We start from the raw sequence: 56867 nt of genomic DNA, 5'->3' as shown, positions 1-56867 counted from the left end.
TCGGAGCCGATGCCCCCGGGGACGTCCAAGTGGTCCCTGCCGGCGAAATTCCAGTGGAACCGGCACCCCTGGCCGACACGTCCAGGCCCGAGGAACTGGACTTCGCAGCATTTGCCAACGCAGTGGACCGCCATGCCATCCCCGGCATCCAAGACAAGGCAAGCGCCTCCATGCTGACCACGCCGCTGTCACTCAGAGGTCAACGGTACCTACTCAAACTCGACCCGCCCAACCATGCACATTTGCTAGCGAATGAAGCAGTGCATCTCTCCGCCGCCAAGGACCTCAAGATCCCTGTAGCGAAGAGCCGCATCATCACCGACATGCACGGGTTGCCCGGGTTGCTAGTGGAACGCTTCGACCGTGTCCGGGACAAGGACCACATCTGGGTGCGCTTGCCCATGGAGGACGGAGCCCAGGTCATGGGCCTGCCACCGGCTTCCAAGTATTCGGTGACATCGGAGGACGTCTCTGCTGCGCTTGCCGGGCGGTGCAAAGCCCCACTCGTTGCGAGCCGCAATCTGTACCTGCAGTTTATCTTTGCTTGGCTGACCGGGAACGGCGACCTCCATGCCAAGAATCTATCGATCCTCGGGGGCCGGCAGGGAGGATTCGTCATGGCCCCGATATACGACATTCCATGCACCTTGCTGTACGGAGACGACTCGCTCGCGTTGCCGGTGTCCGGGAAAACCAAAAACCTCAAGGCGAAGCACTGGGCCGATTTTGCCGCGGCCCTCGGCTTGCCACAACGCGCTGCCACCACCGTCAATGCATTGGCCCTGTCAGCTTCTGGAAAGGTCAAGTTGGAGGACCTACCGTTCACCGGGTCACCGCTCCGAGGTGCCCTGCGGGAATTGCGGTTCCGGCGAGGTGAGCTGGAGGGCTGACTGGCGCCTCGGGAAGCATTGCCTACGCTGGCTTAGCCACGTGCAACCTAGCATGGGCCACCAGCTGAGTGGTCAGGGGCGAGGCGTCGTTCCGAAGCCAGACCAATACCGTGGGCACAGGATAGGACACTCCGGCAAACGGGCGCCACACGACGCCGGGCGGATCACCGGGCACCACCTGATGCGGCGTTTTGAAGGACACACCAAGCCCGGCAGCCACCAGGCTCATGCTGGTTGCAATACTTGGCGACCAGCGGTGTGGGCCAGGGATCATGCCGCCGTCCATCATCAACCCGAGCACGTGCTCACGAACGTCGGGGTCGCCGTCGCGCTGTAACCAGATCAATGCCTGGCCGTTTAGATCCGTGGGACTGATCGCCGTCAAGCTTGCCAGCGGGCTACCCGACGGAACAGCCACACCCATTGGTTCCGTCTCCAAGGTCAGCACCCCTAGGCGTTCATCTCGGGGTGGCACTGCGTGGATGAAGACCGCATCAAATTCCCCGTCAAGAAGTTTCAAGACCCCTTCCCTCGCCGCCGCGGCTTTGATGTCTACTTCCGGCCCGGCCCCGTCCGTACCAAGACCGCTGAGCAGGGCTGCAAGCAGCGGGTATGCCACCCCTACGGCTACGCCCAGTTTGAGCGCGCCGCGTTGGGGACTGCGGATCTCTTCCATTGCTGTCAACGCGGCATCGTGAGCTTGAATGATGTGCTCCGCTTCCTCTTGAAGGCGGCGGCCGGCATCTGTGAGCGAAACGTGGTTGTGTGTTCGGTCGAGGAGCCTGAGCCCGAGCGATTTTTCCAAAGCCTTGAGTTCCTGGCTCAGCGCGGGCTGGGCGATGTGGAGCCTGACGGCGGCTTTGCCGAAGTGCAGTTCCTCGGCCAACACAAGGAATCGCCGGAGTTGGCGGATCTCCATGTCCCATCATAAGAATTTGTGATCGTCCGAGTCCATAGCCGTCTTGGACGCCGGAGGTCATCCGGGCGTCCAATGAAAGGGAAGGATAACAGCGATCGGAAGGGTGAAGACGATGAGCACCATTGAAGGGACAGCCTTGGTAGAGACCAACGGCACCACAATTCACGTTGAGGTATCAGGCCACGGGTCTCCAGTCCTCTTGGTTCCCGGCGCCGCCGGTGACGCCCGGCAGTACTCCGATCTGGCCCGGCTATTGGCCGAAAACCATAAGGTCATCTCCTATGACCGTCGGAACAATGCTCGCAGCCCCCGGCAAGAGGATTGGGAGAAGACCTCGGTTGAGCAGCACGCCGCCGACGTTGTTGCCCTACTGGAGGCGCTCGGGACCCAGCCATGCGTTGTGTTTGGAAACAGCACCGGGGCACTGATAACGCTGGCTGCCGTCCTGAAGGCTCCCAAGCTCTTTTCCGGGGCAGTCCTGCACGAACCAGCCCTCATGGGCGTTCTGGCCAACCCCAATGACGCCATGGCCACAGTGCAACCTGTTATTGCAGCCGGCATGGAAGACGGAGGGCTCGCCGGCGGAGCCGAGGCCTTCATCAGGTTCGCGGCAGGGGATGCCGCTGCCCTCCTGCCGCCAGACTTCTTCGAAGCACTCCGGAACAACGCCAGGGTCCTGCTTGAAGGGGAGTTCGGTGCCTTTGCGTCTTGGCGGCCCGAACCGGCAGCCTTGGCAGAACTGACCGTGCCACTGGCCGTGCTCAGTGCCGAGCAGACAGCACCTTTCTTCGTAGAAGCCGCCGAGTGGATAGCTTCCCATGCTGGCATCAGTCGCCGGACTGTGCCTGGCGGACACATGGGCTTCCTAGACCACCCGGCGGAGCTGGCCAAGGCGATCGATGAGATGTTTTCGGCAGCTACTCAAAACGGCTAGGAGGGTGGCCGCCTCCGCTGTTTCGCTTACAGAAAGCCTCGCGCTTAGTGCGTCGTCCCGAACTTTGTGTTGTACCGGTACATGAACGCCGCCATCGCATCCCGATTGACAGCTAGATACGGACGATAGGTCTTGCTTCCATCGGACTCGGTCCAACCCGTGCTGATGCCGCTGTTTGCGAGCCAGGTGATCTGCTTGTAGAACGGGTTGTCAGTAGCGACGTCGGTGAATGGTGAAGTCGCCGGCGCTGTGAAGGCCGGGCTACCCGCGAGGCGGTACATGAAAGCTGCCATGGCGTCACGGTTGACCGCCAGATATGGCCGGTAGGTTTTGCTTCCGTTGGCTTCCGTCCAGCCGGTACTGATGCCGTTGTGTGCGAGCCAGGTGATCTGCTTGTAGAACGGATTGTTCGTGGCAACGTCCGTGAATGGCGATGTCGCCGGAGGGGCGAACGCCGGGCTGCCCATCAGGCGGTACATGAAGGCGGCCATTGCGTCCCGGGCTACCGCCGTCAGGGGGTTGTAGTTCCTGGACCCGTCGGTTTCGGTCCACCCAGTGGAGATGCCACGGGACCCGAGCCAGTTGATTTCAGTCGTGAACGGATCACCGGAAATATCCGAGAAGATGGGGCCCGGGTTGGTAGCGAAGTCGGCCAGTTGGGTGAGTGTGCCGTTGAAGACGTCCTGGTCGCCGGGAAAGATGCCTGAATCGGAGTTCTGCCACAAGGTGTAGTCCGGCCAACTGGCCGGTAGCGGTCCGGGGTCAGTCGCCCAGGACGAGAGATGCAGGGGGTGGTTCCCGAATCCGGCCGCGCCTCCGGTACAGTCAGTCCACCAACTGGTGGAAGTGTAAATGGCAGGCAGGCGCCCGGTCCGGGAGAGGATGGTCGTGGCGAAATCGGAGATCCAATTCACCATCTCACCCTGGCTCAATCCGTAGCATTCGCTTCCATAGGGATTGGGTTCCAAGTCCAGCAAGGCAGGGAGGGTCTTCCCGTCCGGGGTCCAAGCCGCGCCGCTCTGCAGAAAGTAGCTGGCTTGGTCCGCTCCGGACGACGAAGGGTCCGGCAGCGCGAAATGGTATGCGCCGTGCAGGAGTCCGGCGTTTGCGGATCCCGCATATTGGGTTGCGAAGTACGGGTTGGCGTAGCCAGTTCCCTCGCTCGCCTTGACATAGGCGAACTTGGCGCCATTCGTGGCCGCGGTGTGCCAATCCACATCGCCTTGGTGGCTGCTGACATCCATTCCTGGCACGCCGGAAGCTACCGAAGCGGGCTCTACGGCCTGGGCAGACATCCGCATTGGCGTGGTGGGCTCATGACTGCGGATCGTTGAACCCATCGCGTGGTCATTCGAGGTACTTGACGTCGCGGACGGGGATGGAGATGGGGTAGTCGTCGCGGAAGCGGCGCCAGCTCCAGGCGCGCCGAGAACGATGCCCGCCACGAGAAGAGCTACATACCCGGCCATGCCCTTCCGGATACCGCGCCGAACGGGATTCTGCCGCTTGGGAGCGCGCGGGATCGACGCGTTCATTGGAATTTCCTTCCGTTTTGGCAACGGAAGAGACCCGCGCCTGCCACCAAACGCCCGCAGGAGCGGACGTCACGGATACTATCAGCTCAAATCAAAACGAATGACAAACAGGCGGGATCCGCCGTGCGGGTCCTGCCCCTCTCAGACAACGACGACGGCGGCGCTCCCGACAGTGCCGGCCGGCACCAGGACTACCTGGCGAAAATGCGTGGGCCACTTCCCCTGTCAAAGAATTAATCCAGAATCTATTCTGTTGATGGACCGGTACATTTGCGGTCCATCAGGCCACCGGCACGTCCCGGGAAGCCCATCCCGCTCCGGGGGCCGTCTCTATGAGGAGGCGTCCATGTCAACTCCCGATGTGCCGACCCGGGGGCCGGCAAGGCCCGGCCCGTACATTGCGGCCGGAATCCTGCTAGCAATCGCCATCCTGGTTCCGCTGTTCGTTCCGGCGTATTCGATTGATCAGCCCCGGTTAGCTGGCATGCCGTTCTTCTATTGGTACCAAATGCTCTGGGTTCCGATCACTGCGGGCATGGTGGGCGTCTCCTACCGGCTGGTGACCAAGGAGGACCGCCGTCGCCGCGAGGCAGCGCGGGGCGCACGCACTGAGGAGCAGGAACAATGAGCGCGCTGACCGTCCCGCTGGCGACCACAGCGGATCGGCCCGTCAACGGCGTCGCGCTCACCGTCGTCGTCGTCCTCTTTATCCTGGTGGCGGTGCTGGGCTTCTTCGCGGCGCGTTGGCGCGCTGGCAAGGAGACGGGCCTGCACAGTCTCGATGAGTGGGGCCTCGGGGGCCGCGGTTTTGGAACCTGGGTCACGTGGTTCCTCCTGGGCGGGGACCTCTACACGGCTTACACCTTCGTGGCCGTACCGGCGGCAATGTGGGCAACCGGTGCCGTGAGCGGATTCTTCGCGGTGCCGTACACGATCGTGCTGTACCCGATCGTATTCCTGTTGATGAGCCGTCTGTGGTCGGTCTCGCACCGTCATGGGTTCGTCACGCCGGCTGACTTCGTGGGCGGGCGCTACGGCAGCAGGGCACTGACAGTTGCGGTTGCCCTCACGGGCATTGTCGCGACCATGCCCTACATTGCGCTGCAACTGGTTGGCATCAAGGCGGTGCTCACCGTGCTGGGCCTCGGCAGCGCGGAGAATGTGCTGCTGACTGACTTGCCGCTGATCATCGCCTTCGTGGTCTTGGCCGCTTACACCTACACCTCGGGCCTTCGGGCGCCGGCGCTTATCGCCGTCGTGAAGGATCTGTTGATCTACCTCGCCGTCATCGTTGCTGTGATCTACCTGCCGATCAAGTTCGGCGGCTGGGACAACATCTTTGGTGCAGCCCAGACGAAACTCGACGCCATCAGTCCGGCCACAGGCAAGCCGGCCGGCGTCTTCATTCCGGGTGCCGCCAGCTATTCGGCGTACTGGACGCTGGCTCTTGGCTCGGCGATGGCGCTGTTCATGTACCCGCACTCGGTCACCGGAGTCCTGGCGACCAAGAGCAGGAACACCATCCGCAAGAACGCCGCGGTCCTTCCGCTGTACTCGCTCATGCTGGGATTCCTTGCCCTCCTGGGTTACGCGGCAATCTCTGCGGGCACCAAGCCCATTGACCTGAACGGTGCAGTCAATCCGCAATTGGTGGTTCCGCAGTTGTTCCTGGATAATTTCCCCGCATGGTTTGCAGGGATCGCTCTGGCGGCTATCGCAATCGGCGCCCTGGTCCCGGCCGCAATCATGTCGATCGCTGCCGCCAACCTGTTCACCCGCAATATCTACCGCGACCTGATCCGGCCCGACGCCGACCCGCGGCAGGAAGCGAAGGTCTCCAAAATCGCCTCGCTCGTAGTGAAGTTCGGGGCGCTGATCTTCGTGATCGCGATGGACCAGTCGGCCGCCATCAATATGCAACTCCTCGGTGGTATCTGGATCCTGCAGACCTTCCCGGCGATCGTGGCAGGGCTCTACACCCGATGGTTCCACCGCTGGGCGCTCTTCGCAGGTTGGGTAGCCGGCATCATCTACGGAACCGTCGCGGCATACAACGTGGTCAACCCAGTGACGAAGGCGAACTTCGGTGGTTCCATCGCCGCCATCCCAGGCACCAACGTGCAGGTCTACATCGCGGTCGTAGCGTTTGCCATCAACCTCATTGTTGCTGCCGTCCTGTCGCTGGTGTTCCGCGCGATGAAACTCCCCGACGGGAAGGACATCACCCGGAACTCGGACTACGGAGCTGACGAGGACGACCCCAAAGTTGCCCAACTCCAGCGCGAGTACCCGCTGGGCGAAACAGGAGGCGGCACGTTCTGACTGGATCTGTGCACAAGCTGGATCTGTGCACTAGGGCTTCATCGACAACCTTGCCACGGCAGCGATATCCCGCGGCGTCGTTCGGCAGCACCCGCCAATGAGGCGGGCCCCGAGGTCGTGCCAGGCGCCAACCCCATCGGCGAGGCTCGACGGGCCCCCGGCCCTTGCCCCGGCGACAGGTCCCCACGTCTTGGTGACAGCATCGTAGCTTTCGCCCGAGTTCGGGTACGCGAGCAGCGGCTTGTCCGTGGCATTGCGCAGGGCCTCAAGCGCTGGGGAGACCAAGTTCAACGGCACGCAATTCACGCCGATCGCCGCCACACGCGGCTGGGCTCCACAAAGCGCCGCCACCCGAGCAAGGGGCGTGTCGTCGCTGATGTGTCCGCCGTCCCGAAGCGTGAAGGAAAACCAGGATTCGACGTCGAACTCTTCCACGAGCGCCAAAAGGGCCTCAGCCTCCGCGAAGGATGGCAGCGTCTCACAGGCGAGCAGGTCCACCGAGGCCTCCACAAGCGCCGCAATGCGGGGCCGGTGGAACTCCTTGAACTCGCGCTGGGTGAGGACGTAGTCGCCCCGATATTCTGAACCGTCGGCGAGAAAGGCGCCATAGGGACCGATAGATCCGGCAATCAGCAAGGGCCCAGCCCCCGGGTTTTCCGCCAAGTGCTCGCTCCGAGCCTCGTCCGCCAAGCGAACGCTTAAGGCCACTAGCTCCAAGGCTTCCGCCTCGGCAATGCCGCGCCGGGCAAATCCCTGGGGCAGGGCTTGATAGCTCGACGTGATGGCGATTTCGGCGCCGGCGTCGAAATAGTCGCGATGTACCTGCTTGATCAGCTGAGGTTGTTCCAAAAGGACCTTGGCCGACCATAGCGGATCGTCCAAATCGCAGCCGCGTGCTTCGAGCTCGGTGGCAAGTGCGCCATCCACTGTCAGGTTTGCACCCGAATCAAGCATGCGGGACAAGCTGATGCTGTGGCTGCTCCTGCTGTCCATAGCTTGAGCCTACGATCCTTCTGCCGGGTTTGTTTGCCTAGGCGGGTTGGCGTAGTTCTCGTTGGTGGCGCCCGCGAAACAGGTCCCCGAAATAGTGCGCAGCCATGACTGGCGGGTCTCCGTTCACATGGGTTCCTGGCAGGGGTGGGGCTGTTGATCGGTAGTGGTGTCCGGTGGGGGTGCGGATGTCGAGGACATGCCGCGTGCCGGGGTGGGTTGTTGCTGTCCAGCCGGGGAGTTCTTTGGTCTGGTTGCAGGCTTCGCACAGGCCCGCCCCGTTCGCCAGGCTGGTGGGTCCGCCGTCGCGCCAAGGGATGATGTGGTCGAAGTGCCGGATCGGTGCGTCGCAGTAGGGGGTGCGGCAGGTGTCGTCGCGGGGTTGGATGAAGCGCCGCAAGCCGGCCGGGAAGAGCCGGGCCCGGGAATCGGCGGCGACAAGGTCCCCGGTCCCGGGGGCTGTGTAGAGACGCCGCAGCCAGACCTTGAAGGCCCGGTCCGCGGGCTGGCCGGGACGCGGGCCACCAAGTGCGGGCTGGCCGGGCGTGAGCAGGGTGCGTGCCCAGCCGGCGGGCACGATCCCGTAGCCCGGCAGGCGGGCCGGTTCACTCTCGCCCTGGAGAAGGGTACGGTCGGTCATGACGAGCTGGACTTCAACACCGCTGATCCCTGCGGTGGTGCCGGTGGTGCGTTCGACGAGGGCGTCAGCCATGATCTGTCCCCGGGTCCGGGTGTCCCCGCCGGAGCGCAGCGAGTCTGCATGCCGGGTCAGGGCCGCGTGAACGGCCACGCCCTGGGCGACGGGAACCAGCGCGGTCAGGTAGGTCATGGTGTCAGGTGCCGGGCGCAGGCTCACGTGCCGTTCGGTGGCGGCGTGGCTGGCGCGCTGGGTCACGGAACGGGGGTCCCGCCGGTACGCGGCGGCCCGGGCCGCCGCGATGATGGTCCGGTCCCCCGCGCCGTCGAAGGTTCCGGTGTCGGCGGCGAGTTCCTCGTCCACCGCGCACCGGTCCTCGGCGGACAGGCAGGCTGTTTCCTTCACCAGCAGGGTCGCCCGCCATTCGTTCAGCTGCCCGCTGTCCAGGGCGGCTAAGGTGTGCGGCATCTCGGTCACCAGCGCCTTCGCCAAGCCGAACAGCCGTGATCCGCGGGCCGGGGATTCCCGCCGGGCCAACGCAATTTGAGCTCCGACCCCGCGGCCGCGTTCCTCGGCCGGCACACCCGCTGCCGCGTCGGCGCTGCGCTGGGCGGCATCGAACGCGACAGCGATCCGGGCCTGCGCAGCAGCGGCCGCGGACTTCAAATCCTCCAGGGCACGCAACTGGTCAATCAATTCGGCGCTTTCAATGCCGGGCCGAAGGGAGCTCACCACATCGATCAGGTCCCGCAGCCGGACATCCGGCACGGAAGCATCCGGAACTGTGCCGCCGGTTGGCGCGCCCGTCCAGATCAGCTGCGTTCCCTGATTGCCGTCCATAAGAAAAGCCTCGCAGGGACCCCTGACATTATTAGGCTGGAGAACCGCGCCCAGGCGAAAATCTTGAGAAGCAGCCGGACTTTTTGGGGCGGGCCAGCCCCCGATAGCCCAGACCGCCGCCCAGCCAGAGGAGCCGCACTGTGGACACTCGAAAACTGAAGTACTTTCTAGCCGTCGTCGATCACGACGGGTTCAACCGCGCCGCCGAACACCTGCTGATCGCGCAACCTTCGCTTTCCCAGACCATAGCGAGCCTGGAGAAGGAACTCGGCGTTCCGCTGTTCCACCGCATCGGCCGCCGGGCGGTCCTCAGCGAAGCCGGCAAGGAGCTGATCGGCCCGGCCAGACTCGTCATGCGGGATCTCGACGCCGCACAATCAGCGGTCCAGTCACTCCAGGGGATCAGGAGCGGTCGACTCGACATCATCACCATGCCGTCCCCCGGCATCGAGCCGCTGACGTCCATGATCGCCGCCTTCACCAAGGTCTACCCCGCAGTCCGGCTCAACATCAGTGCCGCCTTCACTCCCGAAGAAGTGATCGAGTCAGTCCGGAACGGCAGCTCCGAGATTGGACTGGCCGGCTCGCCTACGCCGATCCTGGTCCCCGGCGTCCAGGTCCTCGAACTCGAAAAGCAACCGCTCATCTTGATCGTCAACCCGCGGGCCGACACCTTCGGCGCCGAGCAAACGGCAATCCAACGGGAGGATCTCGGAGGCCAGCGCATCATTGCCAGCCAGCGAGGCTCCCTCATGCGTTGGCTCGTCGATGATGCCCTGGCGCACGGCGTAGAGGTGGAGATCGTTGTCGAAGTCGCCCACCGGACCTCCATATTGCCCCTCGTTCTGGCGGGAGTTGGGCACGCGGTGATGCCGTCGTCGTGGGCTCCTACCGCGCATAAAGCGGGGCTGCGCACCCTGCTCATCGAACCGGTGAGCCGTCTGGACGTCGCGGTCCTCAGCCGCAAAGACAACCTCACCCCCGCGGCCAAGGCGTTTTTGAAGGTCGCTGCGGAACACACCGAGCGCACCAACGGCCAAAATCAATAGGCGCTGCCTATCAGTCGTATCGAAACTAAGTCTTGGACGCCGCCTACCCGCCGCCCGTCTACTTGAAGAGGAAAGCAGTGTGACTCTGCTAACAAACTCAACGAGGAGGTAGGCATGAGCGCCACCCAGAAATTCAGCATCGCATCGATCCCCGCAGACGGCGTCGGCAAGGAAGTTGTCTCGGCAGGCCGCCGCGTCTTGGACGCCCTTGCTGCGAACTCGAACGGCAAGTTCGCCTTTGAATGGACCGAGTTCCCGTGGGGCTGCGGCTACTACGAGAAGACCGGCCAAATGATGGACCCCAAGGGCCTGGACGCCCTCAAGGACTTCGACGCCATCTACTTCGGAGCCGTCGGCTGGGAGAACGTCCCGGACCACATCAGCCTCTGGGGTTTGCGCCTGAACATCACCCAGAACTTCGACCAGTGGGCCAACATCCGCCCGGTCAAGTTCCTCCCCGGCATCGAGTCCCCGCTCCGCAAGGCTGACAACACCGAGCTCGACTGGATCGTTGTCCGCGAAAACAGCGAAGGCGAATACGCCGGACTCGGCGGTCGCAACCTGAGCGGCCGCGGCCCGGGCAACGAAGTGGCGCTGCAAACCGCGCTGTTCACCGAGAAGGGCTGCGAGCGCATCATGCGTTTCGCGTTCGAGCTCGCCCGGACCCGCACGGTCAAGAAGGTCTCGTCCGTCACCAAGTCCAACGCCCAGCAGTACGGCATGGTCCTCTGGGACGAAACCTTCAATCGCGTCGCCCTCGATTACCCGGACGTCCAAACTGAAAGCGTCCTGGTTGACGCAATGAGCGCCAAGTTCATCCTGCACCCCGAGGAACTGTCGGTGGTCGTCGCGTCCAACCTGAACGCCGATATCCTCTCGGACCTCGGTTCCGCCCTCGCCGGCAGCCTCGGCCTCGCCGCGAGCGCCAACCTGAACCCGGAGCGCCGCTTCCCGTCGATGTTTGAGCCGGTCCACGGTTCCGCGCCGGACATCGCAGGCAAGGGCATCAGCAACCCGATCGGCGCCATCGCCAGCGCCGCCCTGATGCTGGACCACTTCGGCCTGCGCGAAGAAGCTCGCTTGGTCGAGGCCGCCATCGAGCAGACCACCGCCGCCGGGTACCTGACCCGCGACGTCGGCGGCGAAGCCAACACAGACGACGTCACCGAAGCGATCATCAAGGCACTTACGCACACCCTCGCCGCTGTCTAACGCGGAGGTCCCTCCCCAACACTCGCAAGCTCGCGTCGGGGCCCTCGGGACGCCGCTTACCCTTTCAGCATTCTCCAGAGATTTTCCACAATGAGGTAGGAATCATGGGACACATATCAACCGCCGGTCATCCGACTCCGGCACCCAAAAAACGCTGGTACCGGCAACTGTATTTCTGGGTTCTGACCGCCATTCTCATTGGCGTCCTGCTCGGCTGGCTCGCGCCGACTGCGGGCATTGCCATGGAGCCGATCGGGACCACGTTCGTCAATGCGATGAGGATGCTCATCGGCCCGATCGTCTTCCTGACCATCGTCGGTGGGATCGCGAGCGTCGCGGACCTGAAGAAGGTCGGGATGACGGGCCTGAAGGCCCTCACCTACTTCCAGCTCGGCACCATTTGTGCTTTGGTGTTCGGCCTGGTGGCGATCAATATCTTCCGGCTCGGCGAGGGCGTCAACGCCACTGCCGGCACCATCAAGACCACCGATGCCGCCGCCAAACTCATCGACGCCGGGGCGCACCAGGAATGGTGGCAGTTCCTGACCAACATCATCCCCACGAGCATCGTCCAGCCTTTCATTGCGGGCGATATTCTCCAGATCATCTTCATCGCGGTAGTCTTCGGGATCGCGTTGAACGCGCTGGGCAAGCTCGGCGCGCCGGTGCTCGACGGCGTGCAGCGGCTCACCGGCGTGATGTTCAAGATCCTGGGCTTCATCATGAAGGCCGCGCCGCTGGGTGCCTTCGGTGCCATGGCGTTCGCGGTCGGCAAGTACGGTGTGTCCTCCTTGACCAGCATGGGCGGGCTGATCGCACTCTTCTATGTCACTTCGATCCTCTTTGTGGTGGTGGTCCTCGGCTCGGTCATGGCGTTCCTCAAGCTGAACATCTTCACGATGATCAGGCACTTCAAAGAGGAATACTTGATCATTCTGGGCACCTCGACCGCCGAACCTGCGCTGCCGGGCCTGATGCGCAAACTCGAGCACGCCGGCGTCAAGAAAGAGACTGTAGGGCTCGTTGTCCCCACCGGCTACAGCTTCAACCTCGACGGCGCAGCGATCTACCTTTCCCTGGCCGCCGTATATATCGCCCAAGCGACCAACACGCACCTGAGCATCGGCCAGCAGTTGGGCCTCATCGCCGTCATGCTGCTTACGTCCAAAGGTGCTGCGGGCGTCGCAGGCGGCGGCTTCATCGCCCTCACCGCAACGTTGGCCACCATCGGTACCATCCCGGCCGCCGGCATCATGCTCATCTTCGGCATCGACAAGTTCATGTCCGAATGCCGTGCCCTCGTCAACTTCACCGGCAACGCTGTCGCCACGCTGTTCATCGCCTGGTGGGACCGCACCCTCGACGCCGACCGCGTCCGCCGCGTCTTCGCGGGCGAAGTTATGGAGCCGATTCAGGTTCCTGAAGTTCCGCCGCACGCTGCCGCCGTCGAGCCTTTTCAGCCCGCTGAACGCCGCCCGGCTTACTCGGACTCCATCTGACATGGCGAATGCATCCGCCCCGAAGACCGTCCTCATCGCGCCCGACAAGTTCAAAGGCAGCCTCACCGCCAGCGAGGTGGCGGACGCCCTAGCAGGCGGGCTGCGTTCCGTCGGAGCGATTCGGTGTGAGCTGCTACCGCTGGCGGACGGCGGTGACGGCAGCGTCGATGCCGCCGTCGCCTCCGCGTTCGCCCGCCACGCTTTCGTAGTCCCCGGCCCGACCGGACAGCCCGCGCAGGCGAGCATCGCGTTCGACGGCGTCACTGCTGTTGTGGAGGTAGCGAACACTTGCGGTTTGGGGCTGTTGCCGGACGGACGGCTTTTGCCGCTCGATGCGTCGAGCCGCGGTTTTGGCGAGGCTGTTCTCTTTGCCCTTTCGTTCAGGCCGGCGCGGATCGTCCTGGCACTCGGAGGCAGCGCCAGCACCGACGGAGGAATGGGCATGCTCACCGCCCTGGGCTACCGCTTCCTGGATGCCTCCGGCCGTTCTTTGGAGGGCAACGGGCGGAATCTTGGCCTTGTTCATTCCGTTGTTGTGGATGCGCTTCCTGGGCTGATTGGTGTGGAACTTTTAGTCGCGAGCGACGTGCACAACCCGCTGTCCGGGCCGGACGGTGCGCCTGCGGTGTTTGGTCCGCAGAAGGGCGCTTCGGTTCAGGATGTTTCAGCGCTCGACGCCGGTCTGACGCACTTTGTCTCGATGCTCACTTCGGGCGGGTTTGAGAGTGCGGCTTCCCTTGCCGAGCATCCCGGCGCCGGAAGCGCCGGCGGGATCGGCTTTGCGTGCATGTTGCTTGGCGCTTCTCAAGTATCCGGGGCGGACTACTTCCTGGACCTCCTGGACTTCGACGCCCGGAAGGAAGGGTGCGACCTTGTGGTGACCGGCGAGGGCAGCATCGACGAGCAAACCCTCGCCGGAAAGCTGCCGGCCGCCGTCGCGCGCCGCTCGGGCACCCGGCCGATCATCGCCGTCGCTGGCCGTTCGTTGCTGCAGCGGGAGCGGTGGTCCGAGATGTCACTTTCGCACATCTACACCCTGGCGGACTACACGGATCTGGACTCGTCGAAGGATCCTGTGCTCTCGGCGGAGCTGCTGCGGAGGATCGGGCGGGATATTGGGGAGGGGTTGGAGTGAGGTACTCCCCCAACCACCTCTCGCCGTGCAATCCACTGCGCGATATATTCGGAGGGTCTCGAACTGAGTTGTAAGAGCCTTGTCACCGGACTGGCCGAGCGAGGCTTGGTCTTCGTCCCTGCGCGAAGGAGCATCCCATGACTGACGCCAAACCGGTCCTCGTCGTCGGCGCCACCGGCCACGTGGGCGGCAAAGTGGTCGACGAACTGCTCGCGAGGGGCAAGAGTGTCCGGGCTTTGGTCCGGCCAAGCTCGGATGCAAGCAAGCTTGAGGCAAAAGGTGTCGAGATTGCCCGCGGCGACATGCTGGACCTAGATTCCCTCATCGCTGCGATGACGGGAGCCGACGCTGTGATCAGCTCTGCCGCCGGGTATACCCGCCGCGACAAGCGGGCTTTGGAGATCGACACCGAGGGCAACACCAACCTCGCCATCGCCGCGCACCGGGCCGGCGTCCGGCGGTTTGTCCTGGTCAGCATCCTCACCGCAGACCAGACACCGGGTGTTCCGCACTTCTGGCACAAGAAGCTCACCGAGGACAAGCTGGAGGCACTTGAGGTTCCGTTTGTCGCCCTTCGCCCCGGCGCGTTCCTCGACCAGGTCACCAGGATGGGTGGCGACCCGTTCGAGAAGAAGCGCCTCACATGGTTCGGCACCAAGACCATCCCGCTGACCTTCGTCCTCACCTCCGACCTCGCCGGATACCTCGCGGCAGCGGTCGACGCCGATGTCGCCGACGGCGAACGGATCGACATCGGCTGGGACCGGCCGGTCAGCATGCAGGAGGTTGCGGACATCGCTTCAACTTTTGCGGGCGGACCTGTCAGTGTCCGGTCGGTGCCCGCATGGTTTGTCAACGGGCTAGGCGCGGTGATGGGACCGTTCGTCCCGATGGTCAAGGACATGAGCTCCATGCTCGGCTGGTTCGAGACGGGCAGATACGTCGCGGACACCACGCGTCAAGCCGAAGTCTTCGGACCAGTCCCGACGCCGGAAGACGCCGTCGCGCGCTTCGCCGGGAGTTTGGGGCACTAAGGGATGGCACCGGTTCCACCTAGTTGTTGGCAGAGTCGCGCCGGTGTTGAGGGGGGCGGACCGGCGTTCAGCGCCGAGACCCTTCTCGCGAAAGTCGGACGGCGCAGTCAGTCCTCCGGAACCACGGTCTGCCTCGGGCGAACAAGGTAAGCCTCTAGCCCGGGGGCACTCAGCACCGCAGCGACCGCCGCGAACGAACCTCCAACGAAGACCGATCTCGCGTAAATGTCGTTCCTGACAAACCAGGCGCCATCGTCCGGTATCCAATTCATGGCAAGTCGGTCGGCGGAAAATCGATCGGTTCGAGAGCGAGCTCAATGCTTCCACTCCTGACATGCATGACCCTCTGCTCGCCAATGGTGATGGTTGGACTCTCGCGTACCTCCTCCAGCAGAGAGTCGTAACCTTCCCAGGCCAGGAAAGTGAAAGCGGAAGATTGAGTGTGCTCGGCGAAGACTTCCGACAGCCGCAGAGCAACTGAGCTGTCTATGGTGCCAGTCTCCGGTTCGTAGTATTCGTTCGGATCAGGGTTGACTATCGAAACGATTTCACTCCACTGGGTTTCGCTGTCGACGGTCATTGCGCTGCCCGCAATGACCGACCATCGCAGACGTTGGCCTCTGGAGGTCCTCACCGGATTCATAACGCGGGCAAAGGCGGGAAAGCTGTGGGGTACCAGCCCGGCAAGCGCAGCAGAAGGTTGCCCATAGATCTCCCCCGAGTACCAGCTGAGCACTTCTTCCTGATTCAGAACGATCACCATCCTTTGTACGAGAGAACTTGAGTACAGGGTGCTCGCCAATCCAAGTTATCGATTCAAGCAATACGACAGAGAAGACATTTTTGCGACCAGCTAGCCCTTCCCTACTGTCGCGCCATTTGGATAGATAACCATTGGACCCATATCGCAGAGGCGGCGCGCCTCGGCAAAGCCTGTGGAACTCATATGCTTGCACTAAGGGGGAGCTACAGGTCCCTCAGCGACGAATCCGCGTCGAGCCGAGCGAGTCTTGCGACGTGGCCAACGGCTCCAAGGCACAAGAACAAAGGCACGCAGAAGAGTGCTCCGAGCACGAGCAGCCAGTTCGGCATTGCCCACGCAGCCACCGGCAGGAGGTCGAGCTGAAGTCCGCTGAAGACCGCCGTTCCTACGACGGAGCAAAGCGTTCCCAAGAGCGTCCCAACTACGCCGATAATCAGACCCACTGCTGCCAGCTCGACCATGCAAACCCCTGCTATCGAAGCCCCCGACCAGCCTATGGCCTTGAGGAGACCCACTTCGCGGGCCCTCTGCTTAATCCAGCTGCCACCGACCGACACTCCAACCCCGAGGCAGAAGATGATGAGGAAGCCACCGATCACCCAGCTGACAAGGGCAAGAAGGGCAAACAGGCCTGACAGGGACCGGATTTGGCCCGCGACGCTGTTCACTGAGTATCCGAGCGCTCGGACTTGATTTTGTACATTGACCACTTCGTCTGCCGAGTCAACGCGAACATAAGCGCGGGGATAGGCCAGCGCTTTTTTATCCGGCCGGGCATTGGCAAGCGTTGACTTGAGTACCTTGCTGGATACGTACGCGGCTTGCGCGCCATCGGTACCAGGCGACGAGTTGTCATAGATGCCTGCCACGCGCAGAGATATGGAAACGGGTTCCCCGTTTCCGAGGCCGATTTCCTTTGTGTACACGAAGCTCATTTCCTTGCCGAGTAGCTGAGCATACTTTTGGCCTTGACCCTTGTCGGGAAGCAGGATCTGGCCTTCCCCAGGGCCGCCTCCGGAGACGTCCCCGAGCAGTACCTTCGGGGTGATACCGCTGATAAAGGGTGTAGCCATGAACGCGCCGGGGTTGTTCGGAGATGGCCAGTTCGCAGGATCATCTATGGCGAGGTCAATTTGTGCCCAGCCGGAGGACCCCACCACATGATCGATTTGGTCAAACCGGGACAACGAGTCGTCGGTGATCTCGCGAGCTGAGTCTGGACCTACTGAAGTTACCTCAACATAATTCAGGGCGGAGTTGGTGGTGATCTTGTTTGAGTATGAACTTATGCCGGCCCCCACGATGCTGTCGGCGAAAATGAATACCGCAATGCCAAGACTCATTAGTACCGCGAGCGGCCTCAATTTCGATAGAGAAAGCCGCACCGACCTCGCTGCAAAGACTCTATTTCTGTTCAATGAGCAACTCCTTCATCGGAAGCTGACGGTGGGCCACACGCTGGAAGCCTTCGTCGTGCGAAGCGACGAGGACACCGCACCCGCCGGCGGCGCCTGTTCGCATGGCGTCCAGGATGGCTTCAGTATTTGTCGCGTCAAGACCCGAACTTGGTTCATCTGCCAGTAGTAGTGACGGTTGGTTGATCAGTGCGCGGCAAAATGCGACTCTTTGCTGCTGCCCGCCGGAAAGCCTCTTCGCTTGCCGGTTAGCGACCGCCGCAAGGCCGAAGCGATCCAACTGCGCCGTAATCGTTGCGCGTGTCATGGGCTGCCTGCTGGCAAGGAGAACATTTTCCAACGCTGTCAGTTCGGGCAACAGGTTGCTGCTCTGGAAAACCATTCCAATTTGGCTCGAGCGGACAAGGCTCGCCGTCCGCGACGATGCATTGGTTCTGTCGTCACCGTTGATCCACACTTTGCCGGCATCGGGGGTTGACAGAAGTCCGGAAATATTGAGGATCGTTGACTTCCCCGAACCTGACTCGCCCCGTAGCCAGACGATTTCACCAGCCTCAACGTTCAGGCTGATTCCAGAAAGGACCAACTGTCGAGTCCCGCGCTCATCTGCAAAAGACTTCGCGATCTCCTCAAGACGCAATACCGAGGTCACTTGTTCTCCCCGAAGTCGTACGCACCCGGGACCGCGATCATGGCGGCTGAAAGCGAGAGGCTACACGGTGACGCTTTGTCTGCTTCCATGCGATACAAGGACGGATAGTTTTCGCAGCCTTTCAGAGTCCGGAGTCCCTCGGCCGCCTTGTCGAAGTCGTTTGATCCAAGTCCGGAGCGACTTGCGTTCGTCATCGCGGTCAATGCCCGAAAATAGTTCAGGCCGTTTCCTTTGGGTGAACCGATGAGCTGCGGGAGCGCGGACTGGACGGCTGGAAACATTGATCTCACTTCCTCGCTGTTTGAGAAGTACATGGAGTTGGAGAGCGCCATCAGAGCTCCGGAGAGTAGATCTTCAACTCCGGGGTCTGCATCGAACGCCTCCAGTCGCCCCAACCGGGCACTGGGCTCAAGCTGCACCAGAACATCCACCAACTCGATGTACCCGCTGAGATTCGCGAAGGTCACGGTGTCCGGAAGCGCGGACCTCCCGCGGTCGATGACCGCACCGTAGCTCCCCCAGGACGAGGAGCCAGAGCGCTTAAGTGCCACAAGGGCCTTGAGTTGAGCGATCAGATCGGTTTCGGGCGTCTTCAATACCCGTTCCAGTTCATCTCGGGTTCGCTCACTTGCGAGCTCTGGGAAGTTCGTGTCGAGGAGCCTCGAGGCAAGATACGTCCCGTGGACCGACCCTTTGGCGAGAGTCGACGAACGGATAAGTCCTGTCTTCTGGTCGACCCGCGGTGCAATCCTGTCCTTGACAAGTCGTTGTGCCTCGTTCTGCGCGTCCAGCAATTTCAGGGAGCGCAGCATTGAGGCGATCAGCGCGTCATCATGCACCTGCTTTGAATCCAGAAGCCCAACGATATGGTCTTTAGCATCATTGGGAACGACGAGATCCTTTCTAAGAGTTGCTCTCGCTTCGAGAGCAGCTTGAAAGTCAAGGGTCGATTCATAGTCGTTAGGGAGCTTCTTGGAATCCACGGTTTTCAACGCTCGTTCCAGTTCGCTGGGTTTTTGCATTTGCAGAGCCGAATAGGAATCGAAGAGCCGCCAAAGAAGATAGGGCTTGTTCTTGATCGAGTTGACGTCAATGGATCCAAGCCGAACGAGCACTTCTTCCCGAAAGGACCTTCCACCGATCGCGGACCAACCTTGCATCCTTCCGATATCAACCCAAAACCAGAGCGCGGCGATCTCGGCGCCTACATCCTGCTGCTTCGGAGGAATCGCGGCATCAACCAGTCCCGCATCCAATTCGGCAGGCAAAGTTGCGCGAGCAGCCCTAAGCAACTTGAGCGCCGACCAGAGCGTCGGCAGGTCGGTCGAGGTCTGCCCGCTGAGCGCCTCGCGGACGGATCTATTGGCGTCGTCTGCGGCCAGCAGGTAGGAACCAAGGTCCGCGGAGTACAACGCGGTGGTGTACAGATCCCCGCGCTCTTTGTCCTCCCCTTCGGGCATCCTTATTAGGCCGTTGATTCCCTGGAGCTTCTTCAAGTCTTCTTGTATGGCAGAAACATCGTTAGTCGGCGCGGCGAGACCGGCACTGCAGGCAGGCAGGCAACGCAAAGCTACGGTTAGCGCCGCCAATAGTTTGGCGTTTCGTGTGTGCTGTAACTTTCGAAGGCATATACCCGGGCTTCTTTTCATTACTGCAGTGCCGATCTCTTCGCTATACGCGTGCGGAAGCAGTGCGCAAATTGCCGTAGTAGTAAGCAGTGGCCGCCACATCCGCACCTAGGTAGAACGCTCCCCAACCCATGCAGACAGTGCCGCTCAGATAGGATCCGCGGGCACCGTTACTGTTGGTCCACTGAAGTGTCGCGGGATTGCTGGTTCCGGATCCCGATACGTTGACACCCTTGATGCTGATGGACCCAACTCCGTACTGGTAGAAGGATGTCGTGTTGCGGATCCAGTTAGGTGATACGTTCATTACCGCCGATGAGGAAAAACTCCCACAACCGCCATTTGAAACCGACTGAATCCACATATTTGCCGTGATCGGTTGCCTGTTATCGAAATAGGCGGTACCCGATGCGCTTGTGGCCTGCGCACCCGAAGCCGTCCCAATTGCCATGAGTGTCGTCAGCACGCCTGCCGTAACTGCCTTCCTTACATTCCTAACCATTTTCATTCGATTCCCCATTTTCAATTACCGGTCTGTCTTGGAATTCCAACCGCTTTTCCGGCCAGACATGAATATCGAAGATGCTCTCCACCCTGAGCCGATCGCACGGAACTAGTCCGGGAGCGTGCTCGCGAGTCCGTTACTACAAGTACGGGGAGCCCGCTCTCGACCCCAGATCAGACACGCCACGAACAGGACCGCCGCCAGCGCGAGAACGAACAGCCTTCCCATCGCCGATGCCTAGAGCCGACTGACGGATTTGTTTTGGGTCTCCTCTGGATCGACGACGAGTGTCATGGTTCCAAGACAGATCGCGCCGATCGTCCAAAGCCATATCGGAATCGATCCGGGGAAGCTAACGGTCGACGCTCCCATGAAAACGCCACTGCCCATCCCGCTGATCGCGAACAGACCAGCATCGCGCTTCGGACTTCGCTTTGTTGTGAGCACTAGGACCAAGGCAACCGCGCCAAGAGCCAAGGAGGTCCAGGCAAGCGGTGGTGTCTTCGGTTGGTGAAGGAGCCCGACAATAGTGCTGCCAGCGACACACGCGAGCACGAAGACTGTGGCCGTCCTGCGGATGGTTGATGAAAAGATCACTATCGAACCCTTTCTCTGGGGGGCCCGAGCGGCCGTCGCAGGGAAGTTGGCTACGGCCCCTCGGGCGACCGGGGTGACTAGGGTTCGCATGCGCGTTCGCCTTGTTTGTAGGCTTCGAAGGCGTCTTTTCGGGCCCAGGAGGCAACAAGCGCTCCGTGGCATACGAATTCGATGCAAACCGCCGGGACGATAACCCAGCTCGACACGCCGGCTCTGGCGAATGCACCGAATATCACGACGATGAGCACGGCACTAGCTATGTTGAACCAGCGTCGACCCGGAGTTGCGTTCATTGCCGTCAGGAGTTCGTCTAGGTAATAGAGCATTTCGATCCATTCCGAAGACTGCTGTCACCAGCAATAACCGCTTGCGCATCGGCACGCCGCAGCCCTGATCGCAGCGGGCCCGGGATCGCAGTAGCACGGGCTGGCGTTGCCGCTAGGACTTCCCGAGCAATCGAGACGCGATTTATCATGAATCCCCCCAATCGATCTGTAGTTCCGATTGGAAATCGAAACTGATACGGGAAGGCTAAGGGCGAAAAAGCCGTCTCAGTGTAAAAAAGGGGAAACTCAGTGCTGGGAGACCCGAATCTCAGTGTGGAATCGGGCAATCTCCGTGTGGTCGGTGGCGCATCTCCGTGTAGATCGAGGGTGAGCACGTAGAGAGGTGTCTCAATCGGGCGGCGAGGCCAGAGTGGACTTCGCGCGCCACCCACCCCTCCCACCGCACCCAACGGCGCCACTTGGTATCCCAAACCCCCTCCCGACGGAACACCCCTTGACTCCCACCCTCTCCTTCCCTAAACTTTTCATAAAGCAGAATCTAAATTCCACAAAGCGGAAACTCGCCACGGCGAACTGGCCCACGAGAACAAGCCAAGAGGAAGATGGATCCCAAGCCCTCCCGGAAGGACACCTACGATGACGTACACAGTGAACTGCTCCATCCTCCTGACGGAGCTCCCCCTGCTCGAGCGCCCCGCGGCCGCGAAGGCTGCCGGCTTTGACGCCGTCGAATTCTGGTGGCCCTTTGAAACCTCCGTACCGTCGGACGCCCAGGTAACCGAGTTCGAGAACGCCATCAAGGACGCTGGCGTTCAGCTCACCGGCCTGAACTTCAACGCCGGCAACATGCCGGGCGGCGACCGCGGCCTGGTTTCCTGGCCCGCCCGCTCTTCCGAGTTCCTGGACAACATCGACGTTGTCGCGGGCATCGGCGAGCGACTCGGCTGCAAGGCCTTCAACGCCCTCTACGGCAACCGCGTGGACGGCGAATCGGCCGAGAAGCAGGACGCCATCGGCGCCGAAAACCTGGCCAGCGCCGCAGAAGGCGTCGCACGCATCGGCGGCACCGTCCTCCTCGAGCCTGTCAGCGGCGCCCCCAAGTACCCGCTCCTCAAGGCCGCCGACGCCCTCAAGGTGATTGCCCGCGTCAAGGAAGAATCCGGCGCCACGAACGTCAAGCTCCTCGCCGACTTCTACCACCTCGCAGTCAACGGGGACGACGTCGCAGCCGTCATCGAAAACCACGCCAAGGACTTCGGCCACATCCAGATCGCCGACAACCCCGGCCGCGGGGCTCCCGGAACCGGCGAGCTTCCCCTCGGCGAATGGATCGCCCGCAGCCGCGAACTCGGCTACGAAGGCTACATCGGCCTCGAATACAAGGAACCGCAGGAAACGGCGTTCAGCTGGGCCATCCGCCAGCGCGCCACCTCCCACTAGTCCCCGCCCAACTGGGTAGCAATTGATGTCGTTTAGAGCCCTCAAAACGACATCAACTGCGAGCTAGTTGGGTCCAGCACACCTGAGCTAAAACAAAGACTTCAGTAAGGAAAATCATGAGCAACGTTGCAGTTATCGGACTCGGAATCATGGGCCTCCCCATGGCCATCAACCTGGTCAAGGCCGGCCACACCGTCACCGGTTTCAACCGCAGCCAGGACAAGATCGACAAGCTCGTCTCCGAAGGCGGCAAGGGTGCCACGAGCATCGCAGACGCCGTCAAGGACGCCGACGTCGTCATCACCATGGTGCCGGACTCCCCCGACGTCGAAGGCGTCGTGAGCGGCCCGGACGGTGTCTTCGCCAACGCGAAGCAGGGCACCCTCTGGATCGACGCGAGCAGCATCCGCCCGGACGTCGCCGCCCGCCTCTCGGCAGACGCCGTCGCAGCCGGCATCCGCCCGCTCGACGCACCGGTTTCCGGTGGCGAACAGGGCGCCATCGACGCCGTCCTGTCCATCATGGTCGGCGGCGACGCAGCCGACTTCGAAGCAGCACAGGATGTCCTCAACGCCGTCGGCAAGACCATCGTCCACGTCGGCCCCTCCGGCTCCGGCCAGACCGTCAAGGCAGCGAACCAGCTGATCGTGGCCGTCAACATCGAGGTCCTCGGCGAGGCTATCGCCTTCCTTGAGGCCTATGGCGTGGACACCGACGCAGCCCTCAAGGTCCTCGGCGGCGGCCTGGCCGGCTCCAAGGTCCTCGACCAGAAGGGCCAGAAGATGCTCGACCGCAACTTCGACCCCGGCTTCCGCCTTGCCCTCCACCACAAGGACCTCGGCATCGTCACCTCAGCAGCCCGCGAAGCCAACGTCGCAATCCCGCTCGGCGCCGTCGTCGCACAGCTCGTCGCCGCCACTGTCAACCAGGGCGACGGCGGACTCGACCACTCCGGCCTCTTCAAGCAGGTCCTTCAGCTCAGCGGTCGCAAGTAAAGCCAAGCGCTAAGTAGGCCACCCGCCCCAAAGGGCGGAAACAAGCGAAAACCAGCAGCCGGCGTCGGGCACTTCCGACGCCGGCTCCCCCAGACACACCCAAAAATCCGCCCGTAGCGGGCACCAAAGCTTTCAAGGAGCACACCATGACGAAGATGCGCACTGTAGACGCAGCCGTCGCTATCTTGGCTAAGGAAGGCGCCATCGAGGCGTTCGGCCTGCCAGGCGCGGCAATCAACCCCTTCTATTCCGCGATGCGGGCACACGGCGGCATCCGCCACACCCTGGCCCGCCACGTTGAAGGCGCCAGCCACATGGCTGACGGCTACTCCCGTGCAGCGGACGGAAACATCGGTATCTGCATCGGCACCTCGGGCCCCGCAGGAACGGACATGATCACCGGCCTGTACGCAGCCTGGGCAGATTCCATCCCCATGCTCTGCATCACCGGCCAGGCCCCGGTTGCCAAGCTGCACAAGGAAGACTTCCAGGCCGTGGACATCGAGTCCATTGCCAAGCCGGTCACCAAGATGGCCATGACCATCCTGGAACCGGGCCAGGTTCCAGGCGCCTTCCAGAAGGCTTTCCAGCTGATGCGTTCCGGACGTCCCGGCCCGGTCCTGCTGGACCTGCCGTTCGACGTGCAGATGGCCGAGATCGAGTTCGACATCGACGCTTACGAGCCCATCGCCGTCGAGAAGCCGAAGGCCAGCCGCAAGCAGCTGGAAAAGGCACTGGACATGCTCACCGCAGCCGAGCGCCCGCTGATCGTCGCCGGTGGCGGCATCATCAACGCCGGTGCCTCCGCGCAGCTGGTTGAGCTGGCGGAGCTGCTGAACGTTCCGGTCATCCCCACCCTGATGGGCTGGGGCACCATCCCGGACGACCACGTGCTGATGGCAGGCATGGTGGGCCTGCAGACCTCGCACCGCTACGGCAACGAGACCATGCTGGCCTCGGACTTCGTCATCGGCATCGGCAACCGCTGGGCCAACCGTCACACGGGCGGCCTGGACACCTACACGGCCGGCCGCAAGTTCGTGCACATCGACATTGAGCCGACGCAGATCGGCCGCGTGTTCTCGCCGGACTTCGGTATCGCGTCCGACGCCGGTGCGGCGCTGGACGGGCTGATCGAGCTGGCACGCGAGCGCCAGGCCGCCAAGTCCCTGCCGGACTACTCCGCTTGGGTCGCCGAGTGCACCGCCCGCAAGGGTTCCCTGCAGCGCAAGACCCACTTCGAGAACGTCCCGATCAAGCCGCAGCGCGTGTACGAAGAGATGAACAAGGCCTTCGGCAAGGACACCACCTACGTGTCCACCATCGGCCTCTCGCAGATCGCCGGCGCACAGTTGCTGCACGTCTTCGGCCCGCGCAAGTGGATCAACGCCGGCCAGGCTGGCCCGCTGGGCTGGACCGCCCCGGCCGCCCTCGGCGTCGTTCGCGGCAAGCCGGACGAGACCGTTGTTGCCCTGTCCGGTGACTACGACTTCCAGTTCATGATCGAAGAGCTGGCCGTTGGCGCACAGTTCAACCTGCCGTACATCCACGTGGTGGTGAACAACTCGTACCTGGGCCTGATCCGCCAGTCGCAGCGCGGCTTCAACATGGAACAGAACGTGTCCCTGGCGTTCGAGAACATCAACTCCCCGGAAACCAACGGCTACGGCGTGGACCACGTCAAGGTTGCCGAAGGCCTGGGCTGCAAGGCGATCCGCGTGGAGAACCCGTCCGACCTGCCTGCCGCGTTCGACAAGGCCAAGGCACTCATGGACGAGTTCAAGGTTCCCGTGGTGGTCGAAGTGATCCTGGAAAAGGTCACCAACATCTCCATGGGTGTTGAAATCAACGGCGTGAACGAGTTCGAAGAGCTGGCCGAGCGCGGCGAAGACGCCCCCACTGCGATCATCGCCCTGCTGGACTAGTAAGTTACTGAAGGAGGTACGGAATGCGTGTGGTCATAGCCCCGGACAAGTTCAAGGGATCGCTGTCAGCTCCCGAGGTCGCCAGCCGCTTGAGCGCCGGACTGCGGGCAGGTTTCGCCGCTGGCCGCGCAGCGGCGAGTTTGCCAGCCGAGGGCTTTGAAACCACGCTCATTCCAGTGGCCGACGGCGGCGAGGGGACTCTCGACGCCGCCGTCGGCTCCGGCTTCACCCGCCGCAGCGCCACGGTCACCGGCCCCACGGGCCACCCGATCACGGCCGAATTCGCAGTTCGCGGCGAGGAAGCCGTCATTGAAATGGCGGCGGCCTCCGGACTCGCGGTACTGCCGGGCTTCGGCGACGGCAGCGCCCCGAACACCGAAACGGCCAAGAGCTCCACCAGCCTGGGTACGGGCGAACTCATCCGCGCCGCCCTGGACCTCGGCTGCCGGCACATCATCCTCGGCGTCGGCGGCAGTGCCAATACCGACGGCGGCGCCGGCGTGCTGCAAGGCCTCGGCGCAGTCCTCCTCGACGCCGAAGGTAACGAACTCCCCGGCGGCGGCGCGGCACTGGCCCGCTTGGACCGGATCGACTTCTCGAACCTCGATGTCCGTTTGGAAGCCACCGAGTTCGTCCTGGCGTCCGACGTCGACAATCCCCTTTTGGGCCGCACCGGCGCCGCCGCGATCTTCGGACCGCAGAAGGGCGCGACGCCGGACGACGTCGCCTCGCTCGACGCCGCCTTGGCCCACTTCGTCCAGGTCCTCGCCAACGAGATCGGCTCCGAAGCCCAGGACGCCGCACAGGCTCCGGGCGCAGGCGCGGCAGGCGGCGTCGGCTACATCGCGATCGCGGCGCTGGGCGCGGCACGCAGGCCGGGCATCGACGTCGTCCTCGAATTCACTGAACTCGAGCAGCGGCTGGCGGGCGCGGACCTGGTGATCACCGGCGAAGGCAGCCTCGACGAACAGAGCCTGCTCGGCAAAACGCCCATGGGCGTGGCGCGCGCAGCGGCGCGTTCCGGGATCCCTGTGATTGCCGTCTGCGGCCGCAGTACGCTGAGCCCGGAACAACTTTCGGAGTCCGGTTTCGAGTCGGTCCACGCATTGACCGAGCTCGAAGCCAATGTAGAGAAATGTATAGCTGAAGCAGGGCCGCTGCTTGAAGAATTGGGTAAGCACATCGGCGTGCGCCTCTCTGAAAAATCGGCACCCACCCATGAAGCAGCGCGAACCGAGACCAAGGAGCAACTCCATGTCTGAAGAAACCACCACAGCACACGGCCCGTTTGACCTGGTCATCCGCGGCCAGCGCATCCTCACCACCGCCGGCATCACCGCCCGCGAAGTCGGTGTCCGCAACGGCGTGATCGTCGCCATCGAGCCTTTGGGCAACGGCCTGCAGGGCGCCGAAGTCATCGAGCTCGGCGACGACGAAACCCTCATCCCCGGCCTCGTGGACACCCACGTGCACGTCAACGAGCCCGGCCGCACCGAGTGGGAAGGCTTCGCCTCCGCCACCCGCGCCGCAGCAGCCGGCGGCGTCACCACCATCATCGACATGCCGCTGAACTCCATCCCGCCCACCACCAACGTGGAAGGCCTCAAGCTCAAGCGCGAAGTTGCCGAGGACCAGGCCTTCGTGGACGTCGGATTCTGGGGCGGCGCCATTCCGGGCAACAAGAAGGACCTCCGCCCGTTGCACGACGAGGGCGTCTTCGGCTTCAAGTGCTTCCTCCTCCACTCGGGCGTGGACGAGTTCCCGCATCTCGACGCGGACGAGATGGAAGAGGACATGGCCGAGCTCAAGTCCTTCGACTCCCTCATGATCGTCCACGCCGAGGACTCCCACGCGATCGACCACGCACCCCACCCCGGCGGCGCACACTACTCCACGTTCCTTGCTTCCCGCCCCCGCGGCGCCGAGAACAAGGCGATCGCGGAGGTCATCGAAAGGGCCCGCTGGACCGGCGCGCGCGCCCACATCCTGCACCTCTCGTCGTCGGACGCGCTGCCCATGATCGCTTCGGCAAAGCGCGACGGCGTGCACCTCACCGTGGAGACCTGCCCGCACTACCTCACGCTCATGGCCGAGGAAATCCCCGACGGCGCCACCGCCTACAAGTGCTGCCCTCCCATCCGCGAGGCCTCCAACCGCGAGCTCCTCTGGCAAGGCCTGCAGGACGGTACGATCGACTGCATTGTCTCGGACCACTCGCCGTCGACGCTTGACCTGAAGGACCTGGAAAATGGCGACTTCGCAGTGGCCTGGGGCGGCGTTTCCTCGTTGCAGCTCGGGCTCTCGCTGATCTGGACCGAGGCACGGCACCGCGGCATCTCCCTCGAGCAGGTGGTGTCCTGGATGTCCGAGAAGCCCGCAGCCTTGGCCCGCCTGCACAACAAAGGCCAGCTCGCACTCGGCTACGACGCCGATTTCTCCATCTTCGCGCCCGACGACGCGTTCGTCGTCGACGTCAAGAAGCTCAAGCACAAGAACCCGATCACGCCGTACGACGGCAAGGCGCTCTCCGGCGTCGTACGCAAAACGTACCTGCGTGGCAGCGAGATCGACGGCCGGACGCCCAGCGGCAAGCTGATTCGCCGCGGCGGCGTGTAAGGCCAAGCCATGGCCGTCAACGTCCATGCCCCGTACGGGCAACTGCCCGCACGGCTCAACGCCTCGCGGCATCAGCCCGCCCCCCGGCCTTCCGGGCTTCGGCCCGGACTGGTTCGGCCCGGGATGCTTCCGCGCGGCCTGGCCGTGTGGGTACAGCCCGGCGAAGGCCACGAGATCGATCCCGAGGTTTGGGCCCGGGCCGCGGAAGCGGTCCTGGCCCGGGCCCGCAAACTTGCTCCGGGGGCGGAAGTCCTCCTTTGGCCCGCCGCCGGAGCTGCAACGTCCGATGATTCTTCCGGCGTGTCCGACGGTGCTGAGACGTCCGACGCCGGTTCGGCGTCGGAAGCGCCCGACGCCGGAAACCGCCCCGCCGCTGCCAACCCGCCTGTGTCCCTCGCCGGCCGACGCAGCACCGTGGCAGTGGACCTGGCCGCGAACACCGTCCTCCTCGATGGGGTCCCTGTCAGCTTCACGGCAATGGAACACAGCCTCCTCCGCTACCTCGTGGAAAACCTGTCCCGACCCATCCCACGTGAAGAATTGCAACGTTTTCTGGAGTCACTTGACTGTCCCGGCGCGGCATTTCGGTCCATCGACGTGTATGTTGGACGCGTCCGGCGCAAGCTGGGCTCAGCCCGCCATGTCATCGCCACAGTGCGTGGAGGCGGCTACCAGTTCGTGCCCGGACCAGGCTCTACAGTTCGCGGACCCGCGGAATACTGCATCTAGGCAGCCCGTTACACCTATAGATTGATCGCCGGCCACGGCGGTTGCCCGACAAGTCAAGGATCGCAACATGACCCAGAAACTCCTCGCCGGAACCCAGGCCCCCGATTTCGCGTTGCTTAACTCCGAAGGCCAGAAGGTCTCGCTGTCCGATTACCGCGGACGGAACGTCATCGTGTACTTCTACCCGGAAGCCGCCACCCCCGGCTGCACCACCGAGGCCTGCGACTTCCGCGACAGCCTGTCCAGCCTGCAGTCCTCCGGATACGAAGTCCTGGGCATCTCGCCCGATGCCCCGGAAAAGATCGCACACTTCGCCGGCGACTATTCCCTGACCTTCCCGCTCCTCTCCGACGAAGACCACGCCGTGGCCCTCGCCTACGGTGCCTGGGGCGAGAAGCTCGTGAACGGCGAAGTGGTAGACGGACTGGTCCGCTCCACCGTAGTGCTCGACGGCGAGGGCAAGGTCAAGCTGACCCAGTACCAAGTCAAGGCCCAAGGCCACGTAGCAGCCCTGAAGGCCGAACTCGGCCTGTGACGCTCGCTCACATATCGGGCCGTCCGGCGTGACGCCCGCTCACATATGACGGCTCCCGGCCCGACGCTCGCCCACATATGACGGCTCCCGGGCCGACGGTCGCTCACATATAACGGCTCCCGGCCCGACGCTCGCTCACCTATAACGGCTCCCGGGCGGACGCCCGCTCACAAGTAACGGCTCCCGGCCCGACGCCCGCTCACAAGTAACGGCTCCCGGCCCGACGCCCGCTCACAAAAGTGGTCAAATAGTGAATCCTCCAGCAGCTCATCTGCTGGAGGATTCCGCTATTTTCCGGCCATATGTGAGCGAGCGTTTGGGATTTGGCCGTCATACGTGAGCGAGCGTCAGAGTTAGTTGCTGCCGGCAGTATTCCACGCCTCTTCGGACACGGGGATCCACCACTCGCGGGCCTTGCCTGTCCCGATGTATTCAGGCCAGCGGAAATCCGTCGGCGCGCTGAAATCGGCAGGAAGCAGCGGCGCCACGGCACCGCGGCGGCGCTTCTCGGCGTCGAACTCTGCCTTTGCCTTCGCCAGCACGTCCGGAGAAGTCAGCAGGTCCAGCACCATGCCGGCAATCATCTTGCCCGTCGCCGTGATGGTGGGGTCGATCGTCTCCGGCATTCCGCCCATCGCGGTCATGGCCCAGCCCGGGTATGGAGTACCTTTCTCGTCCGGCGCCAAGGTGGGCCGCGCCGTATAGAAGCGGATGGTGGGTGCGTACCAAGTCATTTCAACGTAGTCATCGCTGGTCCAGTTCTGCTGGGTTGCCGGGATGTGCCGGCGCAGCTCTGCTTCGGCGCCCTGCGGGGTGATGAGCTCGGCCGTTGCCGGATGGAACGGATTTTCCATGGGTTCCACTCCACACGAGGCTTGGATCTCTCGTCCGATCTTCCGGGCCCGCTCATCCAAAACCGGCGCGCCAACAGCGGCGATGTTCTCCCAGGCCACCTGCGCGACGGTGTGGTTCGCGATGCCCGGACGGTTGCGCGCCACCCAGCGCGAACTAACGCTGCAATGCGATGCGGCCGCGGCGAGTTCCGCGTTGCGATCCAGCACGGCGAGCACGGAGTCGGCCTCGGCGAGGCCCGGGCAGCGCCAGGAGTACTGGATCTGGGCGAGTCCCGCAGGCTGGTTGTCCGCCGTCGCCTGCCCGGCGGTGAGGATCGCTTCCGACAACGACCAGCCACCCGCCTGCGGCAGCATCGAATCCTGCGTCGTCTTGGTCAGCGAGAACATCGTGAACAGCGCGGCGTCCGCTCCGGGAGCCCGGGCGGCGGAGTGCGACGACGGGATGGGACTGTCGCCGTAGGTGTTGTTCCAGCCCTCCGGGCTGTCGCACGTGAAAGTGTAGATCTTGCTGTAGTACGAGCCGCAGTGAGTGTCCCAACGCGCGGTGTTGCACAGGGGCATCATGTAGAACGGGTGGTACGAGATGATGGCGTCCAGATTGTCGTAGTAGCCGCGGAGGCCGTGAACAACCTTGGATCCCTGGACCTTTTCGGCCGGCTCGCCCGTGTAGACCAGGGTGCCCGGAATGTTATGCCGCTCCATTGCATCTTTCGCCGCGAGGAAGCCCGCGAGCGTCGAGATGCCCAAGGCGGAATGCGGATCCGTATGGCCCGGGGCGAAGCGCGACATGCCGGTTCGTGGTTCCCTCTTAGTGGACGCTGCCTGGCAATTGCCCGGGATGGCATCGTATTCGGCATAGCCAAGGATCCGAGCGCCGGGACCGGCGGGGCTTGTCCACTCGGCGGCGAATGCGGTGGGCATGCCCCCGCTGCCTTCCTCCACGGTAAAGCCATGTTCTCGCAGCGTCCTGACGTACCAGGCGCAGGACTCGTACTCGCGCCAGGCTGGTTCGGCCAGTTCCCAAATATTCGTGTGCCAGGCGGAAAGCTGCTCTTTCTGCTGTTCCACCCACTCCCATGCAGTGCCCTTCAACTCAGCATTCTTGACCATCTCGCTCATCGTGTTCCTTCCTAAAGTCATGCAGATCCAAAACCGTTCCGCCCCACGCGCTCGCCCCCGGGAGACCCTCGCTCACATATAGGGGCTTCCCACCGGTCGCTCGCTCACTTACTTAAGGAAAGTGAGCGAGCATCCGCCCAAAGGGCGTCGTAAGTGAGCGAGCGTCGCAAGGGGGGTGGGGGCGTTGTGGGGGCTAATCGATGCTCACGTGGATGAGGCTGGGCCCCTTGACGGCGAGCGCCTGGGTCACAATCCCAGCGAGCTCGTCGAGGGATTCCACGTTGAACGCCGTCAGTCCGAAGCCTTCAGCCAGCCGCACCCAGTCCGGCTGCGCCAGGTTCACGCCGACCGGAGCGAGGTCCCGATCCTCCATGTTCTGCCGGATTTCGCCGTAGCCGCCGTTATTGACGCAAATGATGGGCAGGTCCACGCCCTGTTCCACAGCGGTGATGAACTCCTGTACGGCGAACATGAGCGCGCCGTCGCCGATCAACCCCACCACCGGACGATCCGGATCGGCCACCTTCGCGCCAATCGCGGCCGGCAGTCCATATCCCAACGTGGCGTACGCAGGCGTGTACAAGAGCTGATGCGGCTTCTGAACGGGGAAGAAGGACGTGGTTCCGAAATAGGTGACCTGCGAGGAATCGCCCGCAATAACGGTGTCGGCCGGCAGCGTGGCCGCGAGGATCTCGTTGATCCGTGCCAGCGCGGGCGCCATGGAACGGGCTTCCGTCCGCAGTTCGGCGCGCAAAGGGTCGAGTTCCGGGGCGGAGGCGGGCTCATGTCCGGCGAGCGCTTCGAGCAGTTGGGGTACGACGGCGGACGCGTTGCCAAGGAGCTCAACATCCGGCGCAACGTTGCACTGCAGTTGGGCGGGGTCGATGTCGATCCGGATGCACGAACCCTGCGGCACGATCTTGCCGCCCCACAGCTCCGATTCGCCCACCTTGGAGCCGATCACCAGCAGCGCGTCGGAAGCGTTGCACAGGTCTTGCGCCGCTGCCAGCCGGATTTCCGAACCGAGGGACAAAGGGTGGGCTTCGGGAATAGCGCCCTTGCCATTGATCGTGGTCACCACAGGGGCTTGCAGGAGTTCTGCAAGTTCGAGCAGCGCGCCGCCGGTTCCCAGCGAGCCGCCCCCGGCGAGGATCACCGGGCTGGAAGCGCGCCGGAGGATGTCCGCGGCGGTGGCGACGGCGTCGTCGGCTGCTGTTTTCGGCGCACCCAAGGGGCGGGCCTCAAGCACGGCGGTGTCGACGTCGGACGCCCCCTCCAGGACGTCCAGCGGGATCTCGATGTGGACGGGACGCGGCCGCCCGTGTGCGAAGAAGGCAAAGGCTTCGTGGATCAGCTCCACGGCTTCGCTGCCGCTGGACACACGCGTGCTGCGCCCGATCAGGGCGCGGACGGCGCCGGTGGGGTCCTTGGTTTCGTGCAGCAGACCGATGTCCGAAAACTCGCTGCCGCGCGGCGCGCCCGGGGACAGAATGATCATGGGCCGGGACTCGCAATACGAGGTGGCCGCAGCGGACATCGCGTTCAGCAGTCCGGGCCCGGACGTGGTGATCACGACGCCGGGAAGCCCCTTGAGCTGGCTCCATCCGTCGGAGCCGTACCCGGCTCCTTGCTCGTGGCGGGTGGTGACGGGGCGGATGCCGAGCGGCTCAAGGTGCCGATAGAACTCGAGGTTGTGGGTGCCGGGGATCCCGAAGATCGCGTCGATCCCGTAGTTCCGCAGCGTGGTCATGACGGCGAGGCCGACGTTGTTGGTGGGGATGGAACTGGTCAAGGTTGGAGTCCTTAAATCGTGGCCTAGAGAACTTTGGAGAGGAACGCCTTTGTTCGCTCGTGTTGGGGTCGGGAGATGATCTCGTTGGGATCGCCGGCTTCGACAATGACGCCGCTGTCCATGAATGCCACGACGTCGGCCACTTCGCGGGCGAAGCCCATCTCATGGGTCACCACGATCATGGTCATGCCGTCGCGCGCCAGGGCTTTCATGACGTCCAGGACTTCGCCGACGAGTTCGGGGTCGAGCGCGGAGGTGGGCTCGTCGAAGAGCATCAGGTCGGGCTTCATGGACAGCGCCCGGGCAATCGCGACTCGCTGTTGCTGGCCGCCGGAGAGCTGGGCCGGATAGTGGCCCGTGCGGTCGGCAAGGCCCACCTTCGCCAGGAGCTCACGTGCTTCGGCCTCGGCTTGGGCCTTGGGTACCTTGAGGAGTTTGACGGGACCCATCATCACGTTTTCGAGGGCTGTCATGTGGCCGAAGAGGTTGAATGACTGGAACACCATGCCAATGCGGGAACGTCGCTTGTTGATGTCCTTCTGGTGGGCTTCGATGAGCCTGTCGCCGTGGACTTCGTAGCCGATCATGCGCCCACCTACCAGGATGGTTCCGGAGCTCGTGGTTTCGAGGTGGTTGACGCAGCGGAGCAGCGTGGACTTGCCCGATCCGGAGGGGCCGATCAGGCACGCCACTTGTCCCGATTCGACCGTGAAGTTGATGCCTTTGAGGACCTCCATGCCGGAGAAATCCTTGTGCACGTTGAGGAACTGGACTTCAGACATTGCAGCTACGCCTTTCGTGCCTGGATGGTGTTGCCGCGGGAGTACCGCTTCTCAATGCGGGCCTGGACGAGCGAGAGGATGGTGGTGAGCAGGATGTACCAGAGGCTCGCAACGATCAGGAGGGGGATCTGCTGGAGGTTGCGGGCGTAGATCTGTTGGGTGTTGTAGAGCAAATCCCCGACGCCGATCACGATCACCAGCGACGTGGTCTTGAGCATGGAGATCGTCTCGTTGCCTACCGGCGGAAGGATGATCTTCATGGCCTGCGGGATGACCACGTGGCGCAGGGTTTCCATCCGGCTGAAGCCCATGGCGTGGGAGGCCTCGGATTGTCCCGCGGGAACACCCATCAGTCCTGCACGAACGATTTCGGCCATGTAGGCGCCTTCGTTCAAGCCCAAGCCCAGGATGCCGGCCACGAACAGCGGCAGGACATCGTTGGTGTTCCATTCCACCAGCATGGGACCGCCCGGGATCCCGATGCCGATGGTCGGAAAAAGCACCGCGGCGAAGCCCCAAAAGAGCATCTGCACCAGGAGCGGAGTGCCGCGGAAGAACCAGATGTAGGCGCCGGCCACGCCGCGGAGGAGCACGTTGTCGGACATCCGCATGACCGCGATCACCAGGCCGATCACGAGTCCCAGGACCATGGCAATGACCGTGAGTTCGATCGTGGTCAGGAGGCCGTCGAGGATGCGGACATCGAACAGGTACTTGGCCACGGTGGGCCAGCCGAAGCCGGGGTTGGTCACAATGACGTACGCGCCCATGAGTGCGAACAGTCCAACCACCACCATGGCGATCAGTTGCCCGGGCCGTTTGCGCTTGAGGACAGGCCGCGACGCCAGCTCCGCGAAGTCATGCCGTGCTTCGGCGGTGCTCGGCAGCTCAGACACGGTCATGACCCCACCGTCGGGTTGACCTCGGACTTGGTGATGATGCCGGACTTGAGGTTCCAGGCATCCATGATCTTGGCGTAAGTGCCGTCGTCCATGAGCGACTGGACCGCGGCCTGGAATGCCTTGGACAGGCCGCCGTCGTCCTTGGGGCTCACGACGCCGGACAGGGACGGTTCCACGAGGATGGAGTCCACGGAGGTGAAGGCGTCCGGCTGCAGCTGGGCGTAGTACCCGGTCAGCGCATTGTCGGCCACGAGTGCCTGGGCGCGGCCCGATGCCACGGCTTGGTTGACGTTGTCTTGCTGGGGCAACAGGAGGGAAACAGGCTTGTCCTTGCCGGCGTCGGCACACTTCTTATCAAAGGAGGGGAGCACGTTCAGGGCCTGGGTTGTCCCGGTCTGGGCAGCGACGGTCTTGCCGCAGAGGTCCAGCTCGGACTTGATGCCCAGCGGATTGCCCTTTTTGACCATGACGGACGTTCCTCCGCGCATGTAGCTGACCATGTTGACCTTGTCCTTGCGCTCCTCCGTGATGGAAAACGCTGCCCAGGAGGCGTCGTAGCGCCGGGCTTCGATACCGGCGAGGATGCCGTTGAAGTCGGCCTTTTCGATGTTGATCGAGACGCCCATCTTCTTCGCGACGGCCAAGGCCATGTCCGGCTCCAGTCCGACGATCTTGCCATTGTCGTCGGTGAAGTCGATCGGGGCGTAGGTGGGGTCCGTGACGAGGGTCAACGAGCCCTTGCTCTTGATCGCGGCCGGAAGGAGCGCCTGAACCTTGGAATCTGTTTGCACGGCCTGCGCGAGTTCCTGGCCGCTCTGGCTGCTTTGGCCGCTCGCCGATGCGTTGCCGGATACAGTAGCGGCCGCACCTTCGGTGTTGGAGCAAGCCGTTGTCAACGCCAGGAAACTGATGGCTGCCGCTGCAACGAGCGAGCTTTTCACGCCTTTGCGCATCATTTGTGAATCTCCGGTTCGAGTCGGGTTGAAATAACAATATGTTCAACTTATTGTGAGATGAGTAACAACGCGTGTCAAGGGACCATGGCAACATCGTGGAGAGATGACTACGGGCACCCACAAGGCGCCCCAACTGGACCAGCGCGACCAGACAAACGAAGGAGCAACGGCATGAGCGAGACAAACCCGGGCCGCCGCACGCGAAGCGTCACGGCGGAGGCCATGGCAGAACGCCGGCAGAGCATTCTGCAGCACGCCTCGCAGGTAATCTCCCGCGAGGGTGTGGAGGGCTGCTCCTTCGCCGAACTGTCGGAAGCTTCGGGTTTCAGCATCGGCATGATCCAGCACTATTTCCGGCACCGGGAACGGCTCATTGGCGCCGCGGTTGAGTACCGGATCGACGAATCCCTCGCCGAATGGCAGCGCATCTACGATCACGGCAGAAACGCCGTGGAACGCCTGCACGACCTCTTGACGTTCTCCATCCAGAGCGACACCCCGTTCGAAGAAGCCTGGGGCTTCTGGCTGCAGATATACGCCGCTGCCCACAAGAACTCAGAGATCAGGGAAAGCGTCGCAGCAGTCTGGACTTCATGGCGGGGCTTGTTCGTCCGGGCGCTCGAGGAGGCGGTGGACGAGAAACTGCTCCAACCGGCCCTCGATATCGACGAAGTGGCTACCTTGCTTCTGGCCACGATCGATGGCCTCGCGATCCAGTCCTTGAACGGGGTCCACAGCTTCTCACCTGCGGAGATGATCGAGACCCTGCACCGCTTTGCCGCCCGGGAGTTCGGCATCGACGCCGACGAATTCATCCATAAGAAGCGCTCCAAACTCGTGGACGCGCACTAAGACGCGCGCCAACTCGCGCCGGGAGAAGGTGCGCGAGTTGCGCACCGCAACGCGCGCCAACCCGCGCGCTGGAAAGGACCATCTGTGGGGGAACATCACGACGCCATGGCCGCCGAGGCCGTGGAGTTTTGCAGCACCTTGATCCGCATCGATTCCACCAACACCGGCGATCCCGCCACCATCGGCGACGGCGAATCGCGCTGCGCCGAATACGTCCAGTCGTTGCTCGCGGAATTCGGCCTCGAAGGCCAGGTCCTCGAAAAAGCTCCTGGCCGGGGCAACCTCGTAGTAAGGATGAAGGGCAGCGACCCGGAGGCGCCGGCCCTTCTGGTGCACGGCCATACCGACGTCGTCCCCGCCAACATTGCGGACTGGACCGTGGACCCGTTCTCCGGCGAGGTCAAGGACGATTTCGTGTGGGGTCGCGGTGCCGTGGACATGAAGGACATGGTTGCCATGACCGTGGCCGCCGTCCGCCAATTGCGCCGCGAAAACTTCGTGCCCCAGCGGGACATCGTCTTTGCGTTCGTGGCCGATGAGGAAATAGCCGGCGAGTTCGGTGCCCAGTTCCTGGTGGATGAGCACCCTGAACTGTTCCACGGCGTCACCGAGGCTATCGGCGAAATCGGCGGCTTCTCCCTTCAGCTTCGCGACGACCTGAGGCTCTACCTGCTCGGAGTCGCGGAAAAGGGGTTCGCTTGGGCGACGCTGACCGCGCACGGAAGCACAGGCCACGGTTCCATCGTGCCCAACGAAAGCAACGCCGTCGCGCGCCTTTCTTCTGCCCTGTCACGAATCTCGGAACACAAATGGCCGGTGGTCCGGAGCGCCTCGCTCTCCGCCTTGGTGGAGCAGTTGGGCGAGGCCCTCGGCCGGCCTTTGGATGGCGAAAGGCTCGACGACGAACTCGCCTCTCTCGGTTTGCTCGCCGCCATGCTCCTCCCGGGCTTGCGTACCAGCGCCGTCCCGACCCAGTTCCATGCCGGCTACAAGACCAACGTGGTTCCCGGGACTGCCACCGCCACGGTTGATTGCCGGATCGCCCCGGGCACCGATGACGAGTTCAAAGCGCAATTCATGGAGCTGTTGGGGCCCGGCATCGAGGTCAGCTGGGAAGAGGGGCGTTCGCTGGAATCACCCGCCCACGGCGCCCTTCTGGACGCGATGCGAGCGGCCATCACCGCCGTCGACCCCGCCGGGAAGGCCCTCCCGTTCGTCATGTCCGGAGCCACCGACGCCAAAGCTTTCTCCCAGCTGGGCATCAATTGCTACGGTTTCTCGCCATTACGGCTTCCCGAAGGCTTTGATTTCGCGGGCATGTTCCACGGCATCGACGAACGCGTCCCCGTCACGGCCATCCACGCAGGCACCCGTATCCTGCACCAGTTCCTCAGCGCACAGTAACCACCACGCAGTCCGGGGCCGCATCGAAGCGGCCACCCACCAACACCGAAGGACCACCATGACCCTCACCACAGAGCTGTCCCATACCGGCCGGATGGCCAAGCGTGCGGCCGGCTTCCAACCCTCCCCCGTCCGCGCAGTCTTCGATGTTTCCATGCAGCCGGGCATGATCTCCCTCGCGGGCGGCAACCCCTACCTGCCCGTCCTGCCGATGGAGCGCATCGCCGCCATGGCGTCCGACGTCGTCGCTCGCCGCGGACTGGAGGCCCTCCAGTACGGCTCGGGTGCGGGAACAGAGGAACTGCAGGCCCTGATCTGCCAAGTCATGGAACTCGAAGGCATCAACACGTCGCCGGAAAACGTGCAGGTCACCGCGGGCTCGCAAATGGCACTGGAACTCGTGACCAAGCTCTTCTGCGATCCCGGGGACGTGGTGATCGCGGAAGGACCGACATATGTGGGCGCGCTCGGCGTGTTCGAAGGCTTCCAGGCCGAAGTGGCCCACGTGGCGATGGACAACGACGGCGTCGATCCCGACCGCCTCCAGGACGTCATTTCCGGGCTCAAAGCCGCCGGCAAAGCCATCAAGTTCTTCTACACGGTCCCCAATTTCAACAACCCGAGCGGCATCAGCCTTTCCCTCGGGCGGCGGCAGCGCGTGGTGGACATTTGCCGGGCCGAAGGCGTGCTGATCGTCGAGGACAACCCCTACGGACTGCTGAGCTTCGACGGCACGCTCAAACCCGCCATGCACTCCCTCGACCCGGACAACGTGTTCTACCTCGGCTCGTTCTCCAAGATCTTCGCCCCCGGCCTGCGCGTCGGCTGGGTGGTGGCACCCCGAGAGGTGCGCGGCCGCCTCCAGATCGCCTCCGAAGCCACCACCATCTGCCCCTCGGTCCTGAGCCAACTGGTAGTGGAGCAGTACATCAGCAGCTTCGACTGGCGGGACCAGATAGCCGCTTACAGTGCCGTCTACGCCTCCCGCTGCAAAGCCACCCTGGACGCCTTGGCCGCCTACATGCCCGAGGGTACCCAGTGGACCAGCCCGAGCGGCGGATTCTTCACCTGGGTAACCCTGCCCGAGGGCATCGACACCGATCAAGTGCTCGCCGCGGCCATCGAGGCGGGAGTCGTGTTCGTGCCCGGTAGCGCCTTCTATGCCGACGGCGGTGGCAGCAACCAGCTCCGCATCGCCTTCTCCTACGCCCCGGAAGATCAGCTCACCGAGGGTGTCAAGCGCCTGGCTGAGGCTATCCGCCGGGTCTAAGCCCTGCCCACCCATTGTGAGGCACCCAACTGACTCGCAGTAAGTGTCGTTTTCAGCCCTGAAAACGACATTAAGTGCGAGTCAGTTGGGCCCGTCAAGCAACACGAAACCCCGACGTCGGCACTCACCGTGAGTGCCGACGTCGGGGTTTATCTGTGTCTACTTAGCCCGCGTACACCCGTACGCCATTGACCCAGGTCTCCACAACCTCGATGCCGCTGATGTCACCTTCGGAGGCCTCAAGCGGGTCCGCCGCCAGGATCACGAAGTCGGCCAGCTTGTCCGGCTCGAGGGAACCGAGGTCCTTCTCGCGACCCATGGCCCGTGCACCGTTGATGGTGTGGGCGCGGAGGGCCTCGACGACGTCGATCTTAAGATCATCCGAGCCCAACTGGACGCCGGAGCGGGTCTTGCGGGTCACGGACGTCTGGATGGCTTCGAGCGGACGGGGATCGGCCACGGGAGCGTCAGAGCTCATCGTCACGGGGACCGCTGCGGCCACGAATTCGCCGAGGGGGTTGAAGCGCTCGCCCGGGGATCCGATGGCATCCGTGACGCCGGGACCCCAGTTGTAGTAGTGCTGCGGCTGGTTGACGGGCATGATCCCGAGCTCCGCCATTTGGCCGATCTGCTCCAAGGTGGGCAGTCCGCAGTGCTCGATCCTGTGCCGGTGGTCGTCCCGCGGCAACACCGAAAGAGCCTCGCTGACGGCGTCGAGCACCAACTGAATGGCTGTGGGCGATTGGGCGTGGGTCGCCGTCTGCAGACCGGCACTGTGCGCCTTGGCGACGAGGGCGCGGTACTCTGCCGGCTCGTGGTAGAGCGAACCGGTGCGGCAAGGATCGTCGCGGTAGCCCTCCGGGAAGTACGCAGTCCAGCCGCCCAGGGTGCCATCGGCGTAGAGCTTGATCCCGGCGAAGGAAAGGAGGGAATCCCCGAACTTGTCCACGAGACCCAGTTCCAGGACCTCGTCGAGGAGGCTCGACAGGAAATACGCGTTGATGCGCGTCACGAGTTCGCCGCGCTCCACGAGATCCAGGTAGGCGCCAAATTCGCGCTTGGTCACCTGCGCGTCGCCGATGGTGGTCACGCCGTGGCTGAGGAACTCGCGTTGGGCGTGCAGCAGCTGGGCGCGGTGATGTTCTTTGCTGTCCCCGAGGTGGAAGTTCGGTCCGTGGTGCCCCAGCTTGACGCCTTCCACCCCTGTGAGGATGTCGCAGGCGGCATCGGAGAGTTCGCCCGTCAGCTCGCCGTCGGGGTCCCGGAAGAAAGTTCCGCCCGGCGGGTTGGGCGTGTCGCGGTCCACTCCCGCCTTCGCGAGCACGTACGAGTTCACCACTCCGCCGTGGCCGCTCGCGTTCATGACGTACACCTCGCGCGTGGTGGAAACGGTGTCGAATTCCTGCCGTGTGGGGTGGCGCTGCTCGGCAAGGTTGCGGTGCTCGTAGCCATAGCCCCTGATCGGGGTGTCCCCCGGATTGTCGTCCGCCGCCTTCGCCAGCAGTTTAAGCATGGTGGGGATGTCCGGCGCCGCCTCGGGACCGCAATCCACCCAGGACAGCAGTTGTCCGTACATCAGGGGATGCGCGTGCGGATCGATGAAGCCGGGCACCAACGTACGGCCACGGAGGTCGACGACGTCGGGCACCGCCGTCGTGAGCTTGAGCGCCGCGTCGCGGCACTCCTGTGGCGTTCCGACGGCGGCAACACGGTTGCCGATGACCAGCATCGCCTCCGCGATGGAGTTCAGGGAGTCAACGGTCCGGACGCGACCGCCGAAGAACAACGTTGCGGCGGGGGCTACGGGGGAAGTTTCATGGGATGCCAGGAATGACATGGGAATGACCTTTGCGTGTTGAAGTTTGCGGTACGGCCGGAACTCAGCGGGCGGGTGCCAGCTCGAACAAGGGGGTGTCCGGGACTCCTCTGCGGGCTTGGGAAATGACGTTGTGCGCCTGGATCCTGACGTATTCGGCCAGCGTGTACTCCGAGAGGAAGCCGACATGGGGCGTCACGAGGATCCGCGGGTGGCCCATGAGCGGGTGGTCGGCAGGTGCCGGTTCGACGTCGAGCACGTCCAGCGCCGCTCCACGGATGTGGCCGGAGTCGACGACGGCACGCAGGGCTTCGTCGTCGATCAGCTGCCCGCGGCTCACGTTCACCAAGTAACTGCCCGGCCGCATCGCGGCGAGGCTTCCGGCGTTGATGATGTGCCGGGTTTCCTCCGTAAGCGGCATGTGCAAGGACACGACGGCGGATTCCGCCAGGACTTCTTCCAAGCCAGTCCGGCGGATGCCTGCCTTCGCGAGCATCTCCCTGGTAGCCGGAGTGTCCGGGAGGTAGGGATCGTAGCCGACCACCTCGCCGAAGACTCCGGAGGCGAGCTCTCCGAGGCGGCTGCCTATCCGCCCGAGTCCGATCAGCCCAAGCCGCTCCTGGCTGAGCCGGAACACTGTGCTGTCCGGGCGGGCGTTCCAGTCCCCCTCGGCCACGCGTTCCTGGAAGAACGGGATTTCTCGCGTGACGGCGAGGGCAAGCGCCAGCGCGTGCGAAGCGACTTCCTCGGTGGCCACACCGGGAAGGTTGCTGACCCAAATGCCCCGCTCTTTGGCGGCATCCAGGTCAACGTTGTCTGAGCCCATTGAGACCAAGGCGATGATCTTCAAGCCCGGAATGGCGTCCATGACCTCCGCGGTGACCGTCGCGTAGCCCACCAGGAGGGCTTCCGCGTCCTTCGCCTGCTCCGCGATGACCGCGGGATCCTGGGTGCCGAGGTACCGGACGTCGTAACCGTTTTCTTCCAGGAGCGCGGCGCCGGCGGAGTAATCGAGGTCTTCCATGTCCGTGTAGACGGCGAGGGGGCGATGCTTAGTGGACATGGCTCAAGAACTTCCTGGTGCGTTGGTGCTGGGGGTTGTCGAAGAACTCGTCTGGAGTGGCCTGTTCCACGATCACGCCGCTGTCGAACAGGGTCACTTCATCGGCCACGCGGCGCGCGAAACGGACTTCGTGGGTGACCACGATCATGGTCATGCCGTCGTTGGCCAGGCTCTCCATGACCTCCAGGACTTCGCCCACCAACTCGGGGTCCAGGGCGGAGGTCGGTTCGTCGAAGAGGAGCACGTCCGGGTTCATCACCAGGGCGCGGGCGATGGCCACGCGTTGCTGCTGGCCGCCGGAGAGCTCCGAAGGGAAATGCCCGGCGCGATGCGAAAGACCCACGCGCTGGAGCATGGCCATGGCCTGTTCCTCGGCTTCCTTGTGATGGATGCCCTTGACGGAGGTCAGCCCGAGCATCACGTTGCGGCAAGCCGTCAGATGCGGGAACAGGTTGAACTTCTGGAAGACCATGCCAATGTCGCGGCGTTCCTTGGCGAGTTCGCGTTCGGGGAGGGCCACGGCTCCGCTTGCTTTCTCACGGACACCGATGCGCCGCCCGCGGAGCCGGATCTCGCCGTCGTCGGCTGGCTCGAGGAGCGCCATCAGGCGCAACATCGTGGACTTGCCGGAACCGGAGGGACCCAGCACTGCCTTGACTTGTCCCTGGCGGATATCGAACTCGACGCCGCGCAGGACGTTCTGGTCCTGGTAGCTCTTGTGGAGGTTCCGCACGCTCAGTACGGGGTCGTTGGTGGACCAGGTTTCCGGCATGGGTTCCGGGCCGCTGTGGGTCATGACTGCACTCCTTGGCCGACTGGTTCCAGGATGGAAGGCTTCTTGGATTTGGACCGTGACGTCCAGACGAATTTCTTTTCCACATAGCTTTGGAGAAGCGTCAAAAGGCTCACGATGATGAGGTAGTAGACGATTGCCGCGGCGTAGTACTCGGCGTAGCGGAACGTGATGTTCACTCCCACCTGGGCCGTGGTGAGGAGTTCCTGCAGGGAAATCACGGAGGCCAACGAGGAGAACTTCACGAGGCCGATGAACTCATTGCCCGTGGGAGGCAGGGCCGTGCGGATGGCCTGCGGGAGGACAACTTTGAGCATGACCTTGACCGGCGACATCCCAAGCGCCCTGCCGGCGAGGGCCTGCCCTTCGTCGATACTGAGCAACGCCGAACGGATGATTTCCGCCATGAAGGCCGCTTCCACGATGCCCAGGCCGATGAACGCGGCAATGAACGGGGAGAACCAATCCTGGCGCAGGACGGGGAAGAGCTGCGGCAAGGCGTTCCAGATGATGAGCAGCACCAGCAGCGCCGGGATGGCACGGAAGAACCAGGTGTAGATTCCTGCGACGCCCTGCGCGATCCGGATGCGGGAGGTGCGTCCCAGGGCGACGGCGAAGCCGATGGCCGTAGCCAGGATAAGTGAAAGCACCGCGACGGCGACGGACAGGAAAGCCCCGGACAGGTAGCTCGGATTCACGAGTTGTTGGACGAAGATGTTGACGTCGAATTCCATCACCAACTCCTTTCGTGTGGGGCGGAGGCCGCAGGGCTGTTGCGGGCTCCGCGGGGAGGATGGCTAGGGGACGTCGACGATCGTGGGGTCGAGCTTGTTGTCCTTCGCGATCTTGCCGAGGGTGCCGTCCTGGTGGAGTTCCTTCAGCGCCTGCGCGATGGCTGGAGACAACGGATCGTTCTTGCGGGTGAACACGCCGAAGGTGGTGTCGGCCGGAAAGACTCCGGGGGCCACCGCGAGCTTGCCTTCGTTCTGGCTGGCCATGTAGGCGGCCGCCACATTGGTCTCGATCAGGGCCTCGGACTTGCCGTTGAGGACCGCCAGGACTGTTTCAGCGGTCTTGGGGTATTCGGTGAGCTTGGGCTCGTCCTTGCCGGCTTTCTTGCACTCATCCTTGAGCGCACTGATGCGGGCGGCGTTGGACGAAGCATTCTGCGCTGCCACCGAGTGACCGCACAAGTCCAGTGCTGTCTTGTAATTCCCGGCGCTGCCCGGGGCCGAGAGGATCGCGGGACCGGCGTTCATCACGGCTGAAGCGTCGGCGACATCCAGGCGGGCCTTGCTCATGTACAGGCCACCGAAAATGGCATCGCAGCGGCGGGTCTGGAGCCCCGGCATGAGTCCGTCGAATGTGGTCACCTCGAACTTGGCATCGACGCCCCAGTGCTTGGCGAGCGCGCGGGCGGCATCGGCGTCGAACCCTACGATGTCGCCGCTGGAACCGTTGGCGTAGTACTCCAGTGGCGCATATTCGGGGTCGATACACAGGGTGAGCTTGCCGCTCGTGGTGAGTCCCTTCGGCGCGGTGGCGGATGCTTGCCCCGTGGAACTGGGGGAAGCTGCGGCGGAGCAGCCGCTCAACAGCAGGGCCAACGCAGCGGCCGCCAAGGCGGGCTTCGTGAACTTGAGCATGTGCAGATCTCCAATTGAACTGTTGGGGTCGCGTGGGAACGCGAGTCGGAGTACGCCGATGTGGCGCTGATCACGATGCTAGCGAAAAAATCGATCAATTCAAGCGAATCAGTTGTTTAATACTGATGTGACACAGTTTTTGTACTCACTTTGTGATTTTCTCATCCAAATCACTTGCCTATCGCTTGACTCGTGAAAGTATTGAGTACGACGGCGGCGCTCGGCTCGCCGGGGCGCCGCACCTTCGCTAAGCACGCACTGCCGCGGCCCAGAGACAAGGCGGTTATTGTGAAGACCATGCATGATCTGGACGACAGGCTGATCCGCCTGCTGCAGGCCGATGGCCGCGCCTCGTTCAGCGAGCTATCCAAGCAACTGGGCGTAACGCGCTCTGCTGTGACGGCCAAGGTCAATGAGCTCACGTCCTCGGGAGAACTACGGATTGTCGCGGCAGTCCATCCGCGCCTCCTGGGCCTGACCGCCGTCGCGCACATCTCCATCCAGCTCAACGGTTCCGCACGCGCTGCGCTGGAGAAGCTGAGCCAGCTGGACGGCGCCGTGTTCGCCTCGCTGACCACGGGCAAATACGGCATCATCGCCGAACTCCGCCTGCCCACGGTGGAAAGGCTCTACGAAGACGTCGAGGCCATCCGCCTGTGCGAAGGCGTGGCTGCCGTCGACGTCCTCATGTACAAAGAGGTGGTCCGCAGCCTCTTCCTCGGCAAGGAGCCGCCGGACCCCCGGCTCGAGCTTGACCAGGCGGATCTGCTGCTCATGAGCGAACTTCAGGTGGACGGCCGACTCGGTTTCGAGGCCCTCGGCGAACGGATCGGCCTTTCGGCGAGCGCTGCCAGGATCCGGGTCCTTCGCCTGCTGGAAGCCCGAGTCATGCAGATCGGGCCTATCCGGAGCCGCTCCGGTTCTTCACGGTCCATGGCCTTTGGCTTCGGAATCTCGACAGCAGCCGGAACCGAGGAGGCAGTCGACTTCTTCTCGGCGACGCCAGGAGTGGAGTTCATCGCCAGCTGTCTCGGCAGGCACGACCTCGTGGCCACCGTGGGCGTCAGCTCGCTGGACGAAATGTACGACATCCTGGACAAAGTGCGTGCGATGGACTCGGTGGCAAGCGTGGAATGCTGGCTGCACCTGAAAATCGTCCAGGAACGATACGCCAAGCCCCTCGACAAGATGCTCGCAACCAAGGCCCAATCCAACGGCCACTAGCCTCTCCCGACGCTCGCTCACAAACAAGACCGTTTGGTGTGACCCTCGCTCACCTATAGCGTCTCCCGGGCCGACGCTCGCTCACATAGGCTTTCGCGATCGCTTCTTCCAGCGCGCCAAGGACGAGCTTGACCGATGCCCTGTTGGCATTCGGACCCATCATGCCGATCCGCCAAACCGTCGAGGTAAACGCTCCCGCCCCGGAGCCGATTTCCATACTGAAGTTCTCCAGAAGGTAAGCGCGGACGGCAGCTGAGTCCACGCCGTCGGGCACTTTGACCGTGGTGAGGCTCGGCAATCTCGAACCCTCCGCGGCAAACAGCTCGAGACCCATCGCTTCGAGGCCGTCGCGCAACTCGGCCCCGGCCGCGCGGTGCCGCGCTTGAACAGCCGCGAGCCCCTCGGCCAAGATGCGGTCAAGTCCCGCCTCTAGCCCCGCGATCATGGTCACTGGCGCCGTATGGTGATACGTCCGGCTGCCACTCGCCGCGCCAACATACCCACCCAGAAGGCCGATATCCAGGTACCACGAACGCGGCTCCTTGATGCGCCGCTCGAAAGCGCGCTCGGACACCGTGAACGGGGACAAGCCAGGGGGCGCTCCCAAACACTTCTGCGTCCCGGCATACCCGACGTCGATCCCCCAGTCGTCAGCCAGAAGTTCCAGCCCGCCGATCGACGTCACAGCGTCCACGATCAATAGCGCGTCGCCCTTGCCGGCGCCAAGCGGCGCGACGTCGGACAGGACACCTGTGGAGGTTTCGGCATGGACGGCGGCAATCACCTTGGGATGGGGGTGCGCGGCGAGAACCCGCTCCGCATCCACGGGCTGGCCCCATTCATGGTCGACGCGAACTACCGTGGCCCCGCAGCGCCGGGCAACCTCACACATTCGCTCCCCGAAAAGCCCGTTGACCGCAATTACTGCCACGTCGCCGTCGGACACTGTATTAACAAAGGCAGCCTCCATGCCGCCGGAACCAGTAGCACTCAATGGCAGGGTGCGGGCGTTCCGGGTCCCCCACACCGCCCGAAGCCCGGCGCACGTCCGGTCCAGTCGCTCTATGAACACCGGATCCAGATGCCCGATCACCGGATACGCCAACGCCGCGGTCACTTCCGGATAGCAATTACTGGGACCCGGTCCGAAGAGATACCGGGAAGTCAGGACCTCTGGCATGGCGGAACTCCTTTGGCTCGTTTGCTGACATTCTCCACCAGACGGCAAACGTGAGCGAGGGTTTCGGTAGAAGCCACCAAACGTGAGCGAGCGTTTCGGTAGAAGCCACCAAACGTGAGCGAGCGTCGCAGGGGGCAGGGCGGGTGGGGAGGACCGGGGTGCGGTATTCTCTTGACACCACGGCAGTCATTGGATTCACTATTACGTATGCTGAAATAACAGTTCCATGATGTGGAAGGCCTGAAGTGCGGAGGCGCGCAGGTCCATCCGGCAGGAATCGCCGGAGTTCCGCATAGCCAACACCATGGATGCCAGCACTCGCACGAGGAATGAACAAGCATGCAGCTTGAAGTATTCAACAGCGTGGACCGTGCGGACGCCATCGACGTCCTCCGCCCATGCCTCGACATCCAGCGTTGGGTGGAGCACGTAGCAGATGCGCGCCCGTTCAGCGGCTTGGACTCCTTGCTCGATTTCGCCCGGGAAACCGCCGAGCCGTTCACGTCGGACGAAGTGGCGGCCGCGATGGCCCACCACCCTCGGATCGGCGAACGGCCCAAGGCACAGACCACCGAAGCCGCGATGTCCCGCTCCGAACAGGCCGGCGTCGACCCCGGCGATGACGGCGTCGTCACCGCCCTGGCCGAAGGCAACCGCGAGTACGAGGCCAAGTTCGGCCGCGTCTTCCTCATCCGCGCAGCAGGACGGACAGCCAACGACATCCTGGCCTCCCTCCACGAGCGCCTGAGCCATACCGCGGAAGAAGAAGACGTGATCGTGGCCGGACAATTGCGCGAAATCGCATTGCTGCGCCTTGCCGGCGTCATCAGCGAAGCCAGCGCGAGCAGCGAAGGAGTGCCCAGCAAATGAGCGTTTCCCAGATCACCACCCATATCCTGGACACCGGTTCCGGGCGCCCGGCGGCCGGCGTCGCCGTCGTTCTCTCCGTGCGCGACGGCGACAACTGGAGGCACGTGGCTAGCGGCACCACTGACGCGGACGGCCGGATCAAGGATCTGGGCCCTGAGCGGGTCGACGGCGGCAGTTACCGCCTGAACTTCGCGACCGGTCCGTATTACAAAGCACAGGGCGTGGACACCTTTTTCCCGGAAGTGGACTTGAGCTTCACGGTGTCCGACGCCGGCGAGCACTACCACGTGCCGCTCCTGCTCAGCCCCTTCGCGTTCTCCACATACCGGGGAAGCTAGCCCATCGGTTCCCCACCGGCCGGCGAGGAGGCCGGTGGGGAGCAATCGACGGGAACCTTCTAGTCGATCGGGGTGACGTACGCTCCCGAGATTCCGCCGTCAACCATGAAGGTCGAAGCGGTAATGAACGAGGCGTCGTCGCTTGCCAGGAAGGCGACCGCAGCGGCCAGTTCCTCGGGCTCCGCGAAACGGCCCAAGGGCACGTGGACCAAGCGCCGCGCGGCCCTCTCCGGATCGGAGGCGAAGAGTTCCTTCAGCAACGGGGTGTTGACCGGTCCTGGGCACAGCGCGTTGATTCGCACCCCCTTGCGCGCGAATTCGACGCCGAGCTCACGGGTCATGGCCAGCACGCCGCCTTTGGACGCGCTGTAGGATATCTGCGAGGTTGCCGCACCCATCACAGCCACGAAGGACGCGGTGTTGATGATCGAGCCCTTGCCCTGCTCCAACATGTACGGCAGCGCGTATTTGCAGCAGTAATAGACGCTCGTCAGGTTGACCTCCTGGACCCGGCGCCAGGCCTCGATTCCGGTGTCGAGGATGGATGCATCGTCCGGCGGCGAAATGCCCGCGTTGTTGAACGCGATATCCACGCTGCCGTAATGGCTCTTGGCGGCGGCGAAGAGGTCGATGACTTCCTGCTCGTCTGTGACGTTGACCTTCACGAAGATGCCATCGACGGCAGCCGCGGCTGCTTCTCCGGCTGCCGGATCGATATCGGCGATGACCACGTTGGCACCCTCCGAGGCGAAACGCTTTGCCGTGGCCAAACCGATCCCGCTGCCTCCGCCGGTGATGACGGCTGTGCGGTCCTTGAGTCGGTTTGAAATGAATTCGGTCATGGTGATCTCTCCTTGAATCATGGGGCTTCCAAAGTTGGTGGGTTCAGTGCGCGATGAAGACGTTCTTTACTTCGCTGAAGGAATCGAGGGCATCGGGACCCAGTTCGCGGCCCAGGCCCGATTGCTTGAAGCCGCCGAACGGCGTCGAATACCGGACTGAAGAGTGGGAATTCACCGAGAGGTTTCCGGCATCCACCCCGCGGGCCACGCGCAAGGCCCGCCCAATGTCTTGGGTCCAGATCGATCCAGAAAGGCCGTATTCGGTGTCATTGGCAATCCGTACCGCGTCCGCCTCGTCGTTGAAGGGTACGACGACGACGACAGGTCCGAAGATCTCCTCACGCACCGCCGGATCGTCGAAGGAGTCGGGTGCCAGGACGGTGGGCGGGAACCAGAATCCCGGCCCTTCGGGCACCTCGCCTTGGAAGGCTATGGGCGCTCCCGAAGGCACAAAGCCTGCGACGGTTTCCCGTTGCCGGGCGGAAATCAAGGGCCCCATGACCGTGCTCTCATCCGCCGGGTCGCCGACTTTGACAGCCCGGACAGCAGGCTCCAGGAGCTCGAGGAAGGCATCGTAGGCCGATTTTTCCACCAGGATCCTGGATCTGGCGCAGCAGTCCTGGCCGGCGTTGTCGAACGCGCCGCCGGGTGCTGCGGCAGCAGCGGCGGGAAGGTCGGCGTCGGCGAACACGATGTTCGCGCTCTTCCCACCCAGTTCGAGGGTCACGCGCTTCACCTGGTCGGCACAACCGGCCATGATCTGCTTGCCGACCCCGGTGGACCCGGTAAAGACGACCTTTCGCACCGCGGGGTGGGTGACGAAGCGCGCCCCCACCACGGAGCCCTTCCCGGGGATGATCGTCAGCACGCCGTCGGGCAGGCCGGCCTCGCGCGCCAGCTCGCCGAGCCTCATCGCGGTCAGCGGCGTAAGTTCCGCGGGTTTGAGTACCACCGTGTTACCTGCCGCGAGTGCCGGAGCGAAGCCCCACGCCGCGATCGGCATGGGGAAATTCCACGGCACAATAATGCCGACCACGCCCAGCGGCTCGTGGAACGTCACATCGAGGCCTCCGGCAACGGGGATCTGCCTCCCGAAGTGCCGCTCGGGAGCCGCCGAGTAGTAGCTGATGACATCGCGCGCATTGCCCGCTTCCCAGCGGGCGTTGCCGATCGTATGCCCCGCGTTGCGGACTTCCAGTTGCGCGAGGTTCTCCAGATCGGCGTCGACGGCGGCCGCGAACCGGCGCAGGAGCAGTGCACGGTCCGACGGCGACACTTTCCGCCAGGTCTCAAAGGCGGCGGTCGCGCGGGCAATCAGCGCGTCCGTTTCGGCGAGGGATGCCAGCTCAACGGTTTGAAGGAACTCTTCGGTGGCCGGATTGATGATGTCAAAAGTTGTGGCACTCACGCCCAGCTCTTTTCTGTCGCTTTGAATTCCGTCGATGGGTCGAGGCGCTCAGCGTAGAGTTCCCCGTCCCGGTACCTTCTGGCGGCCTCAATGAATCCTTCGAAGAGGCGCAGGTCGGAAGGATTTTGTTCCGGATGAAACTGAACGCCCAACGCCCAACTTCCCTGGGTCGATTCGACGGCCTCGACCGTTCCATCCGCCGCACGCGCGGTGACGCAAAGGCCTTCGGCAACCCGGTCAAGAATCTGGTGGTGATAGACCGGAGCCGATGCCTTTTCGCCTAGTAGTTGCGCGCTGATGCTGCCCGGCTGCGTGCGGAACTCCACCTCCCCGTAGACTCCGGGAGCAGGTTGGTAGTTCGCCTCGGGCAGCACGTCCGGCACGTGCTGGATGAGGTTTCCGCCCAGGGCCACGTTGAGGATTTGCGCGCCGCGGCAGATCGCAAAGAGCGGAATGCCCTTCTCCAAGGCCGCCAACGTCAAGGCGATATCGTGCTCGTCCCGCTCGGGCTGGCTGCGAGTGCTCGGGTGGGGCTCGGCGTCGTAGTTTCCGGGGTCGACGTCGGCGCCCCCCGCCACGATGAGGCCATCCACGAAGTCAAGGACCGAAGTGTCGGTGCCGATGGGCGGCAGCAGGAGAGGCGTTCCGCCGGCCGCTACGACGGCCTCCAAATATGTTGCCGGCAGCACGGCTGCCTGCGCGTCCCAAACCCCCCATTTCGCGTTCTGAAGATAGGTGGTCAACGCGATGCGGGGAGGCCGGTGTGAATCCGGTGCAGGAGCAGGTGCTTCGGTCTGAGTCATCGCCTACAGCCTTTCGAAGCCGCGGCGGAGCTCCCAGTCCGTGATGGCGGACTCAAAAGCTGCCAGTTCGACGTCGGCGTAGTTCACGTAGTGCCGCACCACTTCCTCACCGAAGACTTCCTTGGCGATCACGGAGTTGGCGAACAGATCCCGGGCTTCCCGCATCGTCGTCGGAACGGTGGGAGCGCCCGAAATGTAGGCGTTGCCGGTGGTTGCCGGTTCGAGTTCGAGCTCATTTTCGATTCCGTAAAGGCCGCCGGCAAGCATGGCCGACAGTGCCAAGTACGGGTTGACATCGCCACCCGGCAGCCGGTTTTCCAGCCGTGCGCTCTGCCCATGCCCCACGAGGCGCACGGAACAGGTGCGGTTGTCGAGGCCCCAGGCCACCGCCGTCGGAGCGAAGGAGCCTTTGACGAACCGTTTGTAGGAGTTGATATTGGGAGCGTAGAAGAGCGTGAATTCCCGCATCGTGGCCAGCACGCCGGCGATGAAGTGGTCGTAGGTCTTGGTGCGGGCGCCGGTGGCCTTGTCCCAGAAGACCAGCTCGTCGTCGAGCCCGCGAAGGGACAGGTGGATGTGGCAGGAATTGCCCTCACGCTCGTTGGGCTTGGCCATGAAGGTAATGGATTGGCCCATGTCATGGGCGATGTCCTTGGCCGCGGTCTTGTAGACGGAATGGTTGTCCGCCGTGGTGACCGCCTCGTCGTACTTGAAGGCGATCTCGTGCTGGCCGAAGTTGCATTCACCCTTTGCGGACTCCACTGTCATGCCGGCCGCGTACATCTCGTTCCGGATCCGGCGAAGCAGGGGTTCAACACGGCCGGATCCCAGGAGCGAGTAGTCCACGTTGTATTGGTTGGCAGGCGTGAGGTGCTTGTAGTCCAGGTCCCACGCTTGCTCGTAGGAGTCGTTGTAGACCACAAACTCAAGCTCGGTTCCTGCAAGTGCCTTCCAACCGCGCTCAGCCGCCTTGGCCGTCTGGCGCTTGAGCATGGCGCGGGGTGAAACTGAGACCGGGGTGCCGTCGGTCGTGGACAGATCGCACTGGATCAGCGCACTCCCCTCGCGGTAGGGAAGCACGCGGATGGTGTCCAAATCCATGTCGAAGAGCATGTCTCCATAGCCCTTTTCCCACGAGGAAATGTCATAGCCATCCACGGTGTTCATTTCGGTGTCAACGGCGAGGAGGTAATTGCAGCCCTCGGTGCCATGCTCCAGGACGGAATCCAGGAAGAATTGCGCGTGGAGGAGCTTGCCCTGGAGCCTGCCCTGCATGTCGGTGAAGCCGAGAATCACCGTGTCTATGGCGCCCTCGCCAATCTGCGCCTTGAGTTGCTCAACGGTGAGCATACGGTCATTGCGAGGGTGAACTGTGGTATCTACGGTGTTCGAAATGTCGTTCATGGTGCTGCTCATTTCAGTAGTCCCTTGAGTAGTGCGGCGGTGGATTCGCAGTGCAATTCCATGACGCTTCGGGCCGCTGCAGGCTCGCCGTCGAGGATGGCCTGCACTATCAATCGATGTTCTTGGTTTGAATGTTCGATGTTCCGTTGCAGGAAGGGGATTTCCGCCAGGAATTCGTGGATCTTGGTCTGGATGGTGGTGCTGGCTTTGTTCAGTTCGGACGACCCCGCAACAGCTGAAAAGGCCAGGTGGAGGCGGGCGTCCGCTTGCCTGTATTCCACCGGTGAACCCGCGTTTTCAACTTCAGCCAGGGAATCAATCAGGAGCTGGCGCTGATCCTCGCTGAGCCGCATCGAGGCCGCCCGCTGGCAGGCCCCGGGTTCGATCACGGAACGGAAGATGAGGATGTCGCTGATTTCCCCCTGCCGGTCCTTGTTGTCGAGGCGCTCCGGCGGCCGCGCGTTGCCAACCGGTTCCACGATGGTTCCGCCACCTCTCCCCCGGACAGTCGTGACGAAGCCCGCTGCGCGCAACGCACTGATCGCTTCCCGCAGGGTGGCCCTGGAGACCTGCATGCGCTCGGCCAAGTCGCGCTCGGGCGGGAGACGCTCGCCGGTTTTGAAGATCCCCAACTGGATTGCCGATCCCAAGTGCTCGACACATGATTCGAAGGCCATGTGTCCGCGTACGGGAAGCAAGACCGTCTCCAGCAGGGGGGATTCAATCGGTTCGGCGAACAACATGGTGGCCTTCCTTGTTGGGAGGCCACCGGCGGAGAACCGCCGGCGGCCCGCGAGTGTTGCTAGTTGAGCAGCTTATCCGCGTCGATCGTCAGGTGCTCCTGCTCGGCACTCGTCATGAACGTCCGACGCCCCGTGGTGTACCACAGCACGGTGGCAAGGAGGAAGACGACCACGACGGCGATCGGCGCGTAGTTGAAGGTGTCGATGGTGATATCTGCGACGGGCGGAAGAACGAAAAGAATCACAATGATGGCGACCCACACAATCGCTACCCAGTTGATGATGGGACTCCATTTCCCGAGGTGCCACGGGCCCGGTACGAAGTCCTTGTTGAGCCTGCGGAGCAACACCGGGGTGATGTACGCGATGTAGAGGCCAATGACGGCCACGCTCGTCACGGCAAAATACGCGGTTGTATTGAACAGGGCGGGGGACGCGAGCACAATCGCGCAGCCAACGCAGAGCCAGATTGAATTTGTGGGGGTACCACTCCGGGCGTTGACTTTGGCCCAGATGCGGGAGCCTGGCAATGCATTGTCGCGGGAGAAAGCGTAGGTCATGCGTGAGTTGGCGGTCACTGACGCCATGCCGCAGAAGAACTGTGCTCCCACCACGATGGCGAGGAGGAACTTCGCTACGCCGGGGTTGCCCAGCGCATCCAGGAAAATCTGTGCGGGCGGCAAGCCGGTCGGCGTAGCGCCAAGGGTGGTCAGGCCGTCCTCTGAGCCGTTCGGGATCGCCGCGACGAGTGAGTAGAGCAGAATCCAGCCACCAATGATGGAGATGACGACGCTCATGACAATCCCCTTCGGGGCCGCAATGGCTGCGTTCTTGGTCTCTTCGGCAACGTGGGCCGAGGCATCGTAGCCGGTGTAGGTGTACTGCGACATGAGCAGGCCCATGAGGAAGACGTACGGCCCGAAGGTGAAGCCGGTTTCGTTGTGCCACGCGGTCATCGTCCAGTCGAAGGACTGGTGGCTCGTAGGCATGATCCACAGCGCCGCCACGATGATCGCGACGCCCACGATGTGCCACCAGGCCGAGACATTGGACAGGAAACTGACAATCTTGACGCCGAAACTGTTGAGCAGGGCGTGGATGACCATGAGGACGACGAACAGCGCGAACGTACCGCCAGGGGTGGGCTCGACGCCGAAAGTCAGGGCCGCGAAAGCCATCATTGTGGTGGCGCAGCCGAAGTCGATCGCAGCCGTGACGGCGACTTCACCGAGGAAGTTGAACCAGCCGACGTACCAGGCCCAGGCCCTCTTGTTACGTTTGGCGAGCCTGCCCGCCCAGAAATACAGGCCACCGGCTGTGGGGTACCGGGAGCAAACCTCGGCCATGGAAAGGGCCACGCACAGGACCAAGAGACCGACGATGGGCCAACCCAGGTTGATGGCAGCCGGGCCGCCGGACTTGAGCGCAATGCTGAAGGAGGTGATGCAGCCAGCCAAAATCGAAATGATGGAAAACGAGACTGCGAAGTTGGAGAAGCCGGACATGCCGCGATGTAGCTCTTGCTTGTAGCCAAGCTCGGCGAGGGCCGCAGCATCTGCGTCTTGCACAGCCTGCACCTTCGCTGCCGTAGAACGATCACTCATGATTATTCTCTTTCTAAACGGAAGGGGGAACGGGCCGACACCGCTCGCATCGATAGTGACCCACTTCACATCGATCTGTCAATGGTCTGACTTCAGACCACAAACCAACCTTCTCGAAACGGTAAGCTGGAAGGCATGGTTTCTGAGGGTTCGAACGCCGACGGCACGTCACAAAACAGCACGTCACACAGCAGCACGGCACACAACGCCGCGCCACAGGACAGCGCCACCGCGGAACGCCGCGGGATCACGGTCCGCCGTGCGCCGAAGTTTGTTCCATTCATGGGACTGGGCGGGGTCCTCGGCATCATCGTCGCCGCATTCGTGGCCTACGGGATCCCGGGCGACGAGAGTTTCGACACCGGGGCGGTGTTCGGGTTCTTCCTTGTGAGCTTCGCCGCGGGCGGCGTGCTGCTGGGCGCCATCGCGGCCCTCGTCCTCGACAAGCTCAGCGTGCAGCGCTCCCGGCGTGCCGTCGTCGAGTCTGTACCCAACCCGACAGACGACGCCGAGGCATAGGATCCCGGTCACAATGTCGCGTGAGGGAAAGTACCACGCCAACATCATGCGACAATTGACCAGTGGCACGTGGCGACGGAAAACTTTCTCATGATCTTCTCCCCGACGAAAAAGGACCTCAGGACGCTTGTGGCGTCTTCGGGGTCTGGGCGCCGGGCGAAGAAGTAGCAAAACTCACCTATTACGGGCTGTATGCGTTGCAGCACCGCGGACAAGAATCGGCTGGTATTGCTACCAGTGACGGCAAGCGCATCAATGTCTACAAGGACATGGGCCTCGTGTCCCAAGTCTTCGACGAGACAACCCTGAACACCCTCACCGGGCACCTTGCCGTCGGCCACTGCCGCTACTCCACCACCGGAGCAAGCCACTGGGCAAACGCACAGCCCACCTTGGGCGCAACGGCCACAGGCACCGTTGCCCTCGCGCACAACGGCAACCTGACCAACACCGCTGAGCTCCGGGAAATGATCCTCGAACTCAACGGCGGTCAGCTGACCGGAGAAATGAAGCAGGGCAACACCTCGGACACGGCCCTGGTCACCGCCCTCCTCGAAGGCGAAGAGGGCAAGACCCTCGAACAAACCGCGCTTGAGCTGCTTCCCAAGATCCGGGGCGGCTTCTGCTTTGTGTTCATGGACGAAGGCACCCTCTACGCCGCCCGCGATACCTTCGGCATCCGCCCCTTGTGCCTTGGCCGCCTCGAGCGCGGCTGGGTTGTCGCGTCGGAGCAGTCCGCCCTCGCAACCGTCGGCGCGAGCTTCATCCGCGAGATCGAGCCCGGCGAGTTCATCGCCATTGACGAGAACGGCGTCCGTTCCCAGCGTTTCGCGGAAGCGACGCCGGCCGGTTGCGTTTTCGAGTACGTCTACCTTGCGCGCCCCGACGCTGCGATTGCCGGGCGCTCCGTGTACGAGTCCCGCGTGGAGATGGGCCGCCAGTTGGCCCGCGAAAACACCCAGGTAGCGGACATCGTCATCCCGGTCCCCGAATCCGGAACTCCGGCGGCAGTGGGCTATGCCGAGGAATCCGGCATCCCGTTCGCGCACGGCTTCGTCAAGAACTCCTACGTGGGCCGCACGTTCATCCAGCCCTCGCAGACCTTGCGCCAGCTCGGCATCCGGCTCAAGCTCAACGCCCTCGAATCCGTGATCCGCGGCAAGCGCGTGGTGGTGGTGGATGACTCGATCGTCCGCGGCAACACCCAGCGCGCCATCGTCAGGATGCTCCGCGAGGCCGGCGCCGCAGCCGTCCACGTCAAGATCTCCTCCCCACCCGTCCAGTGGCCCTGCTTCTACGGCATCGACTTCGCGTCCCGCGCTGAACTGATCGCCAACGGTGCCACCATCGAGGAAATCTCCCAGGCTATCGGAGCGGATTCGCTGGCGTACATTTCCGAAGACGGCATGATCGGCGCCACCCAGCAGCCGCGCGAACGCCTCTGTACCGCCTGTTTCACCGGCCAGTACCCCATCGCACTTCCGGGTTCGGACAAACTGGGCAAGAACCTCCTGGAGCGCACCGACCTCGGCGGGCTGCCGACGTCGGGCATCTCCGCCGAAGCCGTAACCGCGGACTCGGACGACCCGGCCAACAAGCC

At 63.3% G+C, this 56867-nt stretch carries 51 protein-coding genes (2 of these 51 running past the window's edge); 24 read left to right on the top strand and 27 right to left on the bottom strand.

Annotated elements, in window-relative coordinates:
• A protein-coding gene (locus QRN52_RS12235) for a type II toxin-antitoxin system HipA family toxin (protein ID WP_284752992.1) crosses the window boundary here: on the top strand, positions 1–890 show its 3' portion. The gene continues 307 nt to the left of window position 1, outside the view; the window shows 890 of its 1197 coding nt (coding positions 308–1197); the start codon falls outside the window, past its left edge; it ends in the stop codon at positions 888–890.
• Between the two features lie 22 nt (positions 891–912).
• Here QRN52_RS12235 and QRN52_RS12230 read toward each other — a convergent pair whose 3' ends face one another.
• Positions 913–1809 carry a LysR family transcriptional regulator gene (locus QRN52_RS12230; protein WP_284752991.1) on the bottom strand — a complete coding sequence of 299 codons (897 nt, stop codon included), beginning with the start codon at positions 1807–1809 and terminating at the stop codon, positions 913–915.
• 112 nt (positions 1810–1921) lie between these two features.
• Between QRN52_RS12230 and QRN52_RS12225 the strand changes: the two genes are divergently transcribed.
• Complete coding sequence (locus QRN52_RS12225; protein WP_284752990.1) at positions 1922–2743, top strand: alpha/beta fold hydrolase; 822 nt, start codon at positions 1922–1924, stop codon at positions 2741–2743.
• A 44-nt stretch (positions 2744–2787) separates the two neighbouring features.
• Here the strand turns inward: QRN52_RS12225 and QRN52_RS12220 are convergent, their stop codons facing one another.
• Positions 2788–4278 (bottom strand): lysozyme, encoded by a 1491-nt coding sequence (locus QRN52_RS12220; protein ID WP_284752989.1) that lies wholly within the window; start codon positions 4276–4278, stop codon positions 2788–2790.
• Between the two features lie 346 nt (positions 4279–4624).
• On the opposite strand from QRN52_RS12220, the gene QRN52_RS12215 reads away from it, so the two are divergent.
• Both QRN52_RS12215 and mctP read left to right on the top strand, forming a co-directional pair.
• Positions 4625–4906: a DUF3311 domain-containing protein gene (locus QRN52_RS12215; protein WP_284752988.1), complete on the top strand. Its 282-nt coding sequence runs from the start codon at positions 4625–4627 to the stop codon at positions 4904–4906.
• Positions 4903–6600, top strand: a complete 1698-nt coding sequence (mctP, locus tag QRN52_RS12210; RefSeq protein ID WP_284752987.1) for a monocarboxylate uptake permease MctP — start codon at positions 4903–4905, stop codon at positions 6598–6600. The genes QRN52_RS12215 and mctP overlap by 4 nt, the downstream gene beginning before the upstream one ends.
• Positions 6601–6630: 30 nt before the next feature.
• Here the strand turns inward: mctP and mmuM are convergent, their stop codons facing one another.
• Together mmuM and QRN52_RS12200 are read right to left on the bottom strand one after the other, a co-directional pair.
• Positions 6631–7593: a homocysteine S-methyltransferase gene (mmuM, locus tag QRN52_RS12205; RefSeq protein WP_284752986.1), complete on the bottom strand. Its 963-nt coding sequence runs from the start codon at positions 7591–7593 to the stop codon at positions 6631–6633.
• Between the two features lie 37 nt (positions 7594–7630).
• Positions 7631–9067: an HNH endonuclease gene (locus QRN52_RS12200; protein WP_284752985.1), complete on the bottom strand. Its 1437-nt coding sequence runs from the start codon at positions 9065–9067 to the stop codon at positions 7631–7633.
• Positions 9068–9207: 140 nt separating this feature from the next.
• On the opposite strand from QRN52_RS12200, the gene QRN52_RS12195 reads away from it, so the two are divergent.
• The 5 genes from QRN52_RS12195 to QRN52_RS12175 all read left to right on the top strand — a co-directional run bounded on the left by QRN52_RS12195 (position 9208) and on the right by QRN52_RS12175 (position 14996).
• The gene (locus tag QRN52_RS12195; RefSeq protein WP_284752984.1) at positions 9208–10116 is read left to right on the top strand and encodes a LysR family transcriptional regulator; all 909 of its coding nucleotides are present in this window, start codon (positions 9208–9210) and stop codon (positions 10114–10116) included.
• Between the two features lie 114 nt (positions 10117–10230).
• Positions 10231–11328 (top strand): tartrate dehydrogenase, encoded by a 1098-nt coding sequence (locus tag QRN52_RS12190; RefSeq protein ID WP_284752983.1) that lies wholly within the window; start codon positions 10231–10233, stop codon positions 11326–11328.
• Positions 11329–11432: 104 nt separating this feature from the next.
• On the top strand, positions 11433–12827 hold the full coding sequence (gene dctA, locus QRN52_RS12185) for a C4-dicarboxylate transporter DctA (protein WP_284752982.1): 1395 nt from the start codon (positions 11433–11435) through the stop codon (positions 12825–12827).
• A gap of 1 nt (position 12828) precedes the next feature.
• Positions 12829–13962, top strand: coding sequence for a glycerate kinase (locus QRN52_RS12180; protein WP_284752981.1), 1134 nt, complete (start codon positions 12829–12831; stop codon positions 13960–13962).
• Positions 13963–14099: 137 nt separating this feature from the next.
• Positions 14100–14996 carry an SDR family oxidoreductase gene (locus QRN52_RS12175; RefSeq protein ID WP_284752980.1) on the top strand — a complete coding sequence of 299 codons (897 nt, stop codon included), beginning with the start codon at positions 14100–14102 and terminating at the stop codon, positions 14994–14996.
• A 268-nt stretch (positions 14997–15264) separates the two neighbouring features.
• Here the strand turns inward: QRN52_RS12175 and QRN52_RS12170 are convergent, their stop codons facing one another.
• From QRN52_RS12170 to QRN52_RS12145, 6 genes are all read right to left on the bottom strand, one after another.
• A complete protein-coding gene (locus tag QRN52_RS12170) occupies positions 15265–15759 on the bottom strand; it encodes a hypothetical protein (RefSeq protein ID WP_284752979.1) in 495 nt (164 codons plus the stop codon).
• Between the two features lie 203 nt (positions 15760–15962).
• Positions 15963–17102: an ABC transporter permease gene (locus tag QRN52_RS12165; RefSeq protein ID WP_284752978.1), complete on the bottom strand. Its 1140-nt coding sequence runs from the start codon at positions 17100–17102 to the stop codon at positions 15963–15965.
• Between the two features lie 61 nt (positions 17103–17163).
• Entirely contained in the window at positions 17164–17826 is a 663-nt protein-coding gene (locus QRN52_RS12160; RefSeq protein ID WP_284752977.1) for an ABC transporter ATP-binding protein, read from the bottom strand.
• Positions 17823–19475, bottom strand: a complete 1653-nt coding sequence (locus QRN52_RS12155; RefSeq protein ID WP_284752976.1) for a hypothetical protein — start codon at positions 19473–19475, stop codon at positions 17823–17825. Before QRN52_RS12155 ends, QRN52_RS12160 begins: the two co-directional genes overlap by 4 nt.
• A gap of 22 nt (positions 19476–19497) precedes the next feature.
• Positions 19498–19761: a hypothetical protein gene (locus QRN52_RS12150; protein ID WP_284752975.1), complete on the bottom strand. Its 264-nt coding sequence runs from the start codon at positions 19759–19761 to the stop codon at positions 19498–19500.
• Positions 19762–20633: 872 nt separating this feature from the next.
• Positions 20634–20882 (bottom strand): hypothetical protein, encoded by a 249-nt coding sequence (locus QRN52_RS12145; protein WP_284752974.1) that lies wholly within the window; start codon positions 20880–20882, stop codon positions 20634–20636.
• Positions 20883–21479: 597 nt separating this feature from the next.
• Between QRN52_RS12145 and QRN52_RS12140 the strand changes: the two genes are divergently transcribed.
• From QRN52_RS12140 to bcp, 7 genes are all read left to right on the top strand, one after another.
• Positions 21480–22283, top strand: a complete 804-nt coding sequence (locus tag QRN52_RS12140; RefSeq protein ID WP_284752973.1) for a hydroxypyruvate isomerase family protein — start codon at positions 21480–21482, stop codon at positions 22281–22283.
• A 116-nt stretch (positions 22284–22399) separates the two neighbouring features.
• On the top strand, positions 22400–23278 hold the full coding sequence (locus tag QRN52_RS12135) for a 2-hydroxy-3-oxopropionate reductase (protein WP_284752972.1): 879 nt from the start codon (positions 22400–22402) through the stop codon (positions 23276–23278).
• Positions 23279–23424: 146 nt separating this feature from the next.
• Positions 23425–25203 (top strand): glyoxylate carboligase, encoded by a 1779-nt coding sequence (gene gcl / locus QRN52_RS12130; protein ID WP_284752971.1) that lies wholly within the window; start codon positions 23425–23427, stop codon positions 25201–25203.
• A gap of 23 nt (positions 25204–25226) precedes the next feature.
• Positions 25227–26465: a glycerate kinase gene (locus QRN52_RS12125; RefSeq protein WP_284752970.1), complete on the top strand. Its 1239-nt coding sequence runs from the start codon at positions 25227–25229 to the stop codon at positions 26463–26465.
• The gene (gene allB, locus QRN52_RS12120; RefSeq protein WP_284752969.1) at positions 26458–27819 is read left to right on the top strand and encodes an allantoinase AllB; all 1362 of its coding nucleotides are present in this window, start codon (positions 26458–26460) and stop codon (positions 27817–27819) included. Before QRN52_RS12125 ends, allB begins: the two co-directional genes overlap by 8 nt.
• Positions 27820–27828: 9 nt before the next feature.
• The gene (locus tag QRN52_RS12115; protein WP_284752968.1) at positions 27829–28548 is read left to right on the top strand and encodes a winged helix-turn-helix domain-containing protein; all 720 of its coding nucleotides are present in this window, start codon (positions 27829–27831) and stop codon (positions 28546–28548) included.
• A gap of 67 nt (positions 28549–28615) precedes the next feature.
• Positions 28616–29083: a thioredoxin-dependent thiol peroxidase gene (gene bcp, locus QRN52_RS12110; protein WP_078107485.1), complete on the top strand. Its 468-nt coding sequence runs from the start codon at positions 28616–28618 to the stop codon at positions 29081–29083.
• Positions 29084–29436: 353 nt separating this feature from the next.
• Here the strand turns inward: bcp and QRN52_RS12105 are convergent, their stop codons facing one another.
• The 5 genes from QRN52_RS12105 to QRN52_RS12085 form a co-directional block, all read right to left on the bottom strand.
• Entirely contained in the window at positions 29437–31056 is a 1620-nt protein-coding gene (locus QRN52_RS12105) for a zinc-binding metallopeptidase family protein (protein WP_284752967.1), read from the bottom strand.
• A gap of 193 nt (positions 31057–31249) precedes the next feature.
• Positions 31250–32848, bottom strand: coding sequence for a thiamine pyrophosphate-binding protein (locus QRN52_RS12100; protein WP_284752966.1), 1599 nt, complete (start codon positions 32846–32848; stop codon positions 31250–31252).
• A gap of 23 nt (positions 32849–32871) precedes the next feature.
• On the bottom strand, positions 32872–33630 hold the full coding sequence (locus tag QRN52_RS12095; RefSeq protein WP_284752965.1) for an amino acid ABC transporter ATP-binding protein: 759 nt from the start codon (positions 33628–33630) through the stop codon (positions 32872–32874).
• 5 nt (positions 33631–33635) lie between these two features.
• Entirely contained in the window at positions 33636–34532 is an 897-nt protein-coding gene (locus tag QRN52_RS12090; RefSeq protein ID WP_284752964.1) for an amino acid ABC transporter permease, read from the bottom strand.
• Positions 34529–35473: an ABC transporter substrate-binding protein gene (locus QRN52_RS12085; RefSeq protein ID WP_284752963.1), complete on the bottom strand. Its 945-nt coding sequence runs from the start codon at positions 35471–35473 to the stop codon at positions 34529–34531. Before QRN52_RS12085 ends, QRN52_RS12090 begins: the two co-directional genes overlap by 4 nt.
• A 186-nt stretch (positions 35474–35659) precedes the next feature.
• Between QRN52_RS12085 and QRN52_RS12080 the strand changes: the two genes are divergently transcribed.
• The 3 genes from QRN52_RS12080 to QRN52_RS12070 all read left to right on the top strand — a co-directional run bounded on the left by QRN52_RS12080 (position 35660) and on the right by QRN52_RS12070 (position 39014).
• A complete protein-coding gene (locus QRN52_RS12080; protein WP_284752962.1) occupies positions 35660–36340 on the top strand; it encodes a TetR/AcrR family transcriptional regulator in 681 nt (226 codons plus the stop codon).
• Between the two features lie 84 nt (positions 36341–36424).
• Positions 36425–37744: a M20/M25/M40 family metallo-hydrolase gene (locus QRN52_RS12075; protein ID WP_284752961.1), complete on the top strand. Its 1320-nt coding sequence runs from the start codon at positions 36425–36427 to the stop codon at positions 37742–37744.
• A gap of 58 nt (positions 37745–37802) precedes the next feature.
• Positions 37803–39014, top strand: coding sequence for an aminotransferase-like domain-containing protein (locus QRN52_RS12070; RefSeq protein WP_284752960.1), 1212 nt, complete (start codon positions 37803–37805; stop codon positions 39012–39014).
• 163 nt (positions 39015–39177) lie between these two features.
• Here QRN52_RS12070 and QRN52_RS12065 read toward each other — a convergent pair whose 3' ends face one another.
• From QRN52_RS12065 to QRN52_RS12045, 5 genes are all read right to left on the bottom strand, one after another.
• Positions 39178–40851, bottom strand: coding sequence for an amidohydrolase (locus tag QRN52_RS12065; RefSeq protein WP_284752959.1), 1674 nt, complete (start codon positions 40849–40851; stop codon positions 39178–39180).
• Between the two features lie 43 nt (positions 40852–40894).
• Positions 40895–41893, bottom strand: coding sequence for a C-terminal binding protein (locus QRN52_RS12060; RefSeq protein ID WP_284752958.1), 999 nt, complete (start codon positions 41891–41893; stop codon positions 40895–40897).
• The gene (locus QRN52_RS12055) at positions 41883–42689 is read right to left on the bottom strand and encodes an amino acid ABC transporter ATP-binding protein (RefSeq protein WP_284752957.1); all 807 of its coding nucleotides are present in this window, start codon (positions 42687–42689) and stop codon (positions 41883–41885) included. The genes QRN52_RS12060 and QRN52_RS12055 overlap by 11 nt, the downstream gene beginning before the upstream one ends.
• Positions 42686–43420 (bottom strand): amino acid ABC transporter permease, encoded by a 735-nt coding sequence (locus QRN52_RS12050; RefSeq protein ID WP_284752956.1) that lies wholly within the window; start codon positions 43418–43420, stop codon positions 42686–42688. Before QRN52_RS12050 ends, QRN52_RS12055 begins: the two co-directional genes overlap by 4 nt.
• Before the next feature lie 63 nt (positions 43421–43483).
• Complete coding sequence (locus QRN52_RS12045; protein WP_284752955.1) at positions 43484–44332, bottom strand: transporter substrate-binding domain-containing protein; 849 nt, start codon at positions 44330–44332, stop codon at positions 43484–43486.
• 297 nt (positions 44333–44629) lie between these two features.
• On the opposite strand from QRN52_RS12045, the gene QRN52_RS12040 reads away from it, so the two are divergent.
• A complete protein-coding gene (locus QRN52_RS12040; RefSeq protein ID WP_284753001.1) occupies positions 44630–45556 on the top strand; it encodes an Lrp/AsnC family transcriptional regulator in 927 nt (308 codons plus the stop codon).
• A 49-nt stretch (positions 45557–45605) separates the two neighbouring features.
• Here QRN52_RS12040 and QRN52_RS12035 read toward each other — a convergent pair whose 3' ends face one another.
• Entirely contained in the window at positions 45606–46736 is a 1131-nt protein-coding gene (locus QRN52_RS12035; RefSeq protein ID WP_284752954.1) for a pyridoxal-phosphate-dependent aminotransferase family protein, read from the bottom strand.
• 339 nt (positions 46737–47075) lie between these two features.
• On the opposite strand from QRN52_RS12035, the gene uraD reads away from it, so the two are divergent.
• Complete coding sequence (uraD, locus tag QRN52_RS12030; RefSeq protein WP_284752953.1) at positions 47076–47606, top strand: 2-oxo-4-hydroxy-4-carboxy-5-ureidoimidazoline decarboxylase; 531 nt, start codon at positions 47076–47078, stop codon at positions 47604–47606.
• Positions 47603–47944 (top strand): hydroxyisourate hydrolase, encoded by a 342-nt coding sequence (uraH, locus tag QRN52_RS12025; protein WP_265979873.1) that lies wholly within the window; start codon positions 47603–47605, stop codon positions 47942–47944. Before uraD ends, uraH begins: the two co-directional genes overlap by 4 nt.
• A 59-nt stretch (positions 47945–48003) precedes the next feature.
• Here uraH and QRN52_RS12020 read toward each other — a convergent pair whose 3' ends face one another.
• The 6 genes from QRN52_RS12020 to QRN52_RS11995 are packed head-to-tail and all read right to left on the bottom strand — an operon-like array spanning position 48004 to position 54748.
• Positions 48004–48786 (bottom strand): 3-oxoacyl-ACP reductase, encoded by a 783-nt coding sequence (locus QRN52_RS12020; protein ID WP_234754369.1) that lies wholly within the window; start codon positions 48784–48786, stop codon positions 48004–48006.
• A gap of 43 nt (positions 48787–48829) precedes the next feature.
• Positions 48830–50194, bottom strand: a complete 1365-nt coding sequence (locus QRN52_RS12015) for an aldehyde dehydrogenase family protein (RefSeq protein ID WP_284752952.1) — start codon at positions 50192–50194, stop codon at positions 48830–48832.
• Positions 50191–50997, bottom strand: a complete 807-nt coding sequence (locus QRN52_RS12010; RefSeq protein ID WP_284752951.1) for a gamma-glutamyl-gamma-aminobutyrate hydrolase family protein — start codon at positions 50995–50997, stop codon at positions 50191–50193. The genes QRN52_RS12015 and QRN52_RS12010 overlap by 4 nt, the downstream gene beginning before the upstream one ends.
• A 3-nt stretch (positions 50998–51000) precedes the next feature.
• On the bottom strand, positions 51001–52413 hold the full coding sequence (locus QRN52_RS12005) for a glutamine synthetase family protein (RefSeq protein WP_284752950.1): 1413 nt from the start codon (positions 52411–52413) through the stop codon (positions 51001–51003).
• On the bottom strand, positions 52410–53144 hold the full coding sequence (locus QRN52_RS12000) for a FadR/GntR family transcriptional regulator (RefSeq protein WP_284752949.1): 735 nt from the start codon (positions 53142–53144) through the stop codon (positions 52410–52412). The genes QRN52_RS12005 and QRN52_RS12000 overlap by 4 nt, the downstream gene beginning before the upstream one ends.
• A 59-nt stretch (positions 53145–53203) precedes the next feature.
• Positions 53204–54748, bottom strand: coding sequence for an amino acid permease (locus tag QRN52_RS11995; RefSeq protein WP_284752948.1), 1545 nt, complete (start codon positions 54746–54748; stop codon positions 53204–53206).
• Positions 54749–54883: 135 nt separating this feature from the next.
• On the opposite strand from QRN52_RS11995, the gene QRN52_RS11990 reads away from it, so the two are divergent.
• Both QRN52_RS11990 and purF read left to right on the top strand, forming a co-directional pair.
• On the top strand, positions 54884–55267 hold the full coding sequence (locus tag QRN52_RS11990; RefSeq protein ID WP_284752947.1) for a hypothetical protein: 384 nt from the start codon (positions 54884–54886) through the stop codon (positions 55265–55267).
• 62 nt (positions 55268–55329) lie between these two features.
• Positions 55330–56867, top strand: partial view of an amidophosphoribosyltransferase gene (purF, locus tag QRN52_RS11985; RefSeq protein WP_284752946.1) — the 5' portion only. 82 nt of this gene lie beyond the right edge of the window; only the first 1538 of its 1620 coding nucleotides appear in the window; it begins with the start codon at positions 55330–55332; its stop codon lies off the right edge, out of view.

Source organism: Arthrobacter sp. efr-133-R2A-120, from assembly GCF_030209835.1.
In the GTDB taxonomy this organism is placed as follows: domain Bacteria; phylum Actinomycetota; class Actinomycetes; order Actinomycetales; family Micrococcaceae; genus Arthrobacter.
This window is presented reverse-complemented; position numbering and strand designations above follow the sequence as displayed.

Excerpts from the sequence above, each read along its gene's own strand:
- QRN52_RS12230 (WP_284752991.1), bottom strand. The coding sequence starts at position 1,809 with ATGGAGATCCGCCAACTCCGGCGATTCCTTGTGTTGGCCGAGGAACTG.
- QRN52_RS12225 (WP_284752990.1), top strand. The coding sequence starts at position 1,922 with ATGAGCACCATTGAAGGGACAGCCTTGGTAGAGACCAACGGCACCACA.
- QRN52_RS12220 (WP_284752989.1), bottom strand. The coding sequence starts at position 4,278 with ATGAACGCGTCGATCCCGCGCGCTCCCAAGCGGCAGAATCCCGTTCGG.
- QRN52_RS12215 (WP_284752988.1), top strand. The coding sequence starts at position 4,625 with ATGTCAACTCCCGATGTGCCGACCCGGGGGCCGGCAAGGCCCGGCCCG.
- mctP (WP_284752987.1), top strand. The coding sequence starts at position 4,903 with ATGAGCGCGCTGACCGTCCCGCTGGCGACCACAGCGGATCGGCCCGTC.
- mmuM (WP_284752986.1), bottom strand. The coding sequence starts at position 7,593 with ATGGACAGCAGGAGCAGCCACAGCATCAGCTTGTCCCGCATGCTTGAT.
- QRN52_RS12200 (WP_284752985.1), bottom strand. The coding sequence starts at position 9,067 with ATGGACGGCAATCAGGGAACGCAGCTGATCTGGACGGGCGCGCCAACC.
- QRN52_RS12190 (WP_284752983.1), top strand. The coding sequence starts at position 10,231 with ATGAGCGCCACCCAGAAATTCAGCATCGCATCGATCCCCGCAGACGGC.
- dctA (WP_284752982.1), top strand. The coding sequence starts at position 11,433 with ATGGGACACATATCAACCGCCGGTCATCCGACTCCGGCACCCAAAAAA.
- QRN52_RS12180 (WP_284752981.1), top strand. The coding sequence starts at position 12,829 with ATGGCGAATGCATCCGCCCCGAAGACCGTCCTCATCGCGCCCGACAAG.
- QRN52_RS12175 (WP_284752980.1), top strand. The coding sequence starts at position 14,100 with ATGACTGACGCCAAACCGGTCCTCGTCGTCGGCGCCACCGGCCACGTG.
- QRN52_RS12170 (WP_284752979.1), bottom strand. The coding sequence starts at position 15,759 with ATGGTGATCGTTCTGAATCAGGAAGAAGTGCTCAGCTGGTACTCGGGG.
- QRN52_RS12165 (WP_284752978.1), bottom strand. The coding sequence starts at position 17,102 with ATGAGTCTTGGCATTGCGGTATTCATTTTCGCCGACAGCATCGTGGGG.
- QRN52_RS12155 (WP_284752976.1), bottom strand. The coding sequence starts at position 19,475 with ATGAAAAGAAGCCCGGGTATATGCCTTCGAAAGTTACAGCACACACGA.
- QRN52_RS12150 (WP_284752975.1), bottom strand. The coding sequence starts at position 19,761 with ATGAACGTATCACCTAACTGGATCCGCAACACGACATCCTTCTACCAG.
- QRN52_RS12145 (WP_284752974.1), bottom strand. The coding sequence starts at position 20,882 with ATGCTCTATTACCTAGACGAACTCCTGACGGCAATGAACGCAACTCCG.
- QRN52_RS12140 (WP_284752973.1), top strand. The coding sequence starts at position 21,480 with ATGACGTACACAGTGAACTGCTCCATCCTCCTGACGGAGCTCCCCCTG.
- QRN52_RS12135 (WP_284752972.1), top strand. The coding sequence starts at position 22,400 with ATGAGCAACGTTGCAGTTATCGGACTCGGAATCATGGGCCTCCCCATG.
- gcl (WP_284752971.1), top strand. The coding sequence starts at position 23,425 with ATGACGAAGATGCGCACTGTAGACGCAGCCGTCGCTATCTTGGCTAAG.
- QRN52_RS12125 (WP_284752970.1), top strand. The coding sequence starts at position 25,227 with ATGCGTGTGGTCATAGCCCCGGACAAGTTCAAGGGATCGCTGTCAGCT.
- allB (WP_284752969.1), top strand. The coding sequence starts at position 26,458 with ATGTCTGAAGAAACCACCACAGCACACGGCCCGTTTGACCTGGTCATC.
- QRN52_RS12115 (WP_284752968.1), top strand. The coding sequence starts at position 27,829 with ATGGCCGTCAACGTCCATGCCCCGTACGGGCAACTGCCCGCACGGCTC.
- bcp (WP_078107485.1), top strand. The coding sequence starts at position 28,616 with ATGACCCAGAAACTCCTCGCCGGAACCCAGGCCCCCGATTTCGCGTTG.
- QRN52_RS12105 (WP_284752967.1), bottom strand. The coding sequence starts at position 31,056 with ATGAGCGAGATGGTCAAGAATGCTGAGTTGAAGGGCACTGCATGGGAG.
- QRN52_RS12095 (WP_284752965.1), bottom strand. The coding sequence starts at position 33,630 with ATGTCTGAAGTCCAGTTCCTCAACGTGCACAAGGATTTCTCCGGCATG.
- QRN52_RS12090 (WP_284752964.1), bottom strand. The coding sequence starts at position 34,532 with ATGACCGTGTCTGAGCTGCCGAGCACCGCCGAAGCACGGCATGACTTC.
- QRN52_RS12080 (WP_284752962.1), top strand. The coding sequence starts at position 35,660 with ATGAGCGAGACAAACCCGGGCCGCCGCACGCGAAGCGTCACGGCGGAG.
- QRN52_RS12070 (WP_284752960.1), top strand. The coding sequence starts at position 37,803 with ATGACCCTCACCACAGAGCTGTCCCATACCGGCCGGATGGCCAAGCGT.
- QRN52_RS12065 (WP_284752959.1), bottom strand. The coding sequence starts at position 40,851 with ATGTCATTCCTGGCATCCCATGAAACTTCCCCCGTAGCCCCCGCCGCA.
- QRN52_RS12060 (WP_284752958.1), bottom strand. The coding sequence starts at position 41,893 with ATGTCCACTAAGCATCGCCCCCTCGCCGTCTACACGGACATGGAAGAC.
- QRN52_RS12055 (WP_284752957.1), bottom strand. The coding sequence starts at position 42,689 with ATGACCCACAGCGGCCCGGAACCCATGCCGGAAACCTGGTCCACCAAC.
- QRN52_RS12050 (WP_284752956.1), bottom strand. The coding sequence starts at position 43,420 with ATGGAATTCGACGTCAACATCTTCGTCCAACAACTCGTGAATCCGAGC.
- QRN52_RS12045 (WP_284752955.1), bottom strand. The coding sequence starts at position 44,332 with ATGCTCAAGTTCACGAAGCCCGCCTTGGCGGCCGCTGCGTTGGCCCTG.
- QRN52_RS12040 (WP_284753001.1), top strand. The coding sequence starts at position 44,630 with ATGCATGATCTGGACGACAGGCTGATCCGCCTGCTGCAGGCCGATGGC.
- QRN52_RS12035 (WP_284752954.1), bottom strand. The coding sequence starts at position 46,736 with ATGCCAGAGGTCCTGACTTCCCGGTATCTCTTCGGACCGGGTCCCAGT.
- uraD (WP_284752953.1), top strand. The coding sequence starts at position 47,076 with ATGCAGCTTGAAGTATTCAACAGCGTGGACCGTGCGGACGCCATCGAC.
- uraH (WP_265979873.1), top strand. The coding sequence starts at position 47,603 with ATGAGCGTTTCCCAGATCACCACCCATATCCTGGACACCGGTTCCGGG.
- QRN52_RS12020 (WP_234754369.1), bottom strand. The coding sequence starts at position 48,786 with ATGACCGAATTCATTTCAAACCGACTCAAGGACCGCACAGCCGTCATC.
- QRN52_RS12010 (WP_284752951.1), bottom strand. The coding sequence starts at position 50,997 with ATGACTCAGACCGAAGCACCTGCTCCTGCACCGGATTCACACCGGCCT.
- QRN52_RS12005 (WP_284752950.1), bottom strand. The coding sequence starts at position 52,413 with ATGAGCAGCACCATGAACGACATTTCGAACACCGTAGATACCACAGTT.
- QRN52_RS12000 (WP_284752949.1), bottom strand. The coding sequence starts at position 53,144 with ATGTTGTTCGCCGAACCGATTGAATCCCCCCTGCTGGAGACGGTCTTG.
- QRN52_RS11995 (WP_284752948.1), bottom strand. The coding sequence starts at position 54,748 with ATGAGTGATCGTTCTACGGCAGCGAAGGTGCAGGCTGTGCAAGACGCA.
- QRN52_RS11990 (WP_284752947.1), top strand. The coding sequence starts at position 54,884 with ATGGTTTCTGAGGGTTCGAACGCCGACGGCACGTCACAAAACAGCACG.